The organism is Rhizobacter sp. Root1238 (assembly GCF_001425825.1).
In the GTDB taxonomy this organism is placed as follows: Bacteria; Pseudomonadota; Gammaproteobacteria; order Burkholderiales; family Burkholderiaceae_C; genus Rhizobacter.
This window is the reverse complement of the sequence record NZ_LMDM01000048.1, coordinates 336,828-377,372: the sequence shown is the minus strand read 5'-3', so window position 1 is coordinate 377,372 and position 40,545 is coordinate 336,828. Positions and strand designations below refer to the sequence as shown.

Here is a 40,545-nt window from a genome sequence, read left to right as displayed (position 1 = left end):
GCCCCGCGATGAACCAATTCGCTGTGGTCTACGAGGAGCGATTCACACTGCCGGCGCACGGCAGTCGATAAGCGAGTCGGCCAATAGCCAATTCAGCTCAACCGCCTCGCACACAGAAATCCTGACAGCCCCCGATGCCGTAAGCGATTGATTTACAAAGTGATCGGGCGATTGCAAATCCGTGTAGGTCGGTTCGACTCCAGCCCGCGCCTCCAAAGAACACAGTGAAGTCAAGTAGTTAGAACGCCTCGCATTGCGAGGCGTTTTGCTTTCTGGCTGCTGGACAGGGCCAATCGGGCTCAGACCGCGCAAAAAACAGGTGCCAACCACACCTACACGACAGAAAACGTTGTGTAGGTGAGTTCCATGCGGCCGCCACAGCACGAGACTGTCAACTCGCGATGCACAGCCGCGCAGCCAAGTCTTCGGCGCGGAACGACGCATACCGAAGCACCATGACCGAGCCACGCGCCCATCCCATGATGGCGTTGATTTCCTCCGCCCGAAACGTGCACTCGCCTGCCGGTCCGCGGAGCTCGAACCTAACGCAGCACTTCGATCTGTACCAATGGCATGCGCGAGCATGATCAGACAGCATCGCTGAATGCGACTACAACGAGACATCGAACTGACGGCGGAAGTCGCCTGGCGTGCATCCTTCGATGCTGCGAAAGAACTTGGTGAAGTTGGTCGCCTCGTCGAAGCCAAGCCGCTGCGCGACGGCTGAAATCGGCATCTCCGTGTGCACGAGGAGGCGCTTGGCTTCCAGCGCAAGGCGCGAGGCGATAAAGGCCTTCGCCCCAACACCAGCCACCGCACTGCAGATGCGAGTGAGAGTCTTCTCGGAGCATCCCATGGCATGTGCGTAGCGCGATACGTGATGCCACTGGTGCACCTTCGCGTCCAGAAGCCGTTTGAAATGACGAAAGCGCTCCGGCGCGTCGGAGGATGTTCCAACGGACGGCTGTTGCTTCGCGTGAAAAATGTGCAGCCGCGTCACGAGCGTTGCCAGTTCACTCTGGAGCAGCCAGTTCAGCAGCGGTTGCCGGGCGTCGAGCGCACAGTCTTCCTCCAGCCGCGCGAGCGTGTCGGCCAAGAAGCGACCCGTCGACCGGTCGAGGCGCAGATGGCCGGGAAGCGCATCGATCAGTTCTGGCATCTGAAGGCGTTCCTCGCCTTGCGAAACCTGCAGCAGCTCGGGTCGGAACAACAGCAGGTGTGCGTCCCAACGGCTTCCCGGGCCGAAGCGATGAACCTGTCCGGGCCGAATGGTCAGCAGCGATCCGGCGCCACACTCGATGTGATTGAAGTCCACCACTGCGCGGCATATCCCGCGTCGAACGCACACGAACATGTGAAAGTCGTAGCGGTGGTGACGCTGCAGGTGCGCTCGGGGCACCCTTCGTCTCAGGTCCGACATGGAGAAGACCTCCAGATCCAGCGCCCTCTCGGCCGAGGGCCGATATGGGACCAGCTCGATATCGATGCGTCTCGTTCCGTGCGGCATCGACACATTGTCCAATATTCACCATTTGGCAACCGACTTTGATCGTGTCGAACACGCCGGCAACTCGAACAATCCGGGAACGCGGGCGCCGGGCGGCCACCATGCCCTGGTTCTCTTCTGATATTGATCGACAGTCCGAGGCGACCGATGCAAACCACAAACCGACAGTTCATGGACCGCTTCGTGGAGTTCATCAACACCGCGGACCCGCGGCTCGCCAAAGAGTTGGTTTCTCCGGACGCCGTGTTTCACGTTCCGGGACGTGCCGAACCCGTGCACGGGCCACAGGGCTACTTGGAGATCATCGGGATGATGCGCAGCGGATTTCCCGACATTCAGTGGGCTCTCGAGGAAACCGTCATCGAAGGTGATGTCGTCGCGGCGCGATTCACGATGCGCGGGACGCACCGCGGAGCCTTCTTGGGCGTGGCTCCCACCGGCAAGACGATTGCCGTGCAAGCGCTGAACATCTATCGGCTCTCGACCGGAAAGATCGTCTCCGAAGTGGGGCAACCGGACCTGCTCGGACTGATGCAGCAGATCGGCGGGTTGCCGCGCTCCTGAGGCCGCACCGACACCTCCGGTCGGCCGCCATACACGGAAGACGGGAATCGACCGGAGGTCCGGGGTGAATGGCACAGCGATGTGCCGTTGCATTGCTGAACCCATCGCCCAAACGACTGCGACGGTATGGGTCTGGACCCTGAGAGTCCGGCAACTCGCTGTTCGATGTCGATCGAATCGGTCTGAACTTGCATCCTGTTGCACGGCGTCTCTCCGCTCCAACGCCGCTCGTGTCGTTCGTCGGTTCGTCACGGGTTCTTCAGGTTCGCCCCAAGTCGTGCCTCACAGAATCGCACCGGGAATTGAGGGTCCGGCATGTCAGACGACATGTGCGCGCCGCACTTTGACTCAACAGGAACTTCACAATGAGCATGCCAAGCCAACGCCCCACACGTGCCACTGCAACAAGCGCACTGCTGTGTGCGCTGGTGCTATCAGCCTGTGGGGGCAGCAAAGACTCGGGCACCCCCGCGTCACCCGTTGGCGCATCACCAGCACCAGCACCAGCACCGGCACCGGCACCGGCACCGGCACCGGCACCGGCACCGGCACCGGCACCGGCACCGCCTCCTTCGATCACTACAGCCCTCGGCAAGCCCGGCCGGCTCCTCGTGGGCCTCGGCGCGGCCAGTACTTTTGCGGACATGAAGGCCCAGCAGATCACTCCGGACATCATCGATACCTATCTCGTGGCGGTCACGGGTTTCAACGCTGGCGGCGGTAACGCATGGCCTCAATGGCTATACGGCGCGCCGGACGGTGGCGTCGTGACAAAATTTTCCAACGACGTCGAGGCCATGGGCGCCGTGCCGATGTTCACCCTGTTCCAGATGCCTTCCCTGCGGGGTGGCGACGTCACCGTCATCAACGACGCGCCGTTCATGGTCGCCTACTGGGCGCAAGTCAAGTTGATGTACCAGAAGATCGGCGAGACCGGCCGCCCCACCCTGGTCAACCTCGAGCCTGACTTCTGGGGCTTCGCCCAGGGCGGTGCACCCGGCGGCGACCCGACGAAGTTGCCGGCGCGCGTGAGCACGGTGCCGGAATGCGCCGGCCAACCGGATACGGCCGTCGGCGTCGTCGGTTGCCTGTTGAAGCTCGGGCGGACGTACGCGCCCAAGGCGAGGATGGGCTTCCCCCCGTCGCTGTGGTCGGGGGATCCAAACGCCACCGGCACCTTCATGGCCAAACTCGGTGCAGACAAGGCCGACTTCATCGTGGCGCAGACGAGCGATCGCGATGCAGGTTGCTTTGAAGACCCGAACCCGGTGCCAAATTGTGCAAATCGCGGCCCCGGCCCGTTCTACCTGGACGAGAACAACGTCACCACACCGAATTTCAACCAGGGCCTCAACGATTGGAGCATCGTGCGGAGCCACCTGGGCGGCCTGCCGATCCTGTACTGGCAGACCCCCATGGGCGTGCCCTCGACGACCCCCGGCGGAACGCCGAAGCACTATCGGGACAACCACGTCCAGTACATGCTGACGCATCCAACGCAGTACACGGGCAACGGCACATTCGCGATCGTCTTCAGTCCCGGGGACGACACGTCGGCTGACATCACGAACGACGGCGGCCAGTTCGCGCGCCTGTCCAAGGCCTACTTGGCAAACCCGGCTCCGTTTCCCCACTGAGCTCGACGGGGCGAACAAGCGGCGCGACCTGCTGATCGCGGCCCGCTCGCCGGTGAGCGTGACCGCACATTCGGCGCTGGCGCACTACGAGGCCGCGCGACGGGCGGGTGCTTGCGAATCGCGCGCCGCGCGAAGGAGTCGAGCCATCGTCAGCCGCTGTGGTCGCGCAGCATCTCGCGCAATCGCGCGCGCCGGCGTTCCAGGTCATCGATCTGCGCCTCGATGAGGGCCAGCCGCTCGCGTTGCGTCGACAAGGTCTGCTCGCAGGGCGCGGCGCCTTCGATCAGCAGCATGCAGCCGGGGAAGGTCCGAGTCTCGTCAAGACTCAGACCGGTGGCCAGCAGTCGTTGGATCTGGCACACCTGCGCGGCCGCGCCGGGCTCGAACTTCCTGTAGCCGTTTTCTGCGCGCGAAGATTTCAACAGCTTCAGGGCGTCGTAATGCCGAATCGCCCGCACGCTGATGCCGGTGAGGCGGGACAGTGCGCCGATGGCGAGCAATCCAACAGGCTTCATGAGGATTCGAGAACGACGGCTTGACCCTGACACGGATGTGAGGCTCGACAGTCAGCGCCCCCTTGTCTCACCAGGAGCAACTCCATGACCCTCTTGCCGTTCGGCATGCTATCTCGCGCACTCGTGGCCTGCCTGCTGGCCCTCGCAGCGACCACGACCCACCACGCGCGGGCCGAGACCACCTCCAGGCACGACACGGTCGTCTCTGCGGATGGCGTGACCTTGTCGATCCGGGAGGCGGGCGACCCCAGCGGAACGCCCGTGATCTTCGTGCACGGCCTGTTGGGCAGCCACCTCAGCTGGCAGGCGCAAGTCGACAGCCCGGTGCTGCAACGCTACCGCCTGATCACCTATGACCTGCGGGGCCACGGGCAGTCCGGCCGCCCTTCGGCGCCGCAGATGTACACCGACGGGCTGCGGTGGGCGGACGACCTGGACGCGGTCATCCGCAAGTCGAGGCCCGGTCGGCCGATGCTGGTTGGATGGTCGCTCGGCGCCGCCGTCATTTCCAACTACCTCGCGAAGTACGGCGATGCAGACAGCGCTGTGTTTCCATCGCCCGCCGGCGGATGAAGTCGTGCAACGCCTGCTGGCCAATGCTGCGCTGGCATCGTTCGACATGCAGCGTGTCGTGCACCGCATGACGGTCGATGCTGCGAAAGGACTCCAGGGCGTTCGCAAGCCCATGCTCCAGATCTATGGCAAACGTCACCCCAGCGGTTCAATGACGACCTGGCAGGGTTCATCGCGAAGGTTGGGTCGCGGCATGTCGCGGCGCAACGCCCTCAGCTGACGACGCTGTCGGTCTCCAGCAGATGCCGCATCGCCGTGCGCATCAGCGGATCGCCGCTCTCGGCCAGCGAACTGGCCTCCAGGTGCCAGATCGGGTCGCCGAGCAGGTAGGTGCACAAGGCCTTCAGGTCGGGGCAGCAATCGTCCGGCAGCGTCTGCAGGAAGTGCAGCGCATCGCGCGGCTCGTTGCGCAGGATCGGGATGAAGGCGCCGATGGCCAGCGCCGACGGCGCGGCGTCCGGCAGGTCGCGCAGCTGGAACCACAGCGCTTCGGCGCGGCCGAGTTCCTGGCGCACGATCGCGTCGAACATCTCCTGGATCAGCTGTGCAGTATCGTCTTTGGTGTGCGGGCTCATGACGGGCTTTCGAAAAGCGGTCCGCCGGGTTGCGGCCGCGTCAGAGGTGCCGGACAAGGCCGCAGCGCGGCCGGTCCGACAGGTCGATCTTCGTCAAGGTGGTCGGTGGGACTCAGTCGCCTCCCCCCGGAGCCATCGACTTCAGGCGCTGGATGATGGCGCTGGCCGCGCCGCCCGGGCCGGCTTGCTGGCCGCCCTGGGCTTGTTCGCCACCACCAGGGCCACCCATCAGGCCACCGAGGGCTTGCAGGCCGGGGGCCTTGCCGAGGGCTTTCGTGGCCATGGGAAGGACACGGGTCAGTGCTGCACCGATTGCGGGAATAGGCATGTGAAATCCTTTCAGTTGGGACGCTGTCGGGTGACAGCGCTGAAAGGAAGTCTCGTCGGTGAGCGGCCGGCGTCGCGGCTGCAAAGCGAAGCGCGCGATGCCGGGCCGAAGCTCAGGGCCTGATCTGGTCGATCTGCACCGCGACGCCGGTGGCGCCCGGCTTCACCACCGGGCCCTGGCCGATCAGGTCGCCGGCCGCCGGCGTCGCGCTGCCATTGCGCGACACCCGAACCTCGATGCGCACCTCGGGCACGCTCGACAGCTTGAACTGCGGGCTCATCGCGGTCGAATCGTCGAGCACGAAATCCATCGGCAGGTCCGACACCAGCCCGCGCTTCACCGCCAGCGGCATGCGCGGGCCTTGCGGCGCACGGGCGAACACGAACACCGTGTCGCCCGGCTGCACCTTCGACGCCAGGGCAGGGGACAGCGTGACACGCCCGCTGACCGACGTCGCCGTGCCGGCGGCCGGCTTGTTGGCCGCGGTGGGGGCCGTGGTGCCCGCGGAGGCCGCCGTGGCGGCAGGCGCCGATGCGCGTGCGGCAGACGCCACCGGCGCCGAAGCCGCCGCCCCCGCCGTGCCGCCGCGGATCTCGCCCAGCGTCTGCACGATGAACTTCGCGTAATCCGACTCCGGCGGCAGCATCGGCAGCAGCTGCTGCCACTGCGCCGCGGCCGTTTTCATGTCCTGCCGCTGGTACGCCGCCGTCGCCGACATCGACAGCGCCATCGCATTGTTCGGGTCGATCGCCAGCGCCTGCTGCACCAGCTTCAGCGGCTTGCCCTGCAGGTCCCCATTCGCCGTCGTCGCGAGCACGTCGGCGTACTCGGTCAGCAGCACCGGATCGCGGTCCAGCATCTCGGCGCCGACGTGCTCGAAGGCCTTCGCCGAATCGGCCGGCCGGCCCATCGCGCGGTACGAGCGGGCAAGCACCATCCAGGCCTTCGGGTCGTCCGGGTTCTTCTCGACGCGTGCCGCGAGTGCGGCGATCATCTGTTCGATCTGCTGCTGCGTCACCTCGCCGCGTTGCGTGGGCGGTGCCGGCGGGTTCAATGCGGCCGGGTTGCCGCGCCACGCATAGATGCCGCTGGCCAGCAGCGGCAGCGCCACCGCGAGCGCGACCATCGTGCCGCGCCCCGAGCTGCGCGGTGCGATCGCCGGCTCGGCGACCTCGGCATCGGCCAGCAGGCGCTTCTGCAGCTCGCCGCGCGCCTGTTCGTGGTCGGCGGCCTGGATGGTGCCGGCCGCGAGGTCGCGATCGAGCTCGGCCAGCTGGTCGCGGTAGACGGCGGTGTTGGCGTCGCGGGCGGTGGATTCGGCGGCCTGCGCGGCGCGCCGCCAGGGCCGCAGCAGCACGAGCAGGGTGGCGGCGACGAGCAACGCCGCGGCGATCAGGAAGGTGGCCATCTCAGGGGGTCTTGTCGTTGTTCAGGAGTGCCATCGCGCGCTGTTGCTCCTCGGCGGTCAGCGCGACGGCATCGGGCGCCGTGCGGCGGCGCAGGAAGGCGACCAGCGCGACCAGCCCGCCGCCGAGCAGCACGAACGGACCGAGCCACAGCAGGTAAGTGGTCGGCTTCATCGGCGGCCGGTAGCGCACGAAATCGCCATAGCGGCTGACCAGGAAGTCCATCACCTCCTGGTCGGTCTTGCCCTGGCGGATCAGCGTGCGGATCTCGCGGCGCAGGTCTTCCGCCAGGTCCGCGCGCGAGCCGGCCAGCGATTCGTTCTGGCACACCAGGCAGCGCAGCTCTTCGGCGATGCCGACCAGCCGCGCCTCGACGACCGGGTCGTCGGCCAGCGGAGGGGCATCGGCGGCGTGCGCGCAGGCGAACGCGATGGCCAGCGCGGCCCCGGCGATCAAGCGCCTCATGCGCCCAGCTCCTTCAGCATCGGAATCACCTTCGAGCGCAGCACGTCGTCGGTCAGCGGGCCGATCTGCTTGAAGCGGATCGTGCCGGTCTTGTCGATCAGGTAGGTCTCCGGCACGCCGTAGACGCCGTAGTCGATGCCGACGCGCCCGTCGGCATCGACGGCGGTCGCGACATACGGGTTGCCGAACTCGGTCAGCCAGCGCTGTGCCTCGTCGCGCTTGTCCTTGTAGTTCAGGCCGACCACCGGCACCAGGCCGAGCTTCGCGAAATTGACGAGCACCGGATGCTCCTGGCGGCACGGGCCGCACCAGGTGGCCCACACGTTGAGCATCCACACCTTGCCGCGCATCTCCTGCGGCGTGAACTTCGCGGCGTCGGCCTGTGCACTGGCCGCCACGTCGAGGCGCGGCAGCGAGAACATCGGCGCCGGCTTGCCGATCAACGGCGACGGCACCTCGTGCGGGTCGTGGTTGAGCCCGACCGCGAGGAACACCGCGAGCACCGCGAACAGCCCGAGCGGGATCAGGAAGTATTTCTTCATGCTGCCGCTCCGGTGGCACCCGACAGCGTCGCGCCGACCCGCTGCTTCAGCTTCAGCCGGTAGCGCTTGTCGCTCGCGGCGAGTGCCCCGCCGGCGGCCATCAGCAGGCAGCCGAGCCAGATCCACACGACGAAGGGCTTGTAGTACACCCGCACGCTCCAGGCCGCGGCCTTGCCGCCGGGGCCGGCTTCCAGCGGCTCGCCCAGCGAGACGTACAGGTCGCGCGTCAGGCCGCTGTCGATCGCGGTCTCGGTCATCGGCATCTGCGACGACGCGTAGTTGCGCTTCTCGGGGTTCAGCCTGCTGAGCACCTGGCCGTCGCGCGACAGCTCGACCTCACCGCGTTGCGCGATGTAGTTGGGCCCGCGCACTTCGTCGACGCCGAGCAGCTTGACGGTGTAGCCGCCCAGCGCGACCGTCTCGCCGACCGCCATGCGCACGTCCTTCTCGACCTCGTAGCCCTTCACCATCGTGACACCGACGACGAAGGTCGCGATGCCGATGTGGGCCAGGTGCATGCCCCAGTACGCCCGCGGCGGCCAGCCCGATTTCAGGCGGGTGCGGATCTGGAACACGCTGCTCGCGACGATCCACACCGCCAGCAGCAGGCCGAGCGCGACCAGCGGCGACCAGCTGCCGACGAACATAGGCAGCAGCGCGCCCAGCACGACGGCGATGCCGGCGGCCATCCACAGCCGTTGCGACATGTCGCGCGCATCGGCGTGCTTCCAGTTCGCGACCGGGCCGATCGCGATCAGGAACAGCAGCGGCACCATGATCGGCACGAACACCGCATTGAAGTAGGGCGGTCCGACCGACAGCTTGCCCAGGCCCAGCCCGTCGATGATCAGCGGGTACAGCGTGCCCAGCAGCACCGAGCCGGCGGCCACCATCAGCAGCACGTTGTTGATCAGCAGCAGCGTTTCGCGCGACATCAGCGCGAACGCGCCGCCCAGGCCGACCTTGGGGGCGCGGTACGCGAACAGGCTCAGCGAGCCGCCGATCACCGCGCTCAGGAACAGCAGGATGAAGATGCCGCGGCGCGGGTCGGTCGCGAAGGCATGCACCGAGGTCAGCACACCGGAGCGGACCAGGAAGGTGCCGAGCAGCGACAGCGAGAACGCGCAGATCGCGAGCAGCACGGTCCAGTTCTTGAAGCTGCCTCGCTTCTCGGTGACGGCCAGCGAATGGATCAGCGCGGTGCCGACCAGCCACGGCATGAACGACGCGTTCTCGACCGGGTCCCAGAACCACCAGCCGCCCCAGCCGAGCTCGTAGTAGGCCCAGTACGAGCCGAGCGCGATGCCGAGCGTCAGGAAGGTCCAGGCGACGTTGGTCCACGGCCGCGACCAGCGGGCCCAGGCGGCGTCGAGCGTGCCGGCCAGCAGCGCGGCGATCGCGAAGGCGAACGCGACCGAGAAGCCGACATAGCCCATGTAGAGCATCGGCGGGTGCACGATCAGCCCCGGGTCCTGCAGCAGCGGGTTCAGGTCCTGGCCTTCGACGGCGGCCGGGATCAGCCGGTCGAACGGGTTCGACGTCAGCAGCATGAACGCCAGGAAGCCGGCGGCGACCAGCCCGAGCACGCCGATCACGCGCGCGACCATCGGCAGCGGCAATTGGCGCGACAGCAGGCTGACGGCGAGGGTCCAGCCGTTGAGCATCAGCAGCCACAGCAGCAGCGAGCCTTCGTGGCCGCCCCATACGGCGGCGGCGCGGTAGGCGGTGGGCAGCTGCGAGTTGGAGTGCTCGGCCACGTACAGCACCGAGAAGTCGTTCGCGACGAAGGCCTGCATCAGGCAGGCGAACGCGAACGCGACGAGCAGGAACTGCGTCTGCGCCGCCGGTCGCGCGAGCGAGGTCCACGCGACCTTGTTGCGGTGGGCGCCGACGATCGGCAGCACGCCCTGCACGATCGAGACGAGGAAGGCGAGGATCAGCGCGAGGTGGCCGAGTTCGGGGGTCATTTGAGTGTGTTCCTCATCTTCTTGGCTTGCTCGACCGCGTGGGCGGCCTCGGGCGGCATGTAGTTCTCGTCGTGCTTGGCCAGCACTTCGGTGGCCACGAAGCTGCCTTCGCCATCGAGCTTGCCTTGCACCACTGCGCCCTTGCCCTCCTGGAACAGGTCCGGAAGGATGCCGGTGTAGCGGATCGCCACGTCCTGGGCGGTGTCGGTGATGACGAAGCTGACGGTCATCTGGTCGCGCTTCAATGTGCCCTGGCGCACCATGCCGCCGACCCGGAACGCACGGTCCTTCGGGGCTTCGCCGGAGACGACCTGCGTAGGCGTGAAGAAGAACGCGACGTTGCTGTTCAGCGCGTTCAGCACCAGGGCGGCGGCGGCGCCGAGGCTGGCGACGGCGCCGACGATGATCGCGAGGCGTTTGTGGCGGGGTTTCATGTTTGACTTGGTCACTCTGTTGTCTTGCTTGGCGCGTGCGCGTGCGCGTGCGGGGCGGCGGGCGGTATGCGCTGGGGGCTCATGCCGGAGCGGTCGGCCCTGGCGGGCCGACTCCACGAAGAAGCTCGGCTTCGGGGGTGCATCGGCAAACTCCCTCCACTCACTTCGTTCGTTGTGGTCAAACAGTGCCGATGAATCAGTCCACGAAGCGTGCTGCGCACGCCACCCCCGAAGCCGAGCTTCTTCGTCGCCCCAGAAATCGCCCCCAGCACATACCGCCCGCCGCCCCGCACGAACCGAGTGTGTTCGACGAGTCCGCCACGCAGTAGGCCACCGTGTCTGCAAAGGCGCGGGTGGGTGGGCTGTGGCGCGCCAATAGGGACGGGGCGCCGGAGCTGGCTGGCTTCATGGCCCGCGCGCGCAGCGCGCTTCGTGGACTGACTGTCGCCGACTGTTTGACCACAACGAACGAAGTGAGTGGAGGGAGTTTCGGCGACGGGCCATGAAGCCAGTCAGCGGAGGGAAGTCCTCGGCCCCCNGCGGGTGGGGAGGCTGTGGCGCGCCAATAAGGAGGGGGCGCCGGAGCTGGCTGGCTTCATGGCCCGCGCGCGCAGCGCGCTTCGTGGACTGACTGTCGCCGACTGTTTGACCACAACGAACGAAGTGAGTGGCGGGAGTTTCGGCGACGGGCCATGAAGCCAGCCAGCGGAGGGCAGTCTTCGCCCCGCCAGGGGCGAGGACCGCTCCGTCCGGCGCGCCACAGCCCACCCACCCGCGCCTTTGCCGCGCCGAAGGAGGAAAAACGAGGAGAGCGTTCATGCCTCGTGCTGATCCTTCAGGGATCGCAACAGTTCCCGGCGCTGCGATCGAAGCAGAAGGCTTTCGACCAGCATCGCCAGCGCACACGCCCCGAAGCTGCCCCAGACGTAGAAGGCGTAGCCGCCCATCGCGAAGAAATCACCCACGCTGTTCCACTGCATCACGACTTCTCCACCGCTTGCCGAACCCAGTCGGCATGCCGTTCACGTTCGAGGATGATGTTGCGCACCCGCGCCAGCGCGACCGCGATCGCATACATCCAGAAGGCCAGCGCCATCAGCAGCATGCCCCACAGCATCGTGACGGCCATCGACGGCGACTTCGTCATCGAGATCGTCGCGCCCTGGTGCAGCGTGTTCCACCACTTCACCGAGAAGTAGATGATCGGCACGTTCACCACGCCCACCAGCGCCAGCACCGCGCCGGCACGGTCGGCCCGCTTCGGGTCTTCGATCGCCGCCTGCAGCGCAAGGAACCCGAGGTACAGGAAGAACAGGATCAGCTCCGACGTGAGCCGCGCGTCCCAGACCCACCAGGTGCCCCACATCGGCTTGCCCCAGAGCGACCCGGTGACGAGCGACAAAAGCGCGAAGATCGCCCCGGTCGGCGCGAGCGCCGAGGCCATCATCGACGACACCCGGGTGTTGAACGCCAGGCCGATGCCGGCCCAGAACGCCATCGCGCAGTAGATGACCATCGACATCCAGCTCGCCGGCACGTGCACGAAGATGATCCGGTAGCCCTCGCCCTGCGTCGCATCGGTCGGCGCGACGAAGAAGCCGATCCACAGGCCGGCGATGGTCAGCAGCGTGGCAAGGCCTGCAAACCACGGCTGCAGCCGGCCGGCAAGCGGGTAGAAGGTGGCTGGCGATGCGTAGCGCATCCACGGGCTGGCTGTTTGCTTGTCCATCATTCAAGTGAGATGCGAAGGGCTGCGGTGGCGGCCCAGGGTGCGAAGAATACGGCGAGCGCCAGCAGCGCCCCGAGGATCGACAACTGCGCCGACGAGCCCAGCCCTGCGCTCTGCGCCTCGACCGCGCCGGCGCCGAAGATCAGCGTCGGCACGTACAGCGGCAGCACCAGCAGCGCGAGCAGCGTGCCGCCGCCGCGCACGCCGAGCGTCAGCGCGGCACCGATCGCGCCGATCAGGCTCAGCACCGGCGTGCCCAGCAGCAGCGCCAGCATCAACACCTGCAGCTCGCCGGCGTCCAGGTTGAACTGCAGCCCGAGCAGCGGCGCCAGCAGCACCAGCGGCAGCCCGCACAGCAGCCAGTGCGCCGCGATCTTGCCGGCCACCAGCAGCGCGAACGGGCGCGGCGACAAGGCCATCTGCTCCAGCGTGCCGTCGGCATGGTCGCTCGCGAACAGCCGCGGCAGCCCGAGCAGCGTGGCCAGCAGCGCCGCAACCCACAGCACGCCCGGGCCGATGCGGCGCAGCATCGCCGGCTCCGGCCCGATGCCGAGCGGGAACAGGCTGACCACGACGACGAAGAAGAAGAGGGCGGTGACGACCTCGCTGCGCCGGCGGGCGGCCAGCAGCAGGTCTCGCTTCAGAGCCACCCACAACGTGTTCATGCGGCGAGGCTCACGGTGTCGCCGGCCGGCAGCGGCGCCGGCTGGTGGCTGGTCAGGATCGCGAGGCCCCCGTGCGCCAGGTGCGCGCCGATCAGCTCGCCCATCAGCTCGACGGCATCGGTGTCGAGGGCGGCAAACGGCTCGTCCAGCACCCACAGCGTCGCCGGGCGCACCAGCAGCCGCGCCAGCAGCACGCGGCGCTTCTGGCCGGCCGACAGCACGCGCGTCGGCAGGTGGCCGCGCCCGCGCAGCCCGATGCGGCGCAGCGCATCGCCGGCCTGCGCGTCGTCGAGCGCCACGCCGTCGATCGCGCAGGCCTGCCGCAGGTTCTCGAACGGCGTCAGCTCGTCCTTCACCGCCGCGTGGTGACCGAGGTACAGGCAGGCGCGGCGGAAGTCTTCGCCGGCCTCGCGGATCGGGGTGCCGTTCCAGCGCACCTCGCCGTCATCGGGCGGGTTCAGGCCGACCAGCGTGCGCAGCAGCGTCGTCTTGCCGGCGCCGTTCAGCCCGCCCACCTGCAGCCAGCGGCCGGACGACAGCGACAGGCTCAGGTCGGCGAACAGGGTCCGGTCGCCGCGCGAGCAGCGGAGGTGATGGGCACTGAGCATGGCGTGAGGCGAGGGCGCGAGCAAGGCAAGGGAAAACCAGGAGGGCGGCGATCGATCGCCGGTATCGGAAGGGACTGCGGTTCGGTGTCGATGGGGCCGTGGGTCGGATCAAGGGTGGGTCACGCCCAGCCCGGGAGTATCGGTGCCCTCGCGACCAGCTCGCATCAGGGACAGCACGATCTGCGCCATCGCCACCGGCGGGTGTGCAGGGGCGCATCCGGTTGCCTTCGTTCACATCTGATTCAGATCTCGTCTGGACGGGCAAAAACAGTCACCGTTTCTTCTGGAACAGGATGTAAGGTCGCCCCCGTTTGCCAACTATTGACACATTTTCAGGGGTTTTCGGGAAGAAGATCCGCTCCGCCGTCCAGGCACGTGATCTGCGTAGGACATGGATCAACAGACGGTCAACGATTCCGAGGGAATGAAGTGCAGTTGGTTCCGGAGGGCCTCGTGTCCAGCAAGCCAGTCAGGTCGATGAACCCCGCCCAGCCCGCCGGACCGGCCGTGCGGGGCGGTGGCTGGCTGCGCCGCGAGGAAGCCATCATGGGCACCTCGGTCTCCGTCGAGCTGTGGAGCGACGACCGCACGGCCGGCGAGTCGGCGATCGCCGCCGTGATGGCCGACATGCAGCGCATCGACTGGACCATGAGCCCGGTGAAGGCCTCGTCCGAGCTGTCACGCATCAACCGCGAAGCCGCCACGCAGCCGGTGGCGCTCAGCAACGAGCTGTACGGCCTGCTGGAACGCGCACTGCATTTCTCGCAGCTCTCCGACGGCGCGTTCGACATCACCTTCGCCAGCGCCGGCCAGCTGTACGACTACCGCGAGCAGCGCGCGCCGACCGAGGCCGAGCTGGCCACGGCCCGCGCCGCGATCGGCTGGCAGCAATTGCTGCTCGACCCGCAGCACAAGACGGTCCGCTTCGGCCACCCCGGCATGCGCATCGACCTGGGCGGCTTCGCGAAGGGCCATGCGGTCGACCGCGCGGCCGCGATCCTGCGCGGCCACGGCATCCGCCATGCGGTGGTGGCCGCCGGCGGCGACAGCTACGTGCTCGGCGACCGCCGCGGCCGGCCGTGGAACATCGCGGTGCGCGATCCGCGCCGCCCGGACCAGGTCGTCGCGGTGCTGCCGCTCGAAGACGTCGCGATGTCGACCTCGGGCGACTACGAGCGCTTCTTCGAGCGCAACGGCGAGCGTTTCCATCATGTGATCGACCCGAAGACGGGGCGGTCGGCACACGGCCTGCGCAGCGTGACCATCCTCGCCGAGGATGGGCTCACCAGCGAAGGGCTGTCGAAAAGTGTTTTCGTGAAAGGCCTTGCAGAGGGCATGCGGCTCGTCGAGTCGCAGGAGGGCGTCGATGCCATCGTGATCGACGCAGAAGGTGTTCTGCATTACTCCTCCGGCTTGCTGGGCGCCGCCCCGCAGTCCGGCAACCCAGGCCGGCAGTAAGACGACCGGCCGCATCGGAGGCGAGAAGATGAAGTACCCCACAGCAACCCAGGTCCCCGCGAGCGATCGCAGGGCGCACCGAGGCAGCCTCCGGTTCGCGGGGGCGGCGCTCGTCGCCACCGTGGCCGCCGTGCTTGCCGCCTGCGGCAGCGGCAGCGATTCCACGGTGGAAGGCGATGTCCCGCTCGCGTACACGCAGCGTGTCAACACGATGGGCATGAACCCGACCAACGGCGCGCCATACGCCCAGGGCGGCGACCTGATGATCCGCGAGAAATCCTCGCCGAGCGCGCCCGAGCACAACATCACGAAGGACATCACCCAGGGCCACGGCGACGTGTCCGACCCCGAGGTGTCGTTCGACGGCAAGAAGATCGTCTTCGCACTGAAGTGCGAGACCTCCAACACCTCGATGATCGACGGCACCAAGGCCTGTACCGGGCGCTGGAACATCTGGGAATACGACATGACGAAGGGCGGCATGACCGGCGGGAGCTTCAAGCGCCTGACGAACACGACCACCGCCGACGACGTCGACCCGGCCTACCTGCCCGCGGGCAAGGGCTTCGTCTTCACGTCGAACCGCCAGGGCACGTCGTTCTTCAACCAGGGCGTCGGCGGCGACCGCTTCGCGCTGGACGAGTACGAACGCGAGCGCGTGTTCAACCTGCACACGATGGACGCCGCCGGCGGCAACGTCACGCAGATCTCGGTCAACCAGAGCCATGACCGCAACCCGGTCGTGCGCCCCAACGGCGACATCATGTTCTCGCGCTGGGACCACGTCGGCATGCGCAACCACTTCAAGGTGTTCCGCGTGAAGCCGGACGGCACCGACATGTTCGTGCTGTACGGCGCGCACAGCGACGGCAACAGCTTCCTGCACCCGCGCGACATGGACCCGAACGGCAAGTTCAAGGGCTTCCTCGCGTCCGACCTGATGCCGCTGTCGCGCACGAACGAAGGCGGCGGCCTGGTCATGGTCGACGCCGCCAACTATTCCGAACAGAACACGCCGGCCAACCCGAGCGTCGCACCGCAAGGCGGCCAGTACTACCCGACGGCGGAAACGCTGAACATCGGCGGCGGGCTGTCCGAATTCGGTCGCGTCACGACGCCGTTCCCGCTGTGGGACGGCACCGACCGCGTTCTGGTCGCCTTCCGCCCGTGCGAGGTCACGAAGGACGGCAAGGTGGTGCCTTGCGCGTCGCTGACCACGCAGGAGAAGGCGCGCCTGGCCGATGACAACCGGATGGCCAGCGACGTCGCTGCCGACGGCGTGAAGGACAACGTGCCGCCGCCGTACGGCATCTACATGTTCAACCCGAACCGCCCGAAGGACGGGCTGCAACCGGTGGCGCCGCCGCCGCCGGGCTTCATGAACACCGACCCGGTGCCGCTGCAGTCGCGTGCCGAGCCGAACGCCACCGACCCGACGCCGGTCGACGCCACGCTGGCCGCGCAGAAGCTCGGCCTGCTCGAAGTGCGCAGCGTCTACGACACCGACGGCCTCGGCCGCATGGGCGACCCGGTGATCGCCGCGGCCGACCTGTCGGCCACCTGCACCACCGCGATCGCGAAGACCAAGCCGACCGATCCGGCGGACACCCGTGGCCAGGTCGCCGATCTCGTCAAGATGAAGGACCCGGCGAACCCGGCCTACGGCTGTGCGCCGGCCCGCTTCATCCGTGCGTTCCGCGCTGTGGCCCCGAGCCAGGGCATGGGCGTGCGCCAGGCGATCGGCGAGACCGACTTCGAGCCGCAGCAGATCCTTGGCTATGCGCCGATCGAGCCGGACGGTTCGTTCAAGCTGCAGGTCCCGGCCGACACGCCGATCGGGCTGGCCGTGGTCGATGCCGAAGGCCGTGCCTTCCAGACCCACACCAACTGGATCCAGGTCCGCCCGGGCGAACGCCGCACCTGCGACGGCTGCCACAGCCCGCGCCGCGGCGGCGCGCTGAACTCCGGCACGGTCGCCAACACGATCCCGTCGGGCTGGATGGACAACCTCGCCAGCGCCCACCAGTCGGGCGAGACGATGGCCGGCACCCGCACGCGGCTCGACCCGAACCTGCTGAAGCTGATGACCGACATGGTGTCCACCGACGTCTGGGCCGACCCGGCCAAGGCCGGCGTCACCGCGCGCAATTCGATCAGCATCAAGTACAAGAACAACACCGATTCGAAGGACGACCTGCTGACCGCGGCCCCGACCGATGGCGTCATCAACTACCCGGACCACATCCAGCCGATGTGGACCGTCAGCCGCGGCGTCAACGGCGCCGGCACCTGCGTGACCTGCCATGCCGACCCGGCCAAGCTGGACCTGACGGCGACCATCACCGGCACCGGCCGCACCGCGTCGTACGAACGGCTGCTGATCGGCGACCCGGTGATCGACGCGGCCACCGGCCTGCCGAAGACCCACCTCGACGAAGGCGTGCCGATGATCGACCGCGAGCCGGCGATGGTCGACACGATGGCCAGCGAAGGCGATGCGCTCGGCATGGGGCGCAAGAGCCGCCTGGTGGAAATCCTGTCGGGGGCGACCCTGATGGCCAGCACGGAGGCACGTACGCTGTACCCGACGCCGGCCGCCGGCGCCCCGGACCACTCGACGCTGCTGACCAAGGCCGAGAAGCGGCTGCTGGCCGAATGGATCGACCTCGGCAGCAAGTACTACAACGACCTGTCGGCCGGCGGCGTGAAGAACATCGGGCTGCTGACCCAGGCCTCGTTCGAGTCCGACATCTACCCGATCCTGCGCAGCACCTGCGCGGCCGGCTGCCACCAGGGCATCGGCAGCGACGAGATCGCGGCCGGCAAGGCGTTCCGCGAGAACCGCTTCGTGTTGCTGGGTGACGCGGAGGGCGATTTCAATGTCACACTGACGATGATCAACGACGCCTGCCATCCGGACAACAGCTCGCTGCTGAAGCGGCCGTCGACGATTCCGCACCCGGCGGGCGCCGCGAGCTCGCCGACGGCGGTGCTGCCGGTGGGCAGTGCGAACTACACGACGATCGCCAACTGGATCAAGAAGGGCTGTACGACTCCATGACGCAAGCGTCTCCCGAGGCACCTGCGCGCGCACCCTGGCGGATGCCGCTGCGCGCGGCGGGTGCCTGCCTCGCCGCAGCCTGGCTCGCCAGCTGCGGCGGTGGCGGCAACCCGCTGGGCAACCCGTCGTCGATCAACAACCCGGGCGGAGCGACCGGCCAGCGCCTGTCGTACGCCTACTTCCAGAAGTGCATCAACCCGATCTTCCTGGCGCAGTTGCCGATCACGCACAACGGCGTGACGACCGTCAACACCTGCGCCGGTTCGGGTTGCCATGACACGGTGGCCGGCACCGGCGGCGCGTTCCGCATCGCCACCGGCGCCACCGCGCTCGACGTGACCGACCCGGCCAACACGCCGGACGCGATCCGCGACACCGACATGTACAAGAACTTCTACTCGGCGCAGGGCGAGGTGGTGGGCGGCTCGACCACGCAGAGCCGGCTGCTCGCAAAGCCGCTGCTGATCAACGTGCTGCACGGCGGGGGCCAGATCTTCGCGAACGACCAGGACCCCAACGTCAAGCTGATCGAGTACTGGATCACCCACCCGTCGCCGTCCGGCCAGGACGAATTCAGCACCGCGACCTACAACATGTTCACGCCGGCAGACCCGAACACCGGGACCTGCAATACAAATTGACAACCAGGCACGCATGACCCTCGCTCCACCGCACGAGTCGCACCCGCACCGCCTTCACGCCCGCCTTCGCCACACCCTCCAGGGGCTGGCGCTCGCCTGCGCGCTGGGCGTGGCGGCAGTGCCGGCCGCCGCTGCCGACACGCCGCCGGAGCGACTGCAGGTCAGCGACCCCTACATCGAGATGCACACCGGCGCCGGCCGCGGCTACCCGGTGTTCCACATCGCCGAGAAGGGCGAGTGGATCGAGGTGCTGCTGCGCCACACCGACTGGTTCAAGGTGCGCACCGACAAGGGCAAGGAAGGCTGGGTCACGCGGGCGCAGCTCGAGACCACGCTGACCGAAGCCGGCAGCACCAAGACCTTCCGCGACGTGCTGCTGGACGACTACCTGAACCGCCGCGTCGAGTTCGGCGTCGGCTGGGGTCGCTTCAAGAGCGAGCCGATGCTCAAGATGTGGACCGGCTACCGGCTGTCGGACACGCTGTCGCTCGAAGGCACGCTCGGCCAGGTGCAGGGCAGGTTCTCCGGCAGCGACTTCTGGCATGCCAACCTGATGGTCGAGCCGTGGTCCGACAAGCGGCTGTCGCCGTTCTTCTCGGTCGGCTTCGGCAAGTTCAAGAACGTGCCGAATTCGACGCTGGTCGACGCGGTCGACACCAAGGCCAAGCTGGCCAATGCCGGGATCGGCGTGCGCTACCACCTGACCGATCGCTTCGTGTTGCGGGCCGACTGGACGCTGTACACCGCGTTCATCGACGACACCCGCAGTGCCGAGTACCGTGCCGCCACGGTCGGCTTCTCCTTCTTCTTCAATTGATGGATCGCGAGACCCCCATGCGCGAATTGCGACATCTCGTCATGCCCCTGCTGGCCTCGGCCTGCCTCGCCGCACCGTTCGCGGCCCGGGCGCAGAACCAGCAGCAGGTCGTCGAACCCGGCAACGAGCAGGTGATCGTGCCGCAGGTCGACCGCCGCCCGGTCAACGTGCCGAAGATCCCGTCGAACGACTTCGAGTTCGGCCTGTTCGGCGGCACCTACAGCACGCAGAACTTCGGCGCGAACGCCGTCTCCGGGCTGCGCGTGGGCTACCACATCACCGAGGACTACTTCGTCGAGGCCGTTTACGGGCAGACCAAGGTCACCGACGAATCGTTCCGGCAGATCCTGCCGGGCGGCGTGCTGTCCGACGACAGCCAGAAGCTGCGCTACTACAACGTCTCGATCGGCGTGAACGTGTTGCCGGGCGAGATCTTCTGGGGCCGCAACACCGCGAAGGCCTCGGCGGTGTACCTGATCGGCGGCGTCGGCAGCACCAGGTTCAACGACCAGCGCAAGCAGACCTTCAACGTCGGGATGGGCGTGCGCCTGTTCCTGAAGGACTGGATGGCACTGCAGGTCGACATGCGCGACCACATCTTCACGCTCGACCTGCTCGGCAAGCGCCAAAACACGCAGAACCTCGAGCTGACCGGCGGCGTCACCTTCTTCTTCTGATCGAGCGCTCTTCTTTGATCGAGACCCCCCCATGAACGTCTTCTTCCGATTCGACAAGCTCCTGCGTGCCGCGGCCGCGCTGCTGCTGAGCACCGGCCTGGTCGCGGCGCCGGCGCAGGCGGCTGCGCCGATGACGCCCGCGCCCGACTTCACGCTGAAGAGCCTCGAAGGCCAGAACCTGCGGCTGAAGGAGCAGCGCGGCCGGGTCGTGCTGGTGAACTTCTGGGCCACCTGGTGCGCGCCGTGCCGCCAGGAGATGCCCAAGCTGAACGCGCTGTACGACAAGTACAAGGGCTCGGGCTTCGTGCTGCTGGGCGTCAACGTCGACGACGACGCGCGCAATGCCGCGACCGTCGCCGCCAAGCTGGGCGTCAAGTTCCCGGTGCTGTTCGACACCGACAAGAACGTCAGCAAGCTGTACGAGCTGAACAGCATGCCGTCGACCGTGCTGATCGACCGCGACGGCCGCGTGCGCTTCCTGCACCGCGGTTATCAGGACGGCTACGAGAACACCTACGACAAGCAGATCCGCGACCTGCTGAAGGAATGACCATGGGCAGCCAACGCAGAGCACTCGCTGTCGTCGCGCTGGGGCTGGCATCGCTGCTGGCCGGCTGCGCCGCGCCCGAGCCGTGGGTGAAGCCGTACGAGCGCGAGCGCCTGGCCGATCCGATCATGCGGCTGTCGCGCGATGCGCTCGCCGACAAGCACCGCGAACACATCTACGACGTGCGCGAGAGCGGACGCGGCGCCACCGGCGTGCAAGGAGGTGGCTGTGGTTGCAACTAGCGGCTGGGTGCGCCGGCTGCGCCGCGCGCTGGCACGCCGCCCGCATCACCTGATGCGCGCGGGCCGGGCGCTGGGCGTGGTCGGTGGCGTGATGGCGGCGGGCGGCGCGTACGCGGTCGACCTGCCGGAAGACCGCGCCGACGCGATGTACCACTTCTACGACGGCGGCGGCACGCGCGCCGACGGCCCGGCGCTGCTGATCCGCAAGAAGGTCGCCGACCGGCTGTCGATCAGCGGCTCGTACTTCATCGACTCGGTCAGCAATGCGTCGATCGACGTCGTGACGACCGCCAGCCCCTACAAGGAAAAGCGCACCGAATACAGCCTCGGCGCCGACTACGTCTACCGCGACGCGCAGGTCTCGCTGTCGGGCACCACCAGCGACGAGCCCGACTACAAGGCCAACAGCGTCAGCCTGGACGTCTCGCAGGAGGTGTTCGGCGGCATGACGACGATCAGCCTCGGCGCGTCGCGCGGGGCCGACCACGTCGGCTCGCGCTACGAGGGCATGTTCGACCGGGCGCAGCACTGGCGCTACCGCTTCGGCGTCACGCAGATCCTGACGCCGCGCTGGCTGATGAGCGCGAACCTGGAGGCCGTCTCCGACAACGGCTACCTCGGCAACCCGTACCGCGTGGCGCAGGTGTTCGGCACGCTGGTGCAGGAGCGCTACCCGCGCACCCGATCGAGCCGCGCACTGAAGCTGCGCGCGGTCGGCGACATCGGGCAGGGCGAGCAACGCGCCGCGCTGCGCGCCGAATACCGCTACTTCTGGGACAACTGGGAGATCAAGGCGCACACGCTCGAGGTGGGCTACACCCGCTACTTCGGCGCCGAGTGGCTAGGCGAGGCCTTCGTTCGCTACAACACGCAGAAGCAGGCGCTGTTCTACAGCGACAACGCGCAGAGCGAGACGCTGTACGTGTCGCGCAACAAGCAGCTGAGCGACTTCAACGACGTCGGCATCGGCGCCAAGGCGACCTACAGCGCCGGCAAGGTCGCCGACAAGTTCGACGTCAAGTGGAATGCGCAGTACCAGTTCATGCGGTTTCGCTACAAGAACTTCACCGACATCCGCACCAACAGCCTGTATTCGTTCGACGCGAACATCCTCGAGCTGTTCGTCTCGGCCACCTTTTGAGAAAGACCGCCCCCATGTTCAAACGTAGTCGCAGCCTGCTGGCTGCCGGATGCCTGGCGGGACTGCTGTGCGGCAACGCCTTTTCCGCCGATCCCGCGCCGGCCGCTGCGGCCGCATCGGCGCCGATGGCAGCCGCCAGCGCCGCCGATGCCGCGGTCGCGCCGGCCACCGCCGCGTCGGCCGCGAGCCTCGACGGCCGCATCCAGGACCTGAAGGGCGACGTGATCCGCCTGAACCGCGACCTGCTGGTGCTGGAAGAGGAACTGCTGTTCCCCGCCAACACGCAGGTGGCGGTGTTCGTGTCGATGGACGTCGGCAAGATGTTCGAACTCGGCTCGGTGCAGGTGAAGCTGGATGACAAGGTCGTCGCGAACTACCTCTACACCCCGCTGGAGGTGAAGGCCCTGCACCGCGGCGGCGTGCAGCGGGTGTTCCTCGGCAACCTGAAGGCCGGCGAGCACCAGATCGTCGCGGTGTTCACCGGCGGCGGCCCGCATTTCCGCGACTACAAGCGCGGCGCGACCGTCAAGTTCGACAAGACCACCGACCCGAAGTACATCGAGCTGCAGATCAAGGACAACACCGGCAAGCTGCAGCCGGAGTTCGAAGTCAAGGTCTGGCAGTAAGCCGCCATGCGCTTTCGCAACGTTCCCGCAACCCTGCTGCGCGTGGCCGCCGCGGCGTGCCTCATCGGCGCGCTCCCGGGCACGACCCAGGCCGCCGAGCCGCTGCCGCCGCACCTGGTGCAAGACCCGTACTACGGCGAGACGCTGTACCAGTTCTACCAGGGCCGCTATTTCTCGTCGATCACCGGGCTGATGGTGTCGCAGCATTTCGGCCGCGTCTCGCACCACACCGATGAAGCCGAGATCCTGCGCGGCGGGCTGCTGCTGTCGTACGGCCTGCACCGCGAGGCCGGCGAGATCTTCGCGCAGCTGATCGAGAAGGGCGCGCCGCCTTCGGTGCGCGACCGCGCATGGTTCTACCTCGCGAAGATCCGCTATCAGCGCGGCTTCCTGCCGGAGGCCGAAGAGGCGCTCGGCCGCATCGAGAAGAACCTGCCGCCCGAGCTCGAGGAAGAGCGCGGGCTGCTGAGCGCCAACGTGCTGATGGCGCGCAACGATTTCGCCGGCGCCGCGGCGCAGCTGGAGGCGCTGGCCAAGCTGCCCGATCCCGGCAAGATGCCCGGCGGCGCCAACGCGACCCGCTATGCGCGCTTCAACCTGGGTGTCGCGCTGATCCGCACCGGTGACGCCGAGCGCGGCAATGAGCTGCTGGACCAGCTCGGCCAGGCGCCCGCGCCCGACGAGGAAACCCGCAGCCTGCGCGACAAGGCCAACGTCGCGCTCGGCTTCGCCGCGCTGCAGGACAACAAGCCCGAGGCCGCGACGATCTACCTCGAACGCGTGCGCCTGAACGGCATGCAGGCCAACAAGGCGCTGCTCGGCTTCGGCTGGGCCCAGGCCGCGCTGAAGCAGCCGAAGCGGGCGCTGGTGCCGTGGCAGGAACTCGCGCAGCGCGACCCGGGCGACTCGGCCGTGCTCGAAGCGCTGATCGCGGTGCCGTACGCGTACGCCGAAGCCGGCGCGAGCGGCCAGTCGCTCGATCGCTACAACGAAGCCATCGCGTCGTTCGAGCGCGAGAACGGCAACCTCGACCAGTCGATCGTGGCGATCCGTGCCGGCAAGCTGCTCGACGGCCTGCTCGAACGCAACCCCGGCGAAGAGATGGGCTGGTTCTGGAACATCGGCGAGCTGCCCGAGATGCCGCATGCCAACCACCTGGCGCCGCTGCTCGCGCAGCATTCGTTCCAGGAGGCCTTCAAGAACTGGCGCGACCTGCAGTTCCTGCGCAGCAACCTGCTGCAGTGGCAGGACAACCTGGGCGTGTTCGGCGACATGCTCGCGAACCGCCGCCAGGCCTATGCCGAGCGGCTGCCGAAGGTGCGCGCGAAGTCGGCCGAAGGCGGGCTGGACGCGCTGCAGAAGCGGCTCGACGAGATCACCACCGAGCTCGCCCGCATCGAGACCGAGGGCGATGCCGCGGCGCTGGCCGACGAGAAGCAGGCCGCGCTGCAGGCCCGCGTCGACCGCATCCGCGCGACGCTCGACCAGGCCGGCGACCTGCCCGAGGCGGTGGCGGCGCGCGAGCGCTTCCGGCTCGCTTCCGGCGCGCTGACCTGGCAGCTCGCGCAGAGCTACCCGCAGAACCTGTGGGACGCGCAGAAGAGCGCGCGCACCACCACCGAGGCGCTGGCCGACACGCGCCGCGTCGATGCCGCGCTGGCCCAGGCGCAGCAGGACGAGCCGGCGAAGTTCGATGCCTTCGCGACCCGCATCGCGGAGCTTGCCAAGGCCATCGAACTGCTGCTGCCGCGCGTCGCCTCGCTGAGCACCGAACAACAGCAGTTCGTGCAGGAGCTGGCCGTCGCCGAGCTCGTGCAGCAGAAGGAACGGCTGGTCGAATACACCACGCAGGCCCGCTTCGCCGTCGCACAGCTGTACGACCGCGCCGCGAGCCAGGCCAACAAGCAACTGGAACCCGCCAATGCGCCGCCCAAGCCATAGTCTGGCGCTGCTGATGCTGCTCGGGCTGGCCGCCTGTGCCGGCAAGAAGACGCTGCCCGGCGATGACCAGCCGACCCTGAAGTCGATGTCCGGCCGCGAGATCACGGTCGCCGAGGACAACGGCGTGAAGGCCGACGAGAACCAGGCCATCGCCGCCTACAACGAATTCCTGAAGGCCGCGCCGAAGGCCACGCAACGGGCCGAAGCGATGCGCCGGCTCGGCGACCTGGAGATGGACAGCGCCGACAACCGGCTGGCCGCCGGCCAGCAGACGCCGAACGGCACGCCCGACTACAAGGCCGCGACCGCGCGCTACCAGGAGTTCCTGAAGACCTACCCGCAGGACGAGACCAACGACCGCGTGCTGTACCAGCTGGCGCGGGCGCAGGAGCAGGGCGGCGAGCTCGAACTGGCGCTGAAGACGCTCGACGACCTGGTCGCGAAATACCCGAAGACGATCTACCGCGACGAAGCGCAGTTCCGCCGCGGCGAGCTGCTGTTCTCGACGCGCGACTACGTGAAGGCCGAGCAGGCCTACGCCACCGTGCTGCAGGGCGATTCGTCGAACCCGTTCCGCGACCGCGCGCTGTACATGCAGGGCTGGTCGCTGTTCAAGCAGGGGCGGCTCGACGATGCGCTGCACCCGTTCTTTGGCGTGCTCGACCTGAAGCTCGGCGGCCGCAAGGACGAGGGCGAGCTCGAGACGCTGCCGGGCCTGACGCGCGGCGACCGCGAGCTGGTGGAAGACACCTTCCGCGTCGCCAGCCTGAGCCTGGAGAACCTGCAGTGTGCCGAGAGCATCCCGGCCTACATGACGACGCCGGAGCGCCGCGCCTACGAATGGCGCGTCTACCAGCAGCTCGGCGAGCTGTACCTGCGCCAGGACCGGCCGAAGGACGCCGCCGACACCTTCAGCGCGTTCGCGCGCCGCGACCCGCTGCACGGCCAGTCGCCGCTGATGCAGGCCCGCGTGATCGCGATCTACCAGCAGAACGGCTTCGGCGCGATGGCGCTCGACGCGAAGAAGGAATACGTCGAGCGCTACGGCGTCGACAGCGAATTCAGCAAGCAGAACTCGGCCGCCTGGCAGGAGAACGCGCAGCCGCTGGTCAAGACCAACCTCGCCGAGCTGGCGCAGCACTACCACTCGCAGGCGCAGAAGAGCAAGTCGACCGCCGACTACCAGGAAGCGGTCAAGTGGTACCGCAGCTACCTGGTGTCGTTCCCGAAGGACGCCGAGGCGCCGCAGAACAACTTCCTGCTGGCCGAGCTGCTGTACGAGGACGGACGCTTCAAGGAAGCCGCGCCCGAGTACGAGAAGACCGCCTACGGCTACCCGCTGCACGCGAAAAGCGCCGACGCGGGCTATGCCGCGCTGCTGAGCTATGCCGCGCAGGAGAAGAAGGCGACGCCGGCCGAGCTGCCGGCGCTGCAGAAGGAAAGCGTCGAGAGCGCGCTGCGCTTTGCGAACGCGAACCCGGCCGACAAGCGCAGCGGCCCGGTGCTGACGAACGCCGCGGAGAAGCTGTTCGCGCTGGGTGACCAGGCGCGTGCGGCCGTGGTGGCGCAGCAGGTGCTGGCGCTGCAGCCGCCGGCCGAACCGGCGAACCGCCGCGTGGCCTGGACCGTGATCGCGCACAGCTCGTTCGAGCGCGGCGAGTACGAGCAGGCCGAGAAGGCGTACGGCGAGGTGCTGGCGCTGGCGCCCGAGAAGGATCCGGCGCGCAAGGACCTGGTCGAGCGCCAGGCAGCGTCGATCTACAAGCAGGGCGAGCAGGCGCGCAGCAAGGGCCAGCTGGTCGAGGCGGTGAAACACTTCACGCGCGTCGGCACGGTGGCGCCGCAGTCGAGCGTCGCGGCACCGGCGCAGTACGACGCGGCGGCCGCGATGATCGGGCTGAAGGACTGGGACGGTGCGAGCCGCACGCTGGAGGACTTCCGCAAGCGCTACCCGAACCATCCGCTGCAGGCCGACGTCGGCAGCAAGCTCGCGCTGGCCTACACCGAGCGTGGCCAATGGGCGCTGGCGGCCGGCGAGTACGAACGCTTCGCGGTCACCAACAAGGACCCGGCGCTGGCGCGCGACGCGCTGTGGCAATCGGCCGAGATGTACGAGAAGGCCGGGTCGCGCGCGAACGCCGGCAAGGCCTACGAGCGCTACCTGAAGCAGGGCGGCATGTCGTTCGAGGCGTCGGTCGAGGCACGCTACCGCCTCGCGAAGATCGCGAAGGACGACGGCAACCCGGCGCGCGAGTTCGCGTGGATGAAGGAGATCTACCAGGTCGACCAGGCCGGTGGCGCGGCGCGCACCAACCGCACGCGCTACCTCGGCGCGACCGCGGCGCTCGCGATGGCGGCGCCGGTGGCCGACAACTACCGCAAGGTGCAGCTGGTCGAGCCGCTGGCCGTCGCGCTGAAGAACAAGAAGGCGCGGCTGGAGGAATCGCTGAAGGCCTACACGGTGGCGGCCGACTACGGCGTGGCCGACGTGACGACCGCGGCGACGTACCAGATCGCGTCGCTGTACCAGGACTTCGGCAAGGCGCTGGTCAACTCGCAGCGCCCGAAGAAGCTGTCGAAGCTCGAACTGGAGCAGTACAACGTGATGCTGGAAGAGCAGGCCTACCCGTTCGAGGAGAAGGCCACCGAGCTGCACGAGCTGAACGCGCGGCGCACGACGAACGGCATCTACGACCAGTGGGTCAAGAGCAGCTTCAAGGCGCTGGGCGAGATCCGGCCCTTGAGGTACGGCAAGTCCGAACGCAGCGAAGGAGTCGTCGATGCGATTCGCTGACCGGAATCCGTTCGCCCTGAGCTTGTCGAAGGGTCGGGCCGAGCACCACCACCCCGTCCGGACCGAGCCTGTCGAAGGCCGCGCTCCGCTGTGGGCGGCGACGCTGCTGGTGCTGCTGTCCGGCTGCTCGACGATCCAGCAACCGCTGCAGGCCCTTCGCGACGCGGTGATGCCGGCCAAGGCCGCCTCGGCGCCGGCGACCGCCGCCTCTGCCCCTGCCAAGGCCGCCTCGGCCGCCGCCCCGGCCATCGCCCGCCCCGATCCCGAAGCGCCGGTCGCCCCCGCGTTGCAACGCAGCTACGACGATGCCCGCCGCGCGCTGCGCGCCGGCCGCATGGACGAAGCCGAGCGCGCCTTCAAGGCCATCGCGCAAGCCAACCCCGACCTTGGCGGCCCGCATGCCAACCTCGGCGTGATCTACCGCCAGGCCAACAAGCTGCCCGAATCGGCTGGCGAGCTGGAGCAGGCGGTGCGGCTGAACCCGAAGCAGCCGCTGTACTTCAACCAGCTCGGCATCACCTACCGCCAGCAAGGCCAGTTCACGAAGGCGAAGGACGCCTACGAGCGCGCGATCTCGCTCGACGCCGGCTATGCCGCGCCGCTCTTGAACCTCGGCATCCTGTACGACCTGTATCTGTGGGATGTTGCACAGGCCGGCGACATGTATGGCCGGTATCTTGCGTTGACTCCGGGTGGCGATGCCACGGTGACCAAATGGGTCGCAGATCTGAAAAATCGTAAGCAGCCCGCTGCGGCCGCCGCGCCGGCAGCGGCGGCGAGCCGGAAGGAAAAACCATGAAGTCCCGAGATCCCCTGCGCGTGCCGCTGACCGTGGCCGCGGTGTTCGCGATGCTGATCGCCGCTGGCCTCGCACCGGCCTGGGCGCAGGACCGCGCCGACATCAAGGGGTCGCAGATCATCGGCAACCGCGAGCTGCCGAAGGTCTTGTACATCGTGCCCTGGAAGAAGCCGTTGACCGGCGACCAGAGCGGCCGCCCGGCCGTCAGCGTGCTCGACGAGGCGCTCGCGCCGGTCGACCGCGACGTGTTCCGCCGGCAGGTCCACTACGACACGCTGACGCAGCCGATGGCGGCTGCGACACCGGCCACCCCATCCACCGCGGCCACCAAGTAAGGCCTGCCGTTTTTTGTCGAATCACAGAGAAGTTTCCATCGGAGATCAGAGATGAATGCATTCAACACAGCAGTGAAGTTCTTCCAGGATTGCGGCCTCTTCATCTATCCGAGCCTGTTGATCATGGCGATCGGCCTGGCCATCGGCATCGAGCGTTACATCGTGCTGAACAAGGCCCGCAGCGAGAACCGCAAGCTGTGGTCGCAGGTGCTGCCGATGCTGCAGGGCGGGCGCTTCAAGGAAGTGCAGAACGTCACCGCGAACTCCGACGCCGCGATCGGCAAGATCGTCAACTACGGCCTGACCCGCATGCAGAGCCCGGGCCGCCGTGAAGACTTCGACGCCGCGATGGAAGAGGGCATGATGGAAATCGTGCCGCGCCTGGAGAAGCGCACCCACTACATCGCGACCTTCGCGAACGTGATCACGCTGGTCGGCCTGCTCGGCACCATCATGGGCCTGATCAAGGGCTTCACCGCGGTCGCGCAGGTCAACCCGGCCGAGAAGGCCGAGATGCTGTCGGCGTCGATCTCGATCGCGATGAACAACACCGCGTTCGCGCTGATGGTCGCGATCCCGTTCCTGCTGCTGCATTCGTTCCTGCAGGCCAAGACCGCCGAGATCGTCGACGGCCTCGAAGCCGCCAAGATCAGCTTCCTGAACCTGGTGCAGCGCCTGAAGGCCGAGCAGAGCACCGGAGCGCGTTGATCATGGCTGCCCGTCGTCGCCTGCGCAAGGAAACGGCGCACCTGGAGATCACCGCGTTCATCAACCTGATCGTGGTGCTGGTGCCGTTCCTGCTGTCGACCGCCGTGTTCAGCCGGCTGGCGGTGATCGACATTTCGCTGCCCGCGAAGAACACCGCCGTCGAGCAACTGAAGGTCGACAACCTGCAGCTCGAGGTGGTGCTGCGCCCCGATTCGCTGGAGATCGGCGACCGCATCGGCGGGCTGATCCAGCGCATCCCGAACACCGCCACCGGCTATGACACCGCGGCCCTGTCGGCGCTGATCCAGCAGATCAAGGCCAAGTTTCCGGACAAGGTCGATGCCAGCGTGCTGGCCGAGCCGAACACCCCGTACGACGCGCTCGTGCAGGTGATGGACTCGGTGCGCGTGGTCGTCGTGTCGAAGGGCGCGACGCTGCTGCACACCGAACTGTTCCCCAACATCTCGATCGGCGACGCGCCGGTCGTCAAGCGATAGAGGCGGGGACCATGGCACTGATGACACCGCTGCAGAAGCGGGCCGAGCGCCGCGCACGCAACCAGACGGGGCTCGACATGAACCTCGTCTCGCTGATCGACGTGTTCACGATCCTGATCTTCTTCCTGCTGTCGAACGCCACCGGCGTCGAGCTTCTGCCCAGCCCGAAGGCGGTGCAGCTGCCGCAGTCGACGGCCGAGAAGCAGCCGAAGCAGAACGTGGTGCTGGTGGTCAGCGGCACCGAGATCATCGTCGAGGGCCGCAAGATCGCGAACGTGGCCGACGTGATGGGATTGAAGGGCGACCTGATCGCGCCGCTGAAGGAAGAACTCGACTTGCAGGCCGGCCGCGAGATGATCCGCGAGGCCAACAAGGACAAGGGCAAGGCGCTCACCATCATGGGCGACAAGGACATCCCGTACCAGCTGTTGCGCAAGATCATGTACACCGCGGCGCGAGCCAGCTTCACCGACATGTCGTTCGCGGTCCGGCAGAGGAATGGCGCATGAGTGCGGCTGTCGTTTCGTTCAATCCGCGGGTGATGCCGTGGGCGGGCGTGCCCGAGGATGACGCGCGCTTTCGCCGCATCATCCAGCGCACGGTCGGTGCCTGCCTGCTGATCTTCCTGATCGTGCCGTGGCTGCCGGTGAAGCAACCCGATCGCAGCGCGCCGGCCGAGCTGCCGCCGCGGCTGGCCAAGCTGGTGCTGGAGACGCCTCCGCCGCCGCCCCCGCCGCCGAAGGTGCAGGAGAAGCCGAAGGAAGCCGAGGCGGCCGCGGTGCCGCAGGCCAAGCCCGACCAGGCGAAGCCGATCCCGGCCAAGCCGGATCCGGTGAAGATGAAGGAGCCGATCCCCGAAGCACGCGTGCCGCAGGCCAACAAGCCGCCGGGCGAGATCGAGGGCGCGCGCCGCAAGGCCGCCGGCGTCGGCCTGCTCGCGATGAAGGACCAGCTGCAGGAGCTGAGCGGCGCGCCGCTGGCCGTGCAGTTGAAGCCGGACATCAAGCAGGGACCGGGCGTCGGTTCGGGCGTGGGCGTCGGCGTCGGTGCCGGCACCGAGGCCGGCCTGCCTGACCGCGCGATGATCACGTCGAACGCGACCGGCGGCAGCGGCGGCATCAACACCGCGGGCTACAGCCGCAACACCGGTGGCGGCGGGCTGGCGGGTCGTTCGACCACGCTGGTGGCCGGCGTGGCCGGTGGTGGTGGCGGCGGCGGCAAGGGCTCGGCGGCCGGCAGCGGTACCGGCAACGGCACCGGGGCGGGTGGCACGGTGCAGCGTGGCGGCAGCGGCAAGGCGGCCCGGTCGATCGAGGAGATCCGGCTGGTGTTCGAGCGCAACAAGGGTGCGATCTACGCGATCTACAACCGTGCGTTGCGCGAGGACCCGGGCCTGCAGGGCAAGGTGGTGCTGGAGCTGAAGATCTCGCCGTCGGGCGAACTGGCCGGGGTGCGCATCCTGTCGAGCGAGCTGAAGTCGCCGGAACTGGAAGCGAAGCTGCTGGCGCGGATCAAGCAGTTCGAGTTCGGCGCGCGCGACGTCGACCAGATCATCATCAGCTACCCGCTGGACTTCCTGCCGTCTTGATGCGCCGACCCGGAGGGGCATCCGGGCTGCGTCGCCCGGGTGGCCACCCGAGACCGCACGACCCGTAGCCCGGGTGACAACCCGGGACCCGCGCCGTCAGTGCTTCAGCGAAGCCGCCAGGTCGATGGCCCGGCGCGCTTCCAGCTCGGCGTTCAGCGCCTTCTCGAGCGGCGAGCGCACCAGCCCGGCGTGCTCGTAGCGTATGTTTTCATACAGCTCGGACGCCGCCGGGCAATCTTCCAGGATCAGTTGCAAGGCCTTGCCCGGCTCGACGCGTTCGAGCGCGCGGGTCAGCTGCTGCACGACGGTGCGGTACTGGTGGGCATCGATCTCGGCCGGGCTCGCTTCCATGCGCTGCACCAGGCGCGCCAGCGCGTGCACGACATCGAGGTCGCTGACGCTGCGTTGCGATTGGGTGGTTTTCATGCGTTTCCTTCCGGGTGGGGCGGCGCCAGGCCGTCCCGTTTCCGAGAAGTGGGGATGCTTTGGCGGCTTGCAAGATCCCCCTGCCGGCCGGGCGGCGCGCGAGTCCGGCTAGGCGCCCGGCACGGCGACCACGCCGTCGCGGCCATACAGCCGCGTCAGCAGCGCCAGCTCGTGCGCATGCGCCGGCATCACCTGGTCCCAGCTGAAACGCCATTCCCAGTAGCCCGAGGGCTTGCCGGGATAGTTCATCCGGTCGGCGCCCGGGAGTCGCAGCACATCCTGCATCGGGTGCACCGCGGTGTCGGCCACCGATGCGCAGGCGGTGCGGATCAGCTCCCACGCGATGTCGCTGCCGTCGGTCGTCAGGTAGGCCGACGCATGGCGCCGTTGCGCCTCGGTCGCGGTGGCCCACCAGCCGACGCTGGTGTCGTTGTCGTGCGTGCCGCTGTAGACCACGGTGTCGGCCTCGTGGTTGTGCGGCAGGAACGGGTTGGCGCTGTCGCCGCCGAACGCGAAGTGCAGGATGCGCATGCCCGGCAGCGCGAACTTGCGCCGCAGCGCCTCGACGTCCGGCGTCACCACGCCCAGGTCTTCCGCAATGATCGGCAGCGTGCCCAGCGCGTCGGCGATCGCGTCGAACAAGGCCTCGCCCGGCCCCGGCCGCCAGTGCCCGCGGATCGCGGTCTCTTCGCTGGCCGGGATCTCCCAGTAGCTCGCGAAGCCGCGGAAGTGGTCGATGCGCACGATGTCGACCAGCTCGAAGGTGCGGCGGATGCGCTCGACCCACCAGGCGTAGCCCTCGGCCGCATGCGCGCTCCAGCGGTACAGTGGGTTGCCCCAGCGCTGCCCGGTCTCGCTGAAGAAGTCCGGCGGCACGCCGGCCACCACGGTCGGCTGGCCCCGCGCATCGAGTTCGAACAGGTCTTGCCGTGCCCACACCTCGGCGCTCTGGTAGGCGATGAAGATCGGCGCATCGCCGATCACCTGCACGCCGCGGCTGGTCGCGTGGTCCTTCAGGCGCTCCCACTGCACGAAGAAGCGCCACTGGCAGAAGGTCCAGAACGCGATGCGCTCGGCATGCAGCACGCGGGCTGCCGCCAAGGCCGCCGGCTCGCGCTGCGCGAGGCCGCCGCCCCAGTCGCACCACGGCGCCCAGTCGTGGTGGTCGGCCAGCGCCATGAAGAGCGTGTAGTCGTCGATCCAGCTGGCGTGCTCGGCGCAGAAGGCCTGCAGCGCCTGCGTCTGCTGCGGCGTGGCCGTCACGGCAAAACGCCGCGCGGCGCGCGCGAGGCGATCCATGCGGTACGGCCAGACCGCCGCGAAGTTCAGCCGGTGCGACTCGATGCCGTCGGGCGGCAGCAGCTCGTCGGCGGTCAGCCAGCCGTGCTGGCCGAGCTCGGCCAGGTCGATCAGCAGCACGTTGCCGGCAAAGGCCGAGCTGCTCATGTACGGCGAGTTGCCGGGGCCGATGCCGCCCAGCGGCAGCATCTGCCACAGCCGCTGCCGCGCGGTCGCGAGCCAGTCGACGAAGTGGTAGGCGGCCGGGCCGAAATCGCCGCTGCCGTGCGGGCCGGGCAGCGAGGTCGGGTGCAGCAGCACGCCGCTGGCGCGGGGGAATCTCATGGTCGTGGTTCCTCGCTCGGGGGCTTCGGAATTGAAACTCCGTTCGGGCTGAGCCTGTCGACGCCCTGGTTCGATGCGCGCAGGCCCTTCGACAGGCTCAGGGCGAACGGTGGCGCCTGTTTCAACGCCGATGGTGGTGCCCGTTCGGGCTGAGCTTGTCGAAGCCCCGGTTCAATGCGCGCAGCCCCTTCGACAAGCTCAGGGCGAACGGATCTCGATCTGCCTGTCATGCAGCCTCCATCGCCAGCAGCACCACGCTGTGCGCCGCCAGCGCCAGCGGAGTCTGCACCAGCGGAGTCTGCACCAGCGACTGCTGCGCCGACACCGCCGCGCTGTCCAGCTGCACGCGCCACGCGCCCGCCGGCAGCGCGAACGGCATGTCGACATCGCCCGCATTCATCAACAACAGCAACGGCTGCCGTGAACGCCCCGGCGCGCCGATGGCGATGCCCAGCACGCGCTGCGCCGGATCGTTCCAGGCCGCATCGTCGAGCGGCGAACCGTCGGCCTGCCGCCAGGCGAGATCGATGCGGCCCTGCGCATCGGCCCGGCCGGCGTACCAGCGGTCGCCCAGCGGCCGGTGCGTGCGGCGCAACGCCAGCACCTGCGCGGTGAAGGCGACCAGTGCATCGTCGGCGCGCGCCCAGTCGATCCAGCTGGTCGCGTTGTCCTGGCAGTAGGCGTTGTTGTTGCCGCGTTGCGAATGCCCGAGCTCGTCGCCGGCGCACAGCATCGGCGTGCCCTGCGACAGCAGCAGCGTGGCCAGCAGCGCGCGCTGAAGCCGCCCGCGCAGCGCGACGATCACCGGGTCGTCGCTCGGCCCTTCGACGCCGGCGTTCCAGCTGTGGTTGTGGTCGTGCCCATCGCGATTGCCTTCGCCATTCGCCTCGTTGTGCTTGCGGTCGTGGCTGACCAGGTCGGCCAGCGTGAAGCCGTCGTGCGCGACGATGAAGTTCACCGATTCGGCCGGCGCCCGCCCGCGCCCGTCGAACACGTCGGACGAGGCGCACAGCCGCTGCGCCAGTTCGCCGCGTGTCGTCGCGTCGCGCAGCCAGAAACTGCGCACCGTGTCGCGGAAGCGGTCGTTCCATTCGGCCCAGCCTGCGGGGAACTGGCCGAGCTGGTAGCCGCCGAAGCCGATGTCCCACGGTTCGGCGATCAGCTTCACGGTGGACAGCAGCGGGTCCTGCGCGATCGCCTGGAAGAACGCGGCGCCGGTGTCGAAGCCGCCGCCCGTCGCGCCACCGGTGCGGCCGAGCACCGGCGCCAGGTCGAAGCGGAAGCCGTCGACATGCATCTCGCTCACCCAGAAGCGCAGCGAATCCATCACCAGCTGCAGCACCCGCGGATGGCCCAGGTTCAGCGTGTTGCCGGTGCCGGTGTCGTTGACGTACAGCGCGGGGTCGTCCGGCCGCAGCCGGTAGTAGGCGGCGTTGTCGAGGCCGCGGAAGTGGATCGTGGGCCCGTGCTCGTCGGTCTCCGCGCTGTGGTTGTAGACCACGTCGAGGATCACCTCGATGCCGGCCGCGTGCAGCCGCCTGACCATCGTGCGGAACTCGTCGCGCGCCGAAGCACCGGGCGATGCGAGCGCCGGGCTCGGGCAGAAGAAGCCGAGCGTGTTGTAGCCCCAGTAGTTGCGCAGCCCCATGCGCACCAGGCGTTCCTCGTCGAGCGCCTGGTGCACCGGCAGCAGGCTGACCGCGGTGATGCCCAGGCGATTCAGGTGGGCGATGGCCGCGTCGCTCGCCAGGCCCGCATAGGTGCCGCGCTGCGCCTCGGGCACGCCGGGGTGCAGCCGCGTGAAGCCTTTCACATGCACCTCGTACAGCACCGTGTCGGCCAGCGGCGTGGCAGGCGGCGTGTCGCCGCCCCAGTCGAAGCGGTCGTGCACGACGCGCGCCTTCAGCGCCTGCGCGCCGTTGTCGCGCGGGTCGATCTCCAGCGGGCGCTGGCGGTCGCCGCCGAAGTGCGGGCCGTCCCAGTCGAAGTGGCCGACGATCTCGCGCGCATACGGGTCGAGCAGCAGCTTGGCCGGGTTGAAGCGCTGGCCGCGCTGCGGCTGCCACAGGCCGTGCGCGCGCAGGCCGTACACCAGCCCCGGCTGTGCCCCGGGCAGGTAGCCGTGCCACACCTGCTGCGTGCGGCCGGGCAGCGCCGTGCACGACTGCTGCAGCGTGCCGGTGTCGTCGAACAGGCACAGCTCGATGGCGTGCGCATGGTCCGAGAACACCGCGAAGTTGATGCCGTTGCCGTCCCAGTGCGCGCCCAGCGGCCACGGGCGCCCCGCCTCCAACGCCGTCATCCGCCGGCCGAGCGCCGGGCCGCTCCCAAGCCGGCCGGCGCTCCCCTCGGGGGAGTGGGCGATGTACTCATCGACCGAGGGGTCGTCATCGCCACTCCAGGAAGACGGTGGCGAGCGGCGGCAGCGTCAGCATCACCGACTGCGCGCGGCCCTGCCACGGCACGTCTTCCGATTGCGCCGCACCGAGCGGCGTGCCGACGTTGCTGCCGCCGTAGTGCGCCGAATCGGTGTTGATGCGCTCGCGGTACTGGCCCGGCCGCGGCACGCCGATGCGAAAGCCTTGCCGCACCGTCGGCGTCAGGTTCGACACGACGACCACCGTCGCGCCGTCGCGGCGGCCGTGGCGCACGAAGCTGATCACCGAATGCTCGGCATCCTGGTGGTCGATCCACTCGAAACCGGCCGGCACGAAGTCCTGCTCGTACAACGCCGGCGTCGCGCGGTAGAAGCGGTTCAGGTCGCGCACCAGGCGCTGCATGCCTTCATGCAGGCCATCGGACAGCAGGTGCCAGTCGAGGCTCTGGTCATGGTCCCACTCGCGTTCCTGCGCGAACTCGCCGCCCATGAACAGCAGCTTCTTGCCCGGGTGGCCGAACATGAAGCCGTAGTAGGCCCGCAGGTTCGCGAACTTCTGCCAGCGGTCGCCCGGCATCTTCGCGATCAGCGAGCCCTTGCCGTGCACCACCTCGTCGTGCGACAGCGGCAGCACGAAGTTCTCGTTGAACGCGTAGACCAGCCCGAAGGTCATCTCGCCGTGGTGGTGCTTGCGGTGCACCGGGTCGCGCGCCATGTACTTCAGCGTGTCGTGCATCCAGCCCATGTTCCACTTGTAGTGGAAGCCCAGCCCGCCGGCGAAGGTCGGGCGCGACACCGCCGGGAACGCGGTCGACTCCTCGGCCAGCGTCACCGCCTGCGCGCGTTCGATGCCGACCACCTCGTTCATGCGCTTCAGGAACGAGATCGCCTCCAGGTTCTCGCGCCCGCCGTGCACGTTGGGAATCCATTCGCCGGGCTCGCGGCTGTAGTCGCGGTACAGCATCGACGCGACTGCATCGACGCGCAGTCCGTCGACGTCGTAGCGCTCCAGCCAGTACAGCGCATTGCCGACCAGGAAGTTGCGCACCTCGGTGCGGCCGAGGTTGTAGATCAGCGTGTTCCAGTCGTTGTGGAAGCCTTCGCGCGGGTCGGCGTATTCGTACAGGTGCGTGCCGTCGAACTGCGCGAGGCCGTGCACGTCGCTCGGGAAATGCGCCGGTACCCAGTCGAGCAGCACGCCGAGGCCGGCCGAATGGCAGCGGTCGACGAAGCGGCGGAAGCCGGGGCCGTCGCCGAAGCGGGCGGTGGGCGAATAGAGCCCCACCGGCTGGTAGCCCCACGACCCGTCGAACGGGTGCTCGCTGACCGGCATCAGCTCGAGGTGGGTGAAGCCCATGTCCTGCGCATACGGCACCAGCGTGTCGGCGAGTTCGTCCCAGGTCAGCCAGCGGTCGTTGTCCTCGGGCTTGCGCCGCCACGAGCCGAGGTGCACCTCGTAGATGCTGACCGGCGCATCGAGCGCATTCGACTGCTGGCGCTGCGCCGACGCCGGCGCGAGCCGCGGCATGTGCGACACCACGCTCGCGGTGGCCGGCCGCAGCTCGGACTGCAGCGCGTACGGGTCGGCCTTCTGCGGCAGCACATGGCCGTCGGCGGTGCGGATCTCGTACTTGTAGCGCGCACCCTCGGCGATGCCGGGCAGGAAGATCTCCCAGACGCCGCACTCGCGGCGCAGCCGCATCGGGTGGACGCGGCCGTCCCAGTGGTTGAAGTCGCCGACCACGCTGACGCGCGACGCGTTCGGCGCCCACACCGCGAAGCTCGCGCCGCTGACGCCGTCCATCACGCGGATCTGCGCGCCCAGCGTCTCGTACGGCCGCAGGTGCGTGCCCTCGGCGAGCAGCCACACGTCCACCTCGCCGAGCACCGGCGGGAAGCGGTACGGGTCGTCGACGGTGGAGCTGGAGCCGTCGGGCCAGGTGAACTGCAGTCGCCAGGCGCCGGCGGTGCTGCCGAGCATGCCTTCGAAGACGCCGTCGGGGTGCAGCTGCGTCAGCATCGACAGCGGCTGGCCGTTGTCGGCATCGACCGCCAGCGCCGCCCGCGCGCCGGGCTGGAAGCAGCGCAGCCAGCGCTGGCCGCTGGCGTCTTCATGCGCGCCGAGCACCGAGAATGGATCGCCGTGGCGGGCGTGGCGGAGGGCCTCGATCTCGGCGGGCGTCAGCATGGGCGGCAGGGCAGGAACGTCATGCGACCGATCGTAGCGCTGCAGTCGCCTTCAGTTCGGGATCGATGTTCCAGATGTCGCGGGCGTACTCGCGGATCGTGCGGTCGGACGAGAACATGCCCATGCCGGCCACGTTGGCGATCGAACGCGCGATCCACGCCTCGCGGTGGCCGAACAGCGTGTCGACGCGCTGCTGCGTCTGCACATAGTCGTCGTAGTCGGCCAGCAGCAGGTAGTGGTCGCCGCCCCACAGCAGCGAGTCGACCAGCGGTCGGTAGCGGTCGCGCTCGTCGGGCGAGAACAGGCCGCCGGAGATCGCGTCGAGCACCGCCTTCAGCGCCGGGTTGTTCTCGTAGTAGCGCATCGGGTGGTAGCCCGAGGCCTTCAGCGCCTGCACCTCGGGGGTCTTCAGCCCGAAGATGAAGATGTTGTCGTCGCCGACGCTCTGGCGGATCTCGATGTTCGCGCCGTCGTCGGTGCCGATGGTCAGCGCGCCGTTCAGCGCGAGCTTCATGTTGCCGGTGCCCGACGCTTCGGTGCCGGCGGTGGAGATCTGCTCCGACAGGTCGGCGCCCGGCATGATGACCTCGGCCACCGAGACGCCGTAGTTCGGGATGAACACCACCCGCAGCTTGCCGCCGACGCGCGGGTCGGCGTTGACGACCGTGCCGACGTCGTGGATCAGCCGGATGATCGACTTCGCGGTCTGGTACGACGATGCTGCCTTGCCGGCGAAGATCACCGTGCGCGGCACCCACGGCAGCGTCGGGTTGTCGATGATGGCCAGGTAGCGCGTCACGACGTGCAGCACGTTCAGCAGCTGGCGCTTGTACTCGTGGATGCGCTTGACCTGCACGTCGAACAGGCTGCCCGGGTCGACGTGGATGCCGGTGTGGCGCTGGATGTGCTCGGCCAGCCGCTTCTTGTTGTTCAGCTTGATCGCGGCGAACTTGCTGCGGAAGGCTTCGCTGCCGGCGTGTTCCTTCAGCTGCGCGAGCTGGTCGAGGTCGAGCCGCCAGCCGCGGCCGAGCGTCTGGTCGAGCAGGTGCGCGAGGCCCGGGTTGGCCTGCGCCAGCCAGCGCCGCGGCGTGACGCCGTTGGTCATGTTCGTGAAGCGCGTCGGGTACAGCGACGCGAAGTCCGCGAAGATGGTCTTGGTCAGCAGCTCGGAGTGCAGCGCCGACACGCCGTTGACCTTGTGGCTGCCGACGATCGACAGGTTGGCCATGCGCACGCGGCGCTCGCCGGATTCGTCGATCAGCGACAGGCGGCGCAGGAAGCCATCGTCGCCGGGCCGCTGCTTCGCGGCCAGGTCGAGGAATTCCTGGTTGATGCGGAAGATGATCTCCAGGTGGCGCGGCAGCACCTGCTGCATCAGCGCCACCGCCCAGGTCTCGAGCGCCTCGGGCATCAGCGTGTGGTTGGTGTACGAGAAGGTCTTCTGCGTGATCTCCCACGCGGTGGCCCACGGCATCGCATGCTCGTCGCACAGCACGCGCATCAGCTCGGCCACACCGATCGCCGGATGGGTGTCGTTCAGGTGGATCGCGACCTGGTCGGCCAGGTTGTGCAGGCTTGCGTGCTCGTCGAGGTGGCGGGCGACGATGTCCTGGATCGACGCGCTGGTGAAGAAATACTCCTGGCGCAGCCGCAGCTCGCGGCCGGCCGGTGTGCTGTCGTTCGGGTACAGCACCCACGAGATGTTCTCGTACTCGTTCTTCACGCTGGCTGCGCGGGCGTAGTCGCCGGTGTTGAACGCGTTCAGGTCGATGTGGGCCGGCGCGGCGGCCTTCCACAGGCGCAGCGTGCTGACCTTCTGCGTGCCGTGGCCGGGGATCACCATGTCGTAGGCCTTGGCCTCGACCGCGCCGGCCGGGCGCCACACCGGGTGCGAGGTGCCGTCTTCATGCCGGTGCTGCTCGACATGGCCGCCGAAGCGCACCGGGTGGCTGATGCCGGGCCGCGGGAACTCCCACGGCGTGCCGTCGGCCAGCCACGGGTCGGGGTGCTCGACCTGGCGGCCGTGCGCGATGCCCTGCGCGAACATGCCGTATTCGTAGCGGATGCCGTAGCCGAACGACGGCAGCCCGAGCGTGGCCATCGAATCGAGGAAGCAGGCGGCCAGCCGGCCGAGGCCGCCGTTGCCGAGCGCCGCGTCGGGCTCGTGGTCGGCCACGTCTTCGAGCGTCTGCGCATGCAGCGCGACCGCGGCGGCGGCCGGCTCGCGCAGGTCGAGCGCGGCGAGCGCGTTCGAGAGGGTGCGGCCGATCAGGAATTCCATCGACAGGTAGCAGACGCGGCGGGCCTTGGCCGCGCGCTCGATGGCCTGGGTCTGCACCCAGCGTTCCGACAGCTGCTGGCGCGCCACCTGGGCGACGCCGTGCATCACGTCGACCGGCGTGGCGGCGGGCGGCGCGACGCCGACGGTCTTCAGCAGTTGCTCGTCGAGGTCGGCCTGCATCTGCTGGGGGGTGATCTGTTGTGTCATGGGGGGAGTCGTCGACGGGGTGCTGCTGTGTGGCCGACACTTTGCTCGTTTGTCCC

At 68.3% G+C, this 40,545-nt stretch carries 39 protein-coding genes; 21 read left to right on the top strand and 18 right to left on the bottom strand.

Features of this window, described 5'->3' with window-relative positions; all coding sequences use genetic code 11:
* Positions 1-610: 610 nt before the first annotated feature.
* On the bottom strand, positions 611-1,507 hold the full coding sequence (locus tag ASC98_RS27105; protein ID WP_056809194.1) for an AraC family transcriptional regulator: 897 nt from the start codon (positions 1,505-1,507) through the stop codon (positions 611-613).
* Positions 1,508-1,678: 171 nt separating this feature from the next.
* On the opposite strand from ASC98_RS27105, the gene ASC98_RS27100 reads away from it, so the two are divergent.
* On the top strand, positions 1,679-2,071 hold the full coding sequence (locus tag ASC98_RS27100; protein WP_235581408.1) for an ester cyclase: 393 nt from the start codon (positions 1,679-1,681) through the stop codon (positions 2,069-2,071).
* 644 nt (positions 2,072-2,715) lie between these two features.
* Positions 2,716-3,708 carry a hypothetical protein gene (locus ASC98_RS27095; RefSeq protein ID WP_157598257.1) on the top strand — a complete coding sequence of 331 codons (993 nt, stop codon included), beginning with the start codon at positions 2,716-2,718 and terminating at the stop codon, positions 3,706-3,708.
* 149 nt (positions 3,709-3,857) lie between these two features.
* Here the strand turns inward: ASC98_RS27095 and ASC98_RS27090 are convergent, their stop codons facing one another.
* On the bottom strand, positions 3,858-4,223 hold the full coding sequence (locus ASC98_RS27090) for a MerR family DNA-binding transcriptional regulator (protein ID WP_056808598.1): 366 nt from the start codon (positions 4,221-4,223) through the stop codon (positions 3,858-3,860).
* Positions 4,224-4,307: 84 nt separating this feature from the next.
* Between ASC98_RS27090 and ASC98_RS27085 the strand changes: the two genes are divergently transcribed.
* Together ASC98_RS27085 and ASC98_RS32470 are read left to right on the top strand one after the other, a co-directional pair.
* Positions 4,308-4,796, top strand: coding sequence for an alpha/beta fold hydrolase (locus tag ASC98_RS27085; RefSeq protein WP_056808599.1), 489 nt, complete (start codon positions 4,308-4,310; stop codon positions 4,794-4,796).
* A gap of 4 nt (positions 4,797-4,800) precedes the next feature.
* The gene (locus ASC98_RS32470) at positions 4,801-5,016 is read left to right on the top strand and encodes a hypothetical protein (protein WP_369820482.1); all 216 of its coding nucleotides are present in this window, start codon (positions 4,801-4,803) and stop codon (positions 5,014-5,016) included.
* Here the strand turns inward: ASC98_RS32470 and ASC98_RS27080 are convergent.
* From ASC98_RS27080 to ccmA, 11 genes are all read right to left on the bottom strand, one after another.
* Complete coding sequence (locus ASC98_RS27080) at positions 5,009-5,371, bottom strand: HrpB1 family type III secretion system apparatus protein (RefSeq protein ID WP_056808601.1); 363 nt, start codon at positions 5,369-5,371, stop codon at positions 5,009-5,011. The two genes, ASC98_RS32470 and ASC98_RS27080, sit on opposite strands and share 8 nt — an antisense overlap.
* Positions 5,372-5,483: 112 nt before the next feature.
* Complete coding sequence (locus tag ASC98_RS30885; RefSeq protein ID WP_157598258.1) at positions 5,484-5,654, bottom strand: hypothetical protein; 171 nt, start codon at positions 5,652-5,654, stop codon at positions 5,484-5,486.
* 157 nt (positions 5,655-5,811) lie between these two features.
* Positions 5,812-7,107, bottom strand: a complete 1,296-nt coding sequence (gene ccmI, locus ASC98_RS27075; RefSeq protein ID WP_056808603.1) for a c-type cytochrome biogenesis protein CcmI — start codon at positions 7,105-7,107, stop codon at positions 5,812-5,814.
* 1 nt (position 7,108) lies between these two features.
* Positions 7,109-7,570: a cytochrome c-type biogenesis protein gene (locus ASC98_RS27070; protein ID WP_056808605.1), complete on the bottom strand. Its 462-nt coding sequence runs from the start codon at positions 7,568-7,570 to the stop codon at positions 7,109-7,111.
* The gene (locus tag ASC98_RS27065) at positions 7,567-8,112 is read right to left on the bottom strand and encodes a DsbE family thiol:disulfide interchange protein (protein ID WP_056808607.1); all 546 of its coding nucleotides are present in this window, start codon (positions 8,110-8,112) and stop codon (positions 7,567-7,569) included. The genes ASC98_RS27070 and ASC98_RS27065 overlap by 4 nt, the downstream gene beginning before the upstream one ends.
* Positions 8,109-10,079 carry a heme lyase CcmF/NrfE family subunit gene (locus tag ASC98_RS27060; RefSeq protein WP_056808609.1) on the bottom strand — a complete coding sequence of 657 codons (1,971 nt, stop codon included), beginning with the start codon at positions 10,077-10,079 and terminating at the stop codon, positions 8,109-8,111. Before ASC98_RS27060 ends, ASC98_RS27065 begins: the two co-directional genes overlap by 4 nt.
* Positions 10,076-10,513, bottom strand: coding sequence for a cytochrome c maturation protein CcmE (ccmE, locus tag ASC98_RS27055; protein ID WP_056808611.1), 438 nt, complete (start codon positions 10,511-10,513; stop codon positions 10,076-10,078). Before ccmE ends, ASC98_RS27060 begins: the two co-directional genes overlap by 4 nt.
* Before the next feature lie 815 nt (positions 10,514-11,328).
* Complete coding sequence (gene ccmD, locus ASC98_RS27050; RefSeq protein WP_056808613.1) at positions 11,329-11,493, bottom strand: heme exporter protein CcmD; 165 nt, start codon at positions 11,491-11,493, stop codon at positions 11,329-11,331.
* Positions 11,493-12,242, bottom strand: a complete 750-nt coding sequence (locus ASC98_RS27045; protein ID WP_082542273.1) for a heme ABC transporter permease — start codon at positions 12,240-12,242, stop codon at positions 11,493-11,495. Before ASC98_RS27045 ends, ccmD begins: the two co-directional genes overlap by 1 nt.
* The gene (gene ccmB / locus ASC98_RS27040; protein WP_056808617.1) at positions 12,242-12,907 is read right to left on the bottom strand and encodes a heme exporter protein CcmB; all 666 of its coding nucleotides are present in this window, start codon (positions 12,905-12,907) and stop codon (positions 12,242-12,244) included. The genes ASC98_RS27045 and ccmB overlap by 1 nt, the downstream gene beginning before the upstream one ends.
* Positions 12,904-13,515 (bottom strand): cytochrome c biogenesis heme-transporting ATPase CcmA, encoded by a 612-nt coding sequence (gene ccmA / locus ASC98_RS27035; protein WP_056808619.1) that lies wholly within the window; start codon positions 13,513-13,515, stop codon positions 12,904-12,906. The genes ccmB and ccmA overlap by 4 nt, the downstream gene beginning before the upstream one ends.
* A 477-nt stretch (positions 13,516-13,992) precedes the next feature.
* On the opposite strand from ccmA, the gene ASC98_RS27030 reads away from it, so the two are divergent.
* From ASC98_RS27030 to ASC98_RS26950, 17 genes are all read left to right on the top strand, one after another.
* A complete protein-coding gene (locus ASC98_RS27030) occupies positions 13,993-14,973 on the top strand; it encodes an FAD:protein FMN transferase (RefSeq protein ID WP_082542274.1) in 981 nt (326 codons plus the stop codon).
* A gap of 121 nt (positions 14,974-15,094) precedes the next feature.
* A complete protein-coding gene (locus tag ASC98_RS27025) occupies positions 15,095-18,034 on the top strand; it encodes a hypothetical protein (protein WP_082542275.1) in 2,940 nt (979 codons plus the stop codon).
* A complete protein-coding gene (locus ASC98_RS27020) occupies positions 18,031-18,675 on the top strand; it encodes a hypothetical protein (RefSeq protein ID WP_057480094.1) in 645 nt (214 codons plus the stop codon). Before ASC98_RS27025 ends, ASC98_RS27020 begins: the two co-directional genes overlap by 4 nt.
* Before the next feature lie 13 nt (positions 18,676-18,688).
* A complete protein-coding gene (locus tag ASC98_RS27015) occupies positions 18,689-19,492 on the top strand; it encodes an outer membrane beta-barrel protein (protein ID WP_056808624.1) in 804 nt (267 codons plus the stop codon).
* A 41-nt stretch (positions 19,493-19,533) separates the two neighbouring features.
* Complete coding sequence (locus tag ASC98_RS27010) at positions 19,534-20,169, top strand: outer membrane beta-barrel domain-containing protein (protein WP_235581407.1); 636 nt, start codon at positions 19,534-19,536, stop codon at positions 20,167-20,169.
* Positions 20,170-20,200: 31 nt separating this feature from the next.
* On the top strand, positions 20,201-20,719 hold the full coding sequence (locus ASC98_RS27005; RefSeq protein ID WP_056808627.1) for a TlpA disulfide reductase family protein: 519 nt from the start codon (positions 20,201-20,203) through the stop codon (positions 20,717-20,719).
* Between the two features lie 2 nt (positions 20,720-20,721).
* Positions 20,722-20,958, top strand: coding sequence for a DUF4266 domain-containing protein (locus ASC98_RS27000; protein ID WP_200953106.1), 237 nt, complete (start codon positions 20,722-20,724; stop codon positions 20,956-20,958).
* On the top strand, positions 20,945-22,099 hold the full coding sequence (locus tag ASC98_RS26995) for a DUF3570 domain-containing protein (protein WP_056808632.1): 1,155 nt from the start codon (positions 20,945-20,947) through the stop codon (positions 22,097-22,099). Before ASC98_RS27000 ends, ASC98_RS26995 begins: the two co-directional genes overlap by 14 nt.
* A gap of 14 nt (positions 22,100-22,113) precedes the next feature.
* Positions 22,114-22,725, top strand: a complete 612-nt coding sequence (locus ASC98_RS26990; protein ID WP_056808634.1) for a hypothetical protein — start codon at positions 22,114-22,116, stop codon at positions 22,723-22,725.
* 6 nt (positions 22,726-22,731) lie between these two features.
* Positions 22,732-24,666, top strand: a complete 1,935-nt coding sequence (locus ASC98_RS26985) for a hypothetical protein (RefSeq protein ID WP_056808636.1) — start codon at positions 22,732-22,734, stop codon at positions 24,664-24,666.
* Positions 24,647-27,460 (top strand): tetratricopeptide repeat protein, encoded by a 2,814-nt coding sequence (locus ASC98_RS26980; RefSeq protein WP_056808638.1) that lies wholly within the window; start codon positions 24,647-24,649, stop codon positions 27,458-27,460. Before ASC98_RS26985 ends, ASC98_RS26980 begins: the two co-directional genes overlap by 20 nt.
* Entirely contained in the window at positions 27,447-28,259 is an 813-nt protein-coding gene (locus ASC98_RS30880) for a tetratricopeptide repeat protein (protein ID WP_157598261.1), read from the top strand. Before ASC98_RS26980 ends, ASC98_RS30880 begins: the two co-directional genes overlap by 14 nt.
* Positions 28,256-28,594: a hypothetical protein gene (locus tag ASC98_RS26970; RefSeq protein WP_056808641.1), complete on the top strand. Its 339-nt coding sequence runs from the start codon at positions 28,256-28,258 to the stop codon at positions 28,592-28,594. Before ASC98_RS30880 ends, ASC98_RS26970 begins: the two co-directional genes overlap by 4 nt.
* Before the next feature lie 51 nt (positions 28,595-28,645).
* The gene (locus ASC98_RS26965) at positions 28,646-29,302 is read left to right on the top strand and encodes a MotA/TolQ/ExbB proton channel family protein (protein WP_056808643.1); all 657 of its coding nucleotides are present in this window, start codon (positions 28,646-28,648) and stop codon (positions 29,300-29,302) included.
* Positions 29,303-29,304: 2 nt separating this feature from the next.
* Positions 29,305-29,799: a biopolymer transporter ExbD gene (locus ASC98_RS26960; RefSeq protein WP_056808645.1), complete on the top strand. Its 495-nt coding sequence runs from the start codon at positions 29,305-29,307 to the stop codon at positions 29,797-29,799.
* An 11-nt stretch (positions 29,800-29,810) separates the two neighbouring features.
* Positions 29,811-30,308 carry a biopolymer transporter ExbD gene (locus tag ASC98_RS26955; protein WP_235581406.1) on the top strand — a complete coding sequence of 166 codons (498 nt, stop codon included), beginning with the start codon at positions 29,811-29,813 and terminating at the stop codon, positions 30,306-30,308.
* A complete protein-coding gene (locus ASC98_RS26950) occupies positions 30,305-31,387 on the top strand; it encodes an AgmX/PglI C-terminal domain-containing protein (RefSeq protein ID WP_056808647.1) in 1,083 nt (360 codons plus the stop codon). The genes ASC98_RS26955 and ASC98_RS26950 overlap by 4 nt, the downstream gene beginning before the upstream one ends.
* 96 nt (positions 31,388-31,483) lie before the next feature.
* Here the strand turns inward: ASC98_RS26950 and ASC98_RS26945 are convergent, their stop codons facing one another.
* The 5 genes from ASC98_RS26945 to ASC98_RS26925 form a co-directional block, all read right to left on the bottom strand.
* Entirely contained in the window at positions 31,484-31,813 is a 330-nt protein-coding gene (locus ASC98_RS26945) for a hypothetical protein (protein WP_056808649.1), read from the bottom strand.
* Positions 31,814-31,921: 108 nt separating this feature from the next.
* A complete protein-coding gene (malQ, locus tag ASC98_RS26940) occupies positions 31,922-33,436 on the bottom strand; it encodes a 4-alpha-glucanotransferase (protein ID WP_056808651.1) in 1,515 nt (504 codons plus the stop codon).
* A 226-nt stretch (positions 33,437-33,662) separates the two neighbouring features.
* Entirely contained in the window at positions 33,663-35,738 is a 2,076-nt protein-coding gene (glgX, locus tag ASC98_RS26935) for a glycogen debranching protein GlgX (protein WP_056808653.1), read from the bottom strand.
* An 85-nt stretch (positions 35,739-35,823) separates the two neighbouring features.
* Positions 35,824-38,001: a 1,4-alpha-glucan branching protein GlgB gene (gene glgB / locus ASC98_RS26930; protein ID WP_056808655.1), complete on the bottom strand. Its 2,178-nt coding sequence runs from the start codon at positions 37,999-38,001 to the stop codon at positions 35,824-35,826.
* A gap of 19 nt (positions 38,002-38,020) precedes the next feature.
* The gene (locus ASC98_RS26925) at positions 38,021-40,489 is read right to left on the bottom strand and encodes a glycogen/starch/alpha-glucan phosphorylase (RefSeq protein ID WP_056808657.1); all 2,469 of its coding nucleotides are present in this window, start codon (positions 40,487-40,489) and stop codon (positions 38,021-38,023) included.
* Positions 40,490-40,545: the final 56 nt, after the last annotated feature.

Bases quoted from the DNA above. Each gene is read 5' to 3' on its own strand.
- ASC98_RS26970 (WP_056808641.1), top strand. From the start codon at position 28,256: ATGAAGTCCCGAGATCCCCTGCGCGTGCCGCTGACCGTGGCCGCGGTG.
- ASC98_RS27015 (WP_056808624.1), top strand. From the start codon at position 18,689: ATGACCCTCGCTCCACCGCACGAGTCGCACCCGCACCGCCTTCACGCC.
- ccmD (WP_056808613.1), bottom strand. From the start codon at position 11,493: ATGCAGTGGAACAGCGTGGGTGATTTCTTCGCGATGGGCGGCTACGCC.
- ccmE (WP_056808611.1), bottom strand. From the start codon at position 10,513: ATGAAACCCCGCCACAAACGCCTCGCGATCATCGTCGGCGCCGTCGCC.
- ASC98_RS26990 (WP_056808634.1), top strand. From the start codon at position 22,114: ATGTTCAAACGTAGTCGCAGCCTGCTGGCTGCCGGATGCCTGGCGGGA.
- ASC98_RS27105 (WP_056809194.1), bottom strand. From the start codon at position 1,507: ATGCCGCACGGAACGAGACGCATCGATATCGAGCTGGTCCCATATCGG.
- ASC98_RS27100 (WP_235581408.1), top strand. From the start codon at position 1,679: ATGGACCGCTTCGTGGAGTTCATCAACACCGCGGACCCGCGGCTCGCC.
- ASC98_RS27070 (WP_056808605.1), bottom strand. From the start codon at position 7,570: ATGAGGCGCTTGATCGCCGGGGCCGCGCTGGCCATCGCGTTCGCCTGC.
- ASC98_RS27090 (WP_056808598.1), bottom strand. From the start codon at position 4,223: ATGAAGCCTGTTGGATTGCTCGCCATCGGCGCACTGTCCCGCCTCACC.
- ASC98_RS26960 (WP_056808645.1), top strand. From the start codon at position 29,305: ATGGCTGCCCGTCGTCGCCTGCGCAAGGAAACGGCGCACCTGGAGATC.
- ASC98_RS26945 (WP_056808649.1), bottom strand. From the start codon at position 31,813: ATGAAAACCACCCAATCGCAACGCAGCGTCAGCGACCTCGATGTCGTG.
- ASC98_RS26955 (WP_235581406.1), top strand. From the start codon at position 29,811: ATGGCACTGATGACACCGCTGCAGAAGCGGGCCGAGCGCCGCGCACGC.
- ASC98_RS26985 (WP_056808636.1), top strand. From the start codon at position 22,732: ATGCGCTTTCGCAACGTTCCCGCAACCCTGCTGCGCGTGGCCGCCGCG.
- ASC98_RS26965 (WP_056808643.1), top strand. From the start codon at position 28,646: ATGAATGCATTCAACACAGCAGTGAAGTTCTTCCAGGATTGCGGCCTC.
- ASC98_RS30880 (WP_157598261.1), top strand. From the start codon at position 27,447: ATGCGATTCGCTGACCGGAATCCGTTCGCCCTGAGCTTGTCGAAGGGT.
- ASC98_RS27060 (WP_056808609.1), bottom strand. From the start codon at position 10,079: ATGACCCCCGAACTCGGCCACCTCGCGCTGATCCTCGCCTTCCTCGTC.
- ccmB (WP_056808617.1), bottom strand. From the start codon at position 12,907: ATGAACACGTTGTGGGTGGCTCTGAAGCGAGACCTGCTGCTGGCCGCC.
- ASC98_RS27095 (WP_157598257.1), top strand. From the start codon at position 2,716: ATGAAGGCCCAGCAGATCACTCCGGACATCATCGATACCTATCTCGTG.
- ASC98_RS27080 (WP_056808601.1), bottom strand. From the start codon at position 5,371: ATGAGCCCGCACACCAAAGACGATACTGCACAGCTGATCCAGGAGATG.
- ASC98_RS27085 (WP_056808599.1), top strand. From the start codon at position 4,308: ATGACCCTCTTGCCGTTCGGCATGCTATCTCGCGCACTCGTGGCCTGC.
- ASC98_RS27010 (WP_235581407.1), top strand. From the start codon at position 19,534: ATGCCCCTGCTGGCCTCGGCCTGCCTCGCCGCACCGTTCGCGGCCCGG.
- ASC98_RS26950 (WP_056808647.1), top strand. From the start codon at position 30,305: ATGAGTGCGGCTGTCGTTTCGTTCAATCCGCGGGTGATGCCGTGGGCG.
- ASC98_RS26980 (WP_056808638.1), top strand. From the start codon at position 24,647: ATGCGCCGCCCAAGCCATAGTCTGGCGCTGCTGATGCTGCTCGGGCTG.
- ASC98_RS27065 (WP_056808607.1), bottom strand. From the start codon at position 8,112: ATGAAGAAATACTTCCTGATCCCGCTCGGGCTGTTCGCGGTGCTCGCG.
- ccmA (WP_056808619.1), bottom strand. From the start codon at position 13,515: ATGCTCAGTGCCCATCACCTCCGCTGCTCGCGCGGCGACCGGACCCTG.
- glgX (WP_056808653.1), bottom strand. From the start codon at position 35,738: ATGACGGCGTTGGAGGCGGGGCGCCCGTGGCCGCTGGGCGCGCACTGG.
- ASC98_RS27005 (WP_056808627.1), top strand. From the start codon at position 20,201: ATGAACGTCTTCTTCCGATTCGACAAGCTCCTGCGTGCCGCGGCCGCG.
- malQ (WP_056808651.1), bottom strand. From the start codon at position 33,436: ATGAGATTCCCCCGCGCCAGCGGCGTGCTGCTGCACCCGACCTCGCTG.
- ASC98_RS26925 (WP_056808657.1), bottom strand. From the start codon at position 40,489: ATGACACAACAGATCACCCCCCAGCAGATGCAGGCCGACCTCGACGAG.
- glgB (WP_056808655.1), bottom strand. From the start codon at position 38,001: ATGCTGACGCCCGCCGAGATCGAGGCCCTCCGCCACGCCCGCCACGGC.
- ASC98_RS27030 (WP_082542274.1), top strand. From the start codon at position 13,993: ATGAACCCCGCCCAGCCCGCCGGACCGGCCGTGCGGGGCGGTGGCTGG.
- ASC98_RS27020 (WP_057480094.1), top strand. From the start codon at position 18,031: ATGACGCAAGCGTCTCCCGAGGCACCTGCGCGCGCACCCTGGCGGATG.
- ASC98_RS27045 (WP_082542273.1), bottom strand. From the start codon at position 12,242: ATGGACAAGCAAACAGCCAGCCCGTGGATGCGCTACGCATCGCCAGCC.
- ASC98_RS30885 (WP_157598258.1), bottom strand. From the start codon at position 5,654: ATGGCCACGAAAGCCCTCGGCAAGGCCCCCGGCCTGCAAGCCCTCGGT.
- ccmI (WP_056808603.1), bottom strand. From the start codon at position 7,107: ATGGCCACCTTCCTGATCGCCGCGGCGTTGCTCGTCGCCGCCACCCTG.
- ASC98_RS27000 (WP_200953106.1), top strand. From the start codon at position 20,722: ATGGGCAGCCAACGCAGAGCACTCGCTGTCGTCGCGCTGGGGCTGGCA.